Consider the following 41,905-nt stretch of genomic DNA (forward strand, 5'->3'; position numbering starts at 1 on the left):
GAACACCACATCATCCGCATTGAAGTCGCGCGTCGGTTTGAAATCTTTGGTGGTCTGCCACTTCACACCTTTACGCAGGTGGAAGGTGTAGGTTTTACCGTCTTCACTGACATCCCACTTCTCTGCCAGCGCAGCGTGCAGTTCGGTGGTGCCGATAGTGAACTCAACCAGTCGGTTGTAGATCTGACGTGAGCTGGCATCGTAGGTGGTGCCCGAGGTGAACAACTGCGGGTTAAAGCCTTCCGGAGAACCTTCAGAACAGTAAACGAGGGTTTTTGCCTGAACACCGGCGGCGACAGTCATAGCAATCAGGCTCAGACCGACCTTCAGCATCCCGGATTTAGCCAGGGAGTTGATCATGCTTTTGCTCCATTGTGATGTGATGTTGTGTGTATTGCCCGACCTCTGATTTTTTTATGCGGTTCAGGCGTACCACCGAACAGGTGGTTAACGCGCGCTGCGTTTTTTATGTTTTTTCTGACGCAGATTGTGCATTCAGAAAATTCCGTAACTGCGCGTTTATTGACGCATCAATTTGTCAACAGTTGCAAAGAACGTCAATACAACGGTTACTTATTTACACAGAGTGTGAGGAATAGCATGCAACGGTAATAAAAACCGTTTCTGTCTGAAAGCCATACAATGCACAGCGTAGCTGGCCTGAATTCCGTGCATTGTGCTGGATAGCAGCTCTATCGCTAGTGATTCTCACCGCTAAAAAACTTAAAACTTTTACCGGCAAATGTTGAATAACTGAACGATTCACCGTGCGTTATGACGTTCAACCAGCGGAATATGCTGGGAAAGAAGCATAAGAAATCAGCATGTTGCCGCTTTCGGTCATAAGAAGAATGTGTCGCGAATTATGATCGCATCTCTTACAGGGCAAGGCCTGCCAGCGGAAAAGGGGTGATAATAACGGCGGGTAAGCGAAATGCGCCGTGGATGGGGTTTACTGGAACTTTCTGGAAGGCAGCGAGGCGGGCAACAAAACAAAATGTGGTAAGCGGGAGTGGCGTTAAGGATTATCGGTAGAACGTATGGCGTTAAGATCGAGATCTGCTTCGGGAACACGGGCAGATCGGAAAGGCGCTTAAACTATCCATGGACGCTCGGCCGTAAGAAAGTGCCTGTTTAGCGGTCAGATTGAGATCTGCTTCAGGGACACGGGCAGATCGGAAAGTCGCTTAAACCATCCATGGACGCTCGGCCCACGCCATCCCTGGCGTGGGACGCTTTCCTCCTCTGCCCGTGTCCCCTCCGCCTTGAGCTTATGCGCTGCGGTCAGATGCACCTGACTTTGGATCTCCCAGCCGTCTGTAGTGCTTCTGTAAGTACCCGATGCGCCTGCCAGACGTGAAGCGAAGGGAGCATACGCCTGCAGCAAAGCATCGCGGGCCATGGACAAAAACGCCGGGAGCGTTTTTGAACAACGCAACGCGTTGGCCCGGCAACGGGCGCACCTCAGGGATGAGGTGCGTAATCGCCCGCGCAGAGCATGCCAGGGATGGCGTCTTTTGCGTCTTTGCGGAAGGCGTATGCTCCCTGAAGCCTGCTCAGCGGTAAGTCTTTCCCTTTTCTACAGACGAAAAAAAACCTGTCTTTTCAGACAGGTTTTCTTAAATATGGTCGGCGAGAGAGGATTACTCTGCTCTTCGAGCAGCGCCCTGCGGGCCGTTGCTGAAGCAACGTTGTCTCGCTATGCTCGGCTCAAACCTCCTTCGGAGGTCCTCATCCTCATTTTCTACAGACGAAAAAAAACCTGTCTTTTCAGACAGGTTTTCTTAAATATGGTCGGCGAGAGAGGATTCGAACCTCCGACCCACTGGTCCCAAACCAGTTGCGCTACCAAGCTGCGCTACTCGCCGATGGGGGCGCATGTTACTGCTACCCCCGATCAGCGTCAACCGCTTTTTATGCTTTTGCCGTCAATCGCCTGGAAAGCACGCGGTTACCGAAAATCAACCGCCTGCATGTCCCGTTCAGACGACTATTACAGCGCTTTAGCCTGACTTTTAGCCGGTGCCTGACACCAGTTGTTAGCCGGGTTAATGCCGCCATCTGGCGAGGTATAACCCAGACAGCCCAGAATGGTATCGAACAACTCAACGTGACGATGAGTCCGGCCCACACGCTGTTGCGCCTGCAGGCGTTCGAAGTTACTGCGGTTCTGGCTGTCTTCCAGATACTTATCTGACGCCCAGACCATCATCGGTACGCGGAACTGCTCCGGCGGTGCCATCTCACGCGGCGTGCCGTGCAGATGCATATTCTCGCTGATCGACTCACCGTGGTCAGCAGCATAGAAGACAATCGCCTTTTTATCACGCAGCTGATCCAGCACGCTATCCAGCATGCTATCGACATAGAGCACAGAGTTGTCATAAGCGTTAATCAGCTGCGCTTTACTGCAGGTCTCGTCGACGCCCATACACTCCGGCTGATACTTCGCGAAGCTGCGCGGATAACGCTGTGAATAGAGATAGTGCGAACCTTTGGTGTGCAGCACCACCAGATGCTTACCTTTCGGGAAACGATCCAGTGAGGCTTTCATCTCCGGCACCAGCAGCATGTCATCTACCGCTTTGCCCTGATTACGCTTCTCTGAACCAATCTGCTCACGGAAAGCAAAGTTGTTGGCATTGATGTTGTCGTAAAACCAGACTTCGCTCTGCATCGCAAACAGCTCAGAGGTGAAGCCCAGCTCTTTCATCACCGCAAACACATTCTGCTCTTTCAGCGTGCGGCCTGGGTTATCCATGGTGCCGCCTTCGCGCACAAACATGCAGCGCAGCGACAGCTTCGTCGCGGTATCGCAGGACTCGCCGCGGAACGCCACCAGGTTCTTCTCTTTCGACAGCTTAGGCGTTGTGTCGCGCTCATAACCCAGCATTCCCATGTGATCCCAGCGGGTGGTTTCGCCAATCACAAACACCACATAGGTATCGTCCAGGCCGGCAGGCGCAACGTAGGTAAACTTCTTCGCCGGATCCAGCAGCTCCTCGCTATTCAGCGATTCATCCACGCGGGTCCAGGCAAACAGACCGACAGCCGCCAGCCAGTTGGAAGGCAGATACGAGTGAGCGACCACACCGCCGTAGCTCGGCAGATCAATATTAGTGATCTCTTCATTATGCTTCTGCAGCTTGTCGAAATAACGGATCGGCAGCCAGACCAGGGCCACGCAAAGCAGCATAATCACCGTTGGCTTGAGTCGCTGTCCTGGCGTACGCAGTTGCTCGTTCAGCGTCATGCTCAGCCTGTTGCGCCAGATCATCAGCAGCGGCAGCGCGCTGACCAGCACCATCCACAGGATGAAATGGTAGCCAACCACTTCTTTAGAAAGATCGGTATCGGTCGTCATCACCGACGCCACAATGCCGTAGCCAATCACGACGTTAAAAAACGCCATGTAATAGGCGGCGGCAACTGAAATCAGAACAATCATCGTGGCCAGCACGCGATAAAACCACTTTCCGCCCAGCGACAGCAGACGCATCAGGAAGAACGTCAGCAGCACAATGGCCACCACCTCGGTGACAGCAGTGAGCCAGTTCGTTACCGTTGAGTGCCTTAGAAAACCGTCAAAACGACGATAGAAAATCGGTAAGTTCAGTAAGATACCGAGGTAGAGCGCCAGCAGTAGCGATAACTTCTGCTGAGTCAGGGTTTTAATATAATTCATGAAAAAAGGGGTTTCTCCGGTGTGAAGCGCTTGACCAAATCTTTTATGTGACTGCCGAAACGCGGCAGAGTTCGCTGAATAAGCGGACCGGACAAGATGAAGGAAAATTCTGAACGGATTTACTGGCTATAACGCGAGGTGGCTCAGTAAAACATGGCCGCGTTTGATAGACCAGAAAATAATCTTCGTCGACCGGATTAGCACATTTTTTGTACATATCTGAGGGTGGCTATTGGCTGACTGACGCAGAAAACAGCAGGAGAGAGGATGTGATGAATGAAAAATGCGGGCCTGATGGTTCAGGCCCGCAGCACGCTTAGCGAATGATGTTCAGCGTAACGTCGATGTTGTTGCGGGTAGCGTTTGAGTAAGGACAAACGATATGCGCTGCATCAACCAGCTTCTGCGCTTCTGCTTCATCCATCTCTGGCAGATGAATATTCAGGGTCGCTTCGATACCAAAGCCATCAGGAATCGGACCGATACCGACTTCACCTTCAATCCACGCATCTTTTGGCATCGCGATTTTGTCGCGGCCAGCAACAAACTTCATCGCGCCCAGGAAGCAGGCAGAGTAGCCTGCAGCAAACAGCTGCTCAGGGTTAGTCACTTCGCCGCCTGCACCGCCCATCTCTTTTGGCACGCCCAGTTTAACGTCCAGTACACCGTCAGAAGAGGTTGCACGACCATCACGACCACCGGTTGCTTTGGCTTTGGCGCGGTAAACCACTTGTTCTAAAGACATGACATTTCTCCGTTACACTATTTAATCGCCCACTACTTATTTAACCGTAATCAGGCGGTGAGGTTCAACGGATGCAGCGCATCCGTCGGCAATAATTATCGTGATTGATTCAGGTTATCACGTAACCCATCGAGCTGTAATTTCAGCGCCAGCAGAGCGTCATCGTCACAGGCTGTGGCACATTTAACCGCTTCAGGTATGGACTCCGCTTTATGCTGCAGCGTTCGTCCCGCGTCCGTCAGCGTTACCGCCACCTGGCGTTCATCCTGACGGGTACGCTGGCGGTTAATCAGACCTGCGCTTTCCAGCCGCTTCAGCAGTGGCGTTAATGTTGCCGAGTCTAAAAAAAGCTGCTCGCCAATCTCTGACACCGTGACATCATCTTTCTGCCACAACACCAGCATCACCAGATACTGCGGATAGGTAATGTCGAGCTGGCTCAGCAACTGTCGATAGACTTTATTCATCGCCAGATTGGCAGAATAAAGCGCAAAACAGAGTTGCTGATCGACCAACAGTGGCATCGTTTTCACTTTTTTGTCATCTTGATCACAGTTCATGATGATTAATATAGATAGCGCGCTAGATAATTGCAAGCAAACTTTTTTGTCAGGAGAAAAAGCATGCAGGATTCACTGGAAGAACAGGCGCGTCGTTTCGCCACTGAGGCACATGCCGGTGCCGGTCAGCGCCGCAAATATACCGATGAGCCTTACATTGTTCATCCGGCTGCGGTAGTGGAGCTGGTGCGCAGCGTCACTCATGACGATGCCATGTTAGCCGCCGCCTGGCTGCACGATACCGTAGAAGATACCTCTGCCACGCAAGGGGATATCGAAGCCCAGTTTGGTACTCGCGTGGCCAGCCTGGTGGAGATGCTGACCGACAGCACACCCACAGCGGCAAAAAATCGGGCGGCCCGTAAACTGGCGCACTTCCGCCATACGGCCAGCGCCAGTCCTGAGGCGCAGACAATCAAACTGGCTGACATCATCGACAATACCCGCGCGATTGTGCGTTTTGATCCTGACTTTGCGCGGGTCTATCTGGTGGAAAAACAGATACAGATTGGGTTGCTGAAAGAGGGCGATGCGCAGTTATGGCAGCAGGCGTCAACGATCATTGAAAGCGGCCTTGCTCAGCTGCGGGAGCCTCCCTACAACGTGCCAGCGAGCTGGTTTGTGAAGCAGGCCGCTAAATACAGCGAAATGCGCGCATAAAAAAACCCGCCAGCGGCGGGTTCTTCTCGTGATGCCTGATTATTCAAGCAACTGCCGTCCCAGATAGGGATTGGCATGCAATAACTTCATTAATTTCTGCGCCGTCGCGGAAGGACGGGTACGCCGTGCTTCCCAGCTTTTCACGGAAGAGACGCTCACGCCCATCACTTTTGCAAATTCATCAACCTGCATGCCGGTCATTTCACGCAAACGCTGCGGCTCTGGCTGGGCGGGTTGCTGACGCTGAATAAGTAACTCGGCGGCGCGATCATCACGTGTCAAAACAATCTGCTCAAGGCTGCTGAGCAATTCAAACATCGGGTCTTTTAATTCCATAGAGAACTCCTTAAAAACTCACTATGAAGCACGTGAAAGTAGAGAGGTACGAGCCTGAAGTCAGGACTCTGAAACCGGGCCTGTTTCAGGCTGGATCCCGCAAGGGTTTGTTTTTGTTATGAGAAAAACCATTACGGGACACAGCCTGCGGTGCACTGCTTTAATGATGTCAGGTCAATGCAACAAATGCCGGGAGACTAAGTATGGATAGAGACCTGACTATTTGCCGCGCAATTTATAATTATTTTTTTCACTATGGTTTGCCGGAAAAGTTCCAGCACCTCTAACCTGCTGAGGCAGTTGATTTTTGTGCTGGCATAGCGTGCAAAAAAATCAAATGGTGTTTGCGATTTATGTGGATGCCATCAAGCTTTTCTCTGGCATATTCTCATTTCTGTGAAGCACTACACCTCTTCACCTTGTGAGTGCAAAATATACGCCAATGGTTTACTTCCTGAACACTTATATTCACGGTTCTGATTAATTTAAGAATAGTCCTGGTTAGCGCCTGAACCCTGGCGCGCGGCGGCTCACAGTGGAGTGCGGAGAAATCTTTTACTCTTAACGCCCCTGTATCGTCAGATGAATCAACAGTCATCCTAACGAAACGGCTGACGCCTCATAACGGTGCAGCTGGCGGCTGAAAACGAGCCCTTTGCGCGCTAAACGTGCAGCGGTGGAATCACGTGCTGATGACGGGAAAATTCACTCCTGACCTCTTTAAGGAAAAGCGATGCGTGAAACAGATTTTAACGTCGGCTATCCCTCTCATCGCGTGCCGATGATGGGCCGCAATGCCGTCGCAACCTCGCAACCGCTGGCGGCACAGGCGGGTTTACGGATGCTGCAACAGGGCGGGAACGCCGTGGATGCGGCTATCGCCACCGCCATCGCCTTAACCGTGCTGGAGCCGACCGGAAACGGCATCGGCAGTGATGCGTTTGCGATTGTCTGGGACGGCAGCGAGCTGCATGGCTTAAATGCTTCAGGCCGGGCGCCCGCCGCCTGGCGTCCCGACCGCTTTGCCGCGCTGAGCGCGATGCCTGAAACCGGCTGGGAGTCTGTCACTGTGCCGGGCGCCGTCTCGGCGTGGGTGACGCTGGCGCAGCGCTTCGGCACCTTACCGCTGACCACCCTGGCGCAACCGGCAATTGACTATGCGCGCGACGGCTTTCCGGTCTCTCCGCTGATTGGTCAGCTGTGGCAGCGTGGCTATGACAAGCTGCGGGATCAGCCTGGCTTCAGCAGCTGCTTTGCGCCGCAGGGCCGTCCACCGCGTACGGGCGAGCTGTTCCGCAACCCGGCACAGGCCCGCACCCTGCAGGAGATCGCTGAGACTGAAGGTGAAAGTTTTTATCGCGGCGCACTGGCGCAGAAAATGGCGGCCTTCGCCCGCGAACATGGCGCGGCGCTGACGCTGGAGGATTTGAAAAACCATCGTGCTGACTGGGTTACCCTGCTGTCGCATCCGTTTGCCGGCGGATCGGTGCAGGAGCTGCCGCCGAATGGTCAGGGGATCGCGACTTTAATTGCGCTCGGCATTCTGGAAGCGTGGGAGATCAATCGCTATGCACCCGATTCGCCGCAGTGGCTGCATCTTTCTATTGAGGCGATGAAACTGGCGCTGGTTGATCTGGACCGTTATGTCACTGACGAGGATCACCTCGAATTTCCGGCTGAATTACTCCTGAGCAAAGAGTACATCCGCCAGCGGGCAGCATTAATCGACCCTGACAAAGCAGGAGATTTCCGCTTTGGATCACCGCAGCAAAGCGGCACGGTGTATGTCGCGGCAGCGGATGCCAGCGGCATGATGGTCTCTTTCATCCAGTCCAATTACATGGGCTTTGGCTCTGGCGTGGTCGTACCCGATACCGGCATCAGCCTGCAGAACCGTGGCGCAGGCTTTTCACTCGACCCGGAGCATCCCAACGTCGTGGCGGGCGGTAAGCGGCCCTTCCATACCATTATTCCGGCCTTTGCGCTGGATCAGCAGGGCCAGCCGCTGATGGCGTTTGGCGTGATGGGTGGCCCGATGCAGGCGCAGGGACACGTTCAGCTGGCGTTGCGGATTATGCTGCACCGGCAGAATCCGCAGGCCGCGATTGATGCGCCGCGCTGGCGCGTGGTACAGGGACGTGAGGTGGTGTTTGAATCCACTCTCGATCGCAATACCCTGAGCACGCTGCGCCGTATGGGGCACAATGTGGTGCTGGAAGACCCTCTGAGTAACTACAACTTTGGTGGCGCACAGGTAATCGTACGCGATCCGCAGGGCTTCTATATCGCAGCCAGCGAGAGTCGCAAAGATGGTCAGGCGGTAGTGTTTTAAGGCCGCGCCAGCGCGCGTCAGGTCGCTAAGCGTGCCTTTCAGCTGCACGCTTTGCCCGCAATGGCAGGGACCCTGGCCCCTTCTGACGCGCAGACAATCCCGTTCTTTAACCGGCGTTTCAGAAAGCGTCTGTTTCACAGGTGGTTTCACATTGTGCCGTGATGCGGGTTTGTTCTATTCTTTAGGCCATTCTTACCTGGACATCCGACAGTATCACCGACAGGAGTTGAACCCATGGCTTCAGGACTTACACGCCTTATGGCACGCGGCGGCATGATGCTCGCTGGCGCGCTGATTGTGCTGCAACTCACCGCGTGCGGTGATAAAGAAGGCGAGCAGCGCAAAGCATTTATCGATTTCCTCCAGAACACCGTGATGCGCAGCGGCGAGCATCTGCCCAGCCTCAGCGAGAATCAGAAGCAGAGCTTTGGCAACTTCGCCAGCGATTACGCCATCATGTATGGCTTCTCACAGCAGGCGAACAAGGCCGTTGAGCAGGGTATGCGTCCGGTGGTGGATGAGCTTTCGGCCATTCGCGTTCCGCAGGATTATCTGAGCCGTCGTGATTCCCTGCGTCAGGCGAACAGCGCACTGGTGATCGTTACCCAGCAGATTGAAAGCGCAAAAATGCAGGCGGACAGCAGCAAAGCGGCCCTGAAGCAGCCGGATGATTTGAAAAAAGTCTATGACACCGCCTACAACAAAGTGGTGACGGTGCCTGCCAATCAGCTGATTCCGCTGCTGCCAAAACTCCAGGCGCTGAGTCAGGGTGCCGTACAGGCCGGCGATTTCCTGCAAATGCAGGGAAACCGTGTCAGCTTCAATGATGGTGGCGTGCAGTTCCCGACGCAGGATCAGGCTTCACAATATAATGCGCTGATGAGCACGTTATCAGCCAATTCGCAGGCGCTTCCTCAGGCACAGGCTGCCGTCCAGGGTGGTCTGCAGTAAAACCGTTTAACGGGCAGGCGTTATTCGTCTGCCCGGCTCATTCCCCTTTTCATCTCTCTTCCTGTCACCTGGATAATGAAGTGTGATCTGGCGCATTTTCGACCAAAAATAGTTTGTGATCTAAGTCACATTTATATAACAAATACCCTGCCGATAAGTGTGATTCATCTCACAGATAACCTGCCAGCCCGGCCATAATCCAGGCAAAACAAGCCTTGACACCGGTAAAAATGTGATCGAAGTCACGCAAATTACCCCTACCACCACCCTGAATCAGTGACACAGATCACACTTACTCCATGCGCTACGCAGCGTCAAATTCGCGTGATAGAGTCCGCGTGCATACAGTAATACCACCGGCTTCGCGTCGGGGTGGCTAAACAAAAACAAGCGCGCTCTCCTATTGCAGCGCGTCTCAATAAGGGGTGGGTTTATGTCCTCATCAGTGAAGGTCAAAGTACAGAGCTTTGGTCGCTTTCTGAGTAATATGGTGATGCCGAACATCGGGGCGTTTATCGCCTGGGGTATCATCACCGCACTGTTTATTCCAACTGGCTGGATCCCTAACGAAACGCTGGCCAAACTGGTTGGCCCGATGATCACCTACCTGCTGCCTCTGCTGATCGGTTTTACCGGTGGGCGTCTGGTGGGCGGCGATCGCGGTGGCGTGGTTGGCGCGATTACGACCATGGGTGTGATTGTCGGTGCAGATATGCCGATGTTCCTCGGTGCGATGATTGCCGGTCCGCTGGGCGGCTGGGCGATTAAGTCGTTTGACCGAGCGATTGACGGCAAAATCAAAAGCGGCTTCGAGATGCTGGTTAACAACTTCTCGGCCGGTATTATCGGGATGATCCTGGCGCTGCTGGCGTTCCTGGCGATTGGTCCGCTGGTTGAAGGTCTGTCACACATTCTCGCCGCGGGCGTGAATCTGATGGTGCAGAACAACCTGCTGCCACTGACTTCCATCTTCGTGGAACCGGCGAAAATCCTGTTCCTGAACAACGCCATTAACCACGGTATCTTCTCACCGCTGGGCATCCAGCAGGCGAGCGAAGCCGGCAAGTCGATCTTCTTCCTGATCGAAGCCAACCCGGGTCCGGGTATGGGCGTGCTGATGGCCTACATGTTCTTTGGACGCGGCAGTGCTAAACAGTCTGCGGGCGGTGCGGCAATCATCCACTTCCTCGGCGGCATCCATGAGATCTACTTCCCGTATGTGCTGATGGCCCCTCGCCTGCTGCTGGCGGTTATCCTGGGCGGTATGACCGGCGTCTTCACGCTGACCGTGCTGAACGGTGGTCTGGTCTCTCCTGCCTCACCAGGTTCTATCCTGGCCGTGCTGGCAATGACGCCAAAAGGTGCCTACTTCGCCAACATCGCCGCTATCGCTGCAGCCTTCGCCGTCTCCTTCGTGGTTTCCGCTATCCTGCTGAAAACCAGCAAAGTCAAAGAAGATGACGATATTGAAGCCGCGACCCAGCGCATGCATGAGATGAAAGCGCAGTCTAAAGGCCAGAGCACAACAGGCGGCGCCGTCGCCAGCGATGCTATGAGCGTCGAGCTGCATCACGTGCGTAAAATCATCGTGGCCTGTGACGCCGGTATGGGTTCCAGCGCCATGGGTGCAGGCGTGCTGCGCAAGAAAGTGCAGGACGCCGGTCTGAGCAATGTGTCGGTAACCAACACCGCCATCAACGCCCTGCCGGGTGATGTCGATCTGGTGATTACGCATCGTGACCTGACTGAACGCGCGATTCGCCAGGCACCGCATGCCCAGCATATCTCGCTGAATAACTTCCTCGACAGCGCGCTCTACAGCACCCTGACCGAACGTCTGGTGGCGGCGAACCGCAGCGACGTACATCGTGAGACGGTGAACACCGCGCTCTCAGACAGCTACGACGAAGGCAATGCGCACCTGTTTAAACTGGGCGCAGATAATGTCTTCCTCGGTCTGACCGCCAGCAACAAAGAGCAGGCGATTCGCTTTGCCGGCGAACAGCTGGTCAAAGGCGGTTACGTTGAACCTGAATATATTGATGCGATGCTGGCGCGTGAAAAACTGACGCCGACCTACCTCGGTGAGTCGATCGCAGTGCCGCACGGCACGGTTGAAGCGAAAGATCGCGTGCTGAAAACCGGCGTGGTGTTCTGTCAGTATCCGGCAGGCGTTCTGTTCGGCGAAGAGCCGGACGATGTGGCGCGCCTGGTGATTGGTATTGCGGCCCGCAACAACGAGCACATCCAGGTGATCACCAGCCTGACCAACGCGCTGGATGATGACAGCGTGATTGAGAAGCTGGCGAATACCACCAGCGTCCAGGAAGTGCTGGATTTGCTGTCAGGTAAGCCTGTAATCGCGTAATTTATAGCAATTATTTTCCCTGGGGCGGTCATGCCCGTCCCGATTTCCTGGGGCGGGTTTGCCCGCCCCATCGTCATTTGATATGGGTCAAAAATTATGAAAGCGTTACATTTCGGAGCAGGAAACATTGGTCGCGGCTTTATCGGCAAATTACTGGCTGATGCAGGTATCGAACTGGTTTTTGCTGATGTGAATCAGACGGTGCTGGATGCACTGAACGCGCGTCATGAGTATCCCGTTCATGTGGTTGGCGAGCAGGCCAAAGTGGAAACCGTTAAAGGCGTCAGTGCGGTCAACAGCACCAGCGATGAGATCATCACCCTGGTGTCTGAAGTCGATCTGGTCACCACCGCCGTGGGTCCGCAGATTCTGGAGCGTATTGCCGGCAGTGTGGCTAAAGGACTGGCAAAACGCAGCGACAACGGCAACACCCGTCCGTTAAATATCATCGCCTGTGAAAACATGGTGCGCGGCACCAGCCAGCTGAAACAGCACGTGCTGAAGGCACTGCCGGAGCAGTATCACGCCTGGCTGGAGCAGCATGTCGGCTTTGTAGATTCCGCTGTCGATCGCATCGTGCCCCCGTCTGAAGCAGGAAGCACCGATCCGCTGGAAGTGACCGTTGAGACCTTCAGCGAATGGATCGTCGATAAAACTCAGTTTAAAGGCGACCTGCCGACCATTCCGGGCATGGAGCTGACGGATAATCTGATGGCCTTTGTTGAGCGTAAACTCTTTACCCTGAATACCGGTCACGCCATTACCGCCTACCTCGGCCAGCTGGCCGGTCACCAGACCATTCGCGACGCCATCCTCGACGAAAAAGTCCGGGCCGTGGTGAAAGGCGCAATGGAAGAGAGCGGCGCGGTGCTGATCAAGCGTTACGGTTTTGACGCGGAGAAGCATGCGGCTTACATCCGGAAGATTCTGGGTCGTTTTGAAAATCCGTATCTGAAAGATGATGTGGAACGCGTGGGTCGTCAGCCGCTGCGTAAACTCAGCGCGGGCGATCGCCTGATCAAGCCGACGCTGGGCACGCTGGAATATGGTTTGCCGCACGCCAGCCTGGTGCAGGGCATTGCCGCCGCGATGCACTATCGCAGCGATCAGGACCCCCAGGCGCAGGAGCTGGCTACGCTGCTGGCTGAAAAAGGCCCACAGGCGACGCTGGCTGAGATTTCAGGGCTGGATGCCGACAGCGAAGTGGTGGCTTCTGTGGTGAGCGCCTGGCACGCTATGGCATAATGCGCGCGTGTTAGTGATGCAAGCCGGGCGCAGTTCGCCTGCGCCCGACGGCGGTATTGAACCCATGCAGGCAATAATGGAAGAGAAGCAGGCTTTTGAGAACCGGGTGCTTGAGCGCCTGAACGCCGGTCGTTCGGTGAGAAGCTTTCTGATCGCCGCCGTTGAGCTATTGGCTGAAGCCGTCAATCTGCTGGTGCTGCAGGTGTTTCGTAAAGATGACTATGCGGTGAAATATGCGGTAGAGCCGCTGCTGCTGGGCGATGGTCCTCTGGGCGAACTCTCGGTTCGCCTGAAGCTGATTTACGGACTTGGCGTCATCAGTCGCCACGAATATGAAGATGGTGAACTGCTGCTGGCGCTGCGCGAAGAGCTGAATCACGACAGCGGCGATTATCGTTTTACCGACGATGAGATCCTGGGCCCGTTTGGTGAGCTGCACTGTGTGACCGCCTGGCCGCCTGCGCCGGTGTTTCACACCGACGATGCCGAGCTGCGCAGCATGCAGCAGCAGCGCTATCTGCAAATGGTGCGATCCACCATGGTCCTGTCGCTGACCGAGCTGATCGCCCGCATCAGTATGAAGCAGGCGTTTAAAAAGTCCGGTAGCTAATCCTGTCAGGCGTCATCACGACGCCTTTTTCGTCTTAACCTGGCCGGGAATATACGTCAGATTTGGTGTATCCTTGGCCTGTTTTCCTCAACGAGTTGTTGTCATGAAAGAGCAAGAAAAGAACGAAATTAAACTTCTCAGCGATAAGCTGGACGCACTGAACCGCAAAGAGCCGCAGTTACTGGAATCGGGTGATGTCGAGAAACTGGGCGCATTGCTGAAAGAGAAAGAAGCGCTGGTCATTGAGATCGAGCGTCTGCGCGGTCAGCGGGTTGAAAAACTGAGTGCCGAAGCGCAGAAGCTGCAGAAGATGGGCTTCAGCCGCGAAATTACTAAAAAAGAGCAGGCAAATCTGGGTGCGCTGAAGAAAAGCGTGCGCGGCCTGGTGGTGGTGCATCCAATGACCGCGCTGGGACGTGAGATGGGTCTTAAAGCGATGACGGGCTTCGCTAAAACCGCATTCTGACGGGTCGATCAGGCAGCAGCCTGATCGACATCGGCTTTGCGTTCGCCGGCGGCGGCATAAACCTGCTCCGCCAGCGCATCCAGCAGTTCATAACGGCGGCGATACTCTGCCCGCTTCTTACTGGCAATCTCCTCCAGCGTTTTACGCGGCAGGCTCAGCGGCAGCGTAAACATCCCATCCCTGCGCGCTTCACCACTCAGCGACAGCCAGAATTCACTGTAGCTGGCAAAGAACTTATCCCCTTTGCTGTGGCGATAACGCAGGCTGCGGAATACATGGGTCTCATCGCCTACTGCCTGAATACTTTCCACGCCGCACTGCTTCGCCACAATAAATACCGCTTCCATTAACAGGCGTTTCGGGAAGAGACCGTGAGCCGCTTTGGTCGCCTCGCGGATCATCTCATTATTAATATGTTTACGCGGCCCCTGTAATCCGCCAATTAATAAGGTGCGCTGGTTATTGTCGTTGAGAATCGAAAAAGAAAGTGAAGCAATAATTTCGTCGTTATAACGTAATACCAGCGTCACTTCCCCTTCACGATCAAAATAACCGGAACTGCAGGAGAGTAAAAAAGCCTCGCCATTTTTTCCGGTCAGCGCGGCCAGCGGATTTTCTGAAGCGCTCTGCAGCAGCTGACGCAGCACAGGATTGTCGAGATTGTTCATCAGCGTGTAGTGGTCGAGAATCGCCTGCGCACGCGCAGCAATGCTCATGCCCGAACGCAGATAGGGCCGGTGCAGCTTGGCTGGCAGCAATCCCTGGGTGCTCATCAGCAACGGGAGTTGCGGCAGATGCGACAGCGCATCCAGATAATGCAGCGTGGTCAGCGGCGATATTAAGGTTCTTAACACAAATTTCAGACGAAAACGTTTACTGTTCCAGAGTTTATCCGGAATGTATTTGCCACTGATTAACTGGAAAAAAAGTGAAGCAGAGGATTCGGTCGTATTTTCGTGAGTAGTTATAATTGACATAGTCAGCGACACACAGTGAGTTAAGCAGGAATGTCACTGAACATAACATAGTCAATATCAACGAAAAGTTAATGTGGAATAACATTAAAACCGATAATTGACGATTTTCATTTCATTTTGGCAATGCACAAAATAAGGACGAAAAAAACCGGCGAAATAGATTTCACCGGTTTATCTTCATTACGTTTACGTTTGGTTAACTTATTTAGCAGATGCGAAGCGGGCTGCCGCTTCGTCCCAGTTAACCACGTTCCAGAACGCTTTGATGTAGTCAGGGCGCTTGTTCTGATATTTCAGATAGTAAGCGTGTTCCCACACATCCAGGCCGATGATCGGGAAGCCAGAAACGCCGGCAACCGCTTCACCCATCAGTGGGTTGTCCTGGTTTGCGGTTGAAACCACAGCCAGTTTGTCGCCTTTCTTAACCAGCCATGCCCAGCCAGAACCGAAACGGGTGGCGGCAGCTTTCTCAAACTCTTCCTGGAATTTTTCCACGCTACCGAAATCTTTCTCGATAGCCGCTTTCAGGTCGCCCTGCAGCGTGGTGCCGGTTTTCAGGCCTTTCCAGAACAGGCTGTGGTTAGCGTGGCCGCCTGCGTTGTTACGCAGTGGGCCTTTTTTGTCTGCTGGCAGCTGATCCAGTTTGGTGATCAGCTCTTCTACCGGCAGATTAGCAAATTCAGTACCTTCCAGCGCCGCGTTCGCGTTGTTCACGTAGGTCTGGTGGTGTTTGGTGTGATGGATCTCCATCGTCTGCTTGTCGAAATGCGGTTCCAGTGCGTCGTATGCGTAAGGCAGGGATGGCAGTGAATAACTCATGTTCTTCCTCTCCATTTAGTGTGAGCAGCACGACGAATTCGGGACGTGCCGCGTAAGCAGTCGAATCATTATAGTTAAATTCATGTAGCGTAAAAGGGTAATCAATGCCCTATTAACCATAAGGATTTGCGAAACCCGGCAAAAGCAACCCATTGTTTTTTCAGTGTGCTGCTGCTGACTCAGCCTTTTCTGCCTCATCCGACAGCGCGCGCGGCGCGCTTAAGCCAGGGCAGCAGCAAGCACGCTGTCTGCCCGGATGCCGCGTCTGCCCTGCCCTGTGCCTTACTGACCCAGCTCGCGCAGTGAGTTGTCGAGTGCACCAACCAGCCAGTCGATGTCGCTTTCCTGGAAAGCCAATGGCGGACGCAGTTTCAGTACATTCCCATACGGGCCAGCGACAGATGTCAGCACACGATGTTCACGCAGCTTCTCGATCAGGTTCAGCGCCAGGGTTTTATCCGGCGTTTTGCTTTGACGATCGGTGACCAGTTCAAAGCCGATAAACAGCCCGGCACCGCGCACGTCGCCCACGCACTCATAGCGATCCATCAGGGTGCGCAACTCAGCCAGCAGCTTCGCGCCGACCACACGGCTGTGTTCCTGTAATCCCTCTTCAGTGATCACGTTCAGCACCGCCTGCGCCGCCGCCATCGCCACTGGATTGCCACCAAAGGTATTGAAGTAGGGAATTGAGTCGCTGAAGGCGGCCAGTACGTCGCTTTTTGCCAGCAGCCCGGAAACCGGAATGCCATTGCCCATCGGCTTGCCGGTGGTAATCACATCAGGCACCACATCGTGGCGGCCAAAGCCCCAGAACGCATCGCCGGTACGGCCAAAGCCAGGCTGGACTTCATCGGCAATAAAGATACCGCCGTTGGCATGCACCACTTCGACCGCTTTTTTCAGGAAGCCGCGCGGATTGGGCAGAACCCCGTCGGAGGAGAAGATCGAGTCTGCCAGGAAACCGGCAAATTTAATGCCGTTCGCCGCCATATCATCAATCTGCTGCTGAATCTGGTCAGCGAACCAGTCGCCCAGGTCCAGTGCATCCACACGATACGCATCCGGTGGCATCACCAGCCGCGTGGTCGGTGCCAGCGGCTGTCCACTGCCCAGCGCCGGAGAAGCGCCGGAGGTCAGCTCACTGGTGCCGTGATAGGCCTCTTTACTGACGATAATTCCGGTACCGCCGCTGAAAGCGCGCGCCACGCGGATCGCCAGGTCATTGGCTTCCGACCCGGTGCACATGTACATCGCGCGATCGATCGCCGCAGGCGCGGTCGCCAGCAGCGCTTCGCTGTAGTCGAGGATATTTTCATGCAGGTAACGGGTGTGGGTGTTCAGCATTTTCATCTGCTGCGTCACCGCCTCAATCACGGCCGGATGGCAATGGCCGATGCTCGCCACGTTGTTGTAGACGTCGAGATATTTATCGCCCGCCGCGTCCCACAGATATTGCCCTTCACCCCGCACCAGATGAACCGGTTTGCGATAGAACAGGCGATAGGATTCGCCAAGCACTTTGCTGCGTTTATCGGTCAGTTTGCGCGTTTCGCTGTCGAGCGCATCGGCATGTTCGGCGCGGAAACTATTGGTATCCATAATGGTGGAACGCGTGGCCATAATGACTCCCGTGACAAGGATGAAGGAGGAAGAGCTGACCCCTGTATCATGCCTGCCTGAATCTAAAATGCAACCAAATACACAAATACAATAAAATACACATGACGCGGGCCGATCCCCGCGCTAAGCTTGCCTCTGATTCAGACGGCATCTTTCGCGTCAGTGGCGTATCATCCGTGCTCTTCGCGCTTTATAAGGAAACCGCTATGCTGCAGGAAACGCGCCTTCATCGCATCCGTGCCTTACTGACCCGGCTTAATCAGGTCAGTACCGAACGCATCATCAGGGAGCTGGGAGTGTCTCGCGAAACCGCGCGCCGCGATATCATTGAGCTGGAAGCGCAGGGTCTGGCGCGCCGCGTTCACGGTGGCCTGGTAGCGATTGAAACGGCGGCTGAACCGCCGCTGACACAACGCCGCAGCACGCAGACCCGCGAGAAGCGCGCCATCGCCCGCGCCGCTGCACAGTTGCTGCAGCCGGGACAGACGCTGTTTCTGGATGCGGGCAGCACTACTACCCTGCTGGCAGAGGAGCTGCACGCCCTTTCCGGCCTGACGATAGTGACTAATAGCCTGCAGGCCGCGCTGGCGCTGAGCGCCGGAGAAGAAGATCGGCCGCTGAATAACCAGATTATTTTGCTGGGCGGGATGATGTCAGCGGGTGCGCAACAGACGCGCGGCGAAATCACCGTAGGTGAGATCGTCCGCTATCGCGCCGACGTCGCGCTGCTGTCGCCGGTCGGTATTGAGGCGAATCGCGGTGCCAGCAGTTTTCATCCGCACGAAGCGGCCATTGCCAGAGCGATGGTGCAGCAGTCTGCAGCCTGCTATCTGCTGGCCGATCACACCAAACTGGGCGTGGTCAGCCGCACGGTTTACGCGCCGCCGCAGGCGATCACCATGCTGATTACCGACAGCGGCGGCGACAACGGTGCCGCCCTTGAAGCATTGCAGCAGATGCTGCCAGAGGTGATGGTGGTTTAACGCAGCCGCTGAGGATGGCTGTAGACCGTGGCGCGGCCTGGTTTACTGAAGCCGACCAGCGTCAGATTGCAGCGCTCAGCCACCTCAACCGCCAGGCGGGTCGCGGCTGAAACCGCGAACAGGATCTCGACGCCGCACATGGCGGACTTCTGCACCATTTCATAGCTGGCGCGGCTGGAAACCAGCACCGCGCCCGGTCCCCACTCAGCCTGACTGCGATAGCCCAGCAGCTTATCCAGCGCCACATGGCGACCCACATCTTCACAGCCCCCGGCCAGCTGACCGTCGGGCTGGATCCACGCGGCCGCATGGGTGCAGCCGGTTTTCTGTCCGACCGGCTGATAATCTTTCAGCTGGCCCAGCGCCCGATCCAGTTGCTCCAGCGCGAAGGTCTGGGTAAACGGCAGCGGAGAGAGTGGCTTGCCAATCTGATCCAGCTGTTCAACGCCACACACGCCGCAGCCGGTCCGGCCTGCCAGCGCGCGACGCTGCGCTTTCAGCGCCATAAAACGGCGGCTGGAAAGCTCAATCTGAACCTCAATGCCGTCACAGCCCGGCACGATGTCCATGCCGAAAATGTCGCCCGGCGCATCGATAATGCCCTCTGACAGCGAGAAGCCCAGTGCAAACGCCTCCAGATCTTTGGGCGTAGTCATCATCACCACGTGCGAAATGCCGTTATAGACCAGCGCCACCGGTACTTCATCCGCCAGCCAGTCATCCTGCGCATCGGTCAGGTCTTTACGCTGCCACACCTGCGTCCTGCTGACGCCGGCCTGAATTGTTAAATCTTCACCTGAGTCAGGCTGGATAGCTTTCAAAAGAAGTGACCTGTTGTTAATAAATTATGTAATTCAGTGCCCGGATCGGCAGAGCACTGACGCGCTCTGATTCTGCCTTTTAGCCCCATTCAGCGCAAATAAACAGCGGGGCAATTCATGCGGTTTTCTCCCCCAAAAGGCGTAGCCGCGCCTGCTGGCGGACACAATGCGAATAGTTCTCTTTTACGCGTTAACATCAGTAAGCATAAAACAACAGTAATTATCTGTGCCGTCTGAAAATCTGCTTGCAGCACAAATTCACCACCGAGGATTTTTAACAAAATTGAGAAAAAGAATTACTAATGACTAACGTGTTGACCCTGGTCAACTTACAGTCAACCAGGACTGCTATTTTGCAAGGCTTCGCAATGGAGCCAATAAAGAAGAACGATCAAATGCAGATTAACAGACGGAGTTTTTTCAAAATCTGTGCTGGCGGGCTGGCGGGCACCAGCGCGGCATTACTCGGTTTTGCCCCCACCACAGCGTTAGCCAGCGTCAGAGAATTCAAACTCATTCGTGCCAGAGAAACACGCAATAACTGCACCTACTGTTCAGTCGGTTGCGGCATGCTGATCTACAGCCTGGGCGATGGCGCAAAAAATGCCCGTGCCTCGATTTACCATATCGAAGGCGATCCTGACCATCCGGTCAGTCGCGGATCGCTCTGCCCGAAAGGCGCAGGTGTGCTCGACTTTATTCACAGCGAACAGCGCCTGAAATACCCGGAATACCGCGCTCCGGGTTCCGATAAATGGCAGCGCATCAGCTGGGATGAGGCGTTTGACCGCATTGCCCGTCTGATGAAGCAGGATCGCGATGCTCATTTCCAGACCACCAACGCGGCTGGCGTGACGGTGAACCGCTGGCCGACCACGTCGATGCTCTGCTCCTCCGCCGCCAGTAATGAAACCGGTCTGCTCGATCAGAAGTTTGCCCGCGCGCTGGGTATTCTGGCGCTGGAAAACCAGGCGCGCCTGTGTCACGGCCCGACCGTAGCGGCGCTGGCCCCGAGCTTTGGACGCGGTGCGATGACCAACAACTGGAATGACATCAAAAATGCCAACGTGGTGATGATCATGGGCGGCAACCCCGCCGAGGCGCATCCGGTTGGCTTTAAATGGGTGATTGAAGCCAAAACCCATAACAATGCGCAGGTTATCGTGGTCGATCCGCGCTTTAACCGATCTGCAGCGGTCGCCGACTTCTATGCCCCCCTGCGTGCAGGCAGCGACGTGGTGTTCCTGATGGGGGTGATCAACTATCTGCTGCAGCACAATCAGATTCAGCAGGAGTATGTTCGCGCCTTCACCAATGCCGCCCTGATTGTCAGCGAAGGCTTCAGCTTCAGCGACGGTTTGTTCAGCGGCTACGATGCGAAAACCCGTCAGTACGATCGCCAGAGCTGGCACTATGAGCTGGATGAAAACGGCCATGCGCGACGCGATGAGAGCTTCAGCCATCCACGCTGTGTACTGAACCTGCTGAAAACCCACGCCAGCCGTTACACCCCGGAAATGGTGACGCGGATGTGCGGCACTTCGCAGGATGCCTTTATTACGGTGTGCGAGCAGCTCGCCTCTACCTGCGTGCCCAATCGCACCGCAACCATCCTCTATGCGCTGGGCTGGACCCACCACACCAACGGTTCGCAGATTATCCGCACGGCGGCGATGATCCAGCTGCTGCTGGGCAACATCGGTATGCCAGGTGGCGGTATCAATGCGCTGCGCGGTCACTCCAACGTGCAGGGTTACACCGACCTCGGCCTGCTGGCGCAGAGCCTGCCGGGCTATCTGCCGCTGCCGTCCGAGAAGATGACCACGCTGGCGACTTACCTGCAACAGGCCACGCCGGTGGCGGCGCTGCCGGACCAGGTCAACTACTGGCAGAACACCGACAAGTTTTTCGTCAGCCTGATGAAGAGTTTCTACGGTGATAACGCCACGGCGGAGAATCAGTGGGGCTACGACTGGCTGCCAAAGTGGGACAAGGCTTACGACTGCATGGCGCAGGCGGAGATGATGGAGCAGGGCGCGCTCAACGGCTGCCTGATTCAGGGCTTCAACCTGCTGGCCGCCTTCCCGGACAAAAACAAAGCCGTTCGGTCCCTTTCGCGCCTCAAATATATGGTGGTGATCGATCCGCTGCGCACGGAAACCGCCAGCTTCTGGCAGCATCATGACGAATTCAATGACGTCGATCCGTCGACTATCCAGACCGAAGTGTTCCGCCTGCCCTCCTCCTGCTTCGCCGAAGAGTCGGGTTCGGTGGCGAACTCGTCGCGCTGGCTGCAGTGGCACTGGGCAGCCGCCGAGCCACCAGCTGAAGCGCTGCACGACGGTAAAATCCTCGGCAACCTGTTTATGCGCCTGCGCGCGCTCTACCGCCTGGAAGGCGGTGCAGCCCCTGAGCCGCTGATGGCGATGCGCTGGGACTACCACGACCCGTTCAATCCTGAGCCGGAAGAGGTGGCGAAGGAGAACAACGGGCAGGCGCTGGCCGACATTTATGACGCCAGCGGCAAACTGCTGCTGAAAAAAGGTCAGCAGCTCAACGGCTTCTCTGAGCTGCGTAACGATGGCACCACCGCCAGTTCCTGCTGGATCTACAGCGGCAGCTGGACGCCGGAAGGCAACCAGATGGCACGACGCGACAACGCCGATCCGTCGGGACTGGGGGCGGTCTCAGGCTGGGCCTGGGCCTGGCCCGCTAACCGCCGCATTCTTTATAACCGCGCCTCCGCGGATGCACAGGGTAAAGCCTGGGATCCGCAGCGCCGCCTGATTGAGTGGGATGGCACACGCTGGCACGGCATCGACGTACCGGATTACCCGGTGACGCTGTCGCCGCAGAAGCAGGCTGGTCCGTTTATCATGCAGCCCGATGGTCTCGGCCACCTGTTTGCACTCGATAAAATGGCCGACGGCCCGTTCCCGGAGCATTACGAACCGATGGAAAGCCCGCTCGCCGACAACCCCCTGCATCCGCAGCAGCGTCACAGTCCGGTGGTCCGTCTGTTCAGCAGCGACGCCGCGCAGCTGGGTGAGGCCGCCGACTATCCCTGCGTCGCCACCACCTACTCCATCACCGAACTGTTCCGCCACTGGACCAAGCATGCCCTGCTGAATGCAATCGCGCAGCCGGAGCAGTTTGTCGAGCTCGGCACTGAGCTGGCAGAGGAGAAAGGCATACAGGCCGGAGACAGCGTCAAAGTCACGTCACGTCGTGGCTATATCAAAGCCAAAGCGGTGGTCACACGCCGTCTGCAGCGTCTGATGATTGACGGCAGGCCGGTTGATACCGTGGGCATTCCCTGTCACTGGGGCTTTGAAGGCACCACGCGTAAAGGCTTCCTCGCCAATACGCTGACGCCTTCGGTTGGCGACGCCAACTCGCAGACCCCGGAGTACAAGGGATTTTTAGTGAAAGTGGAAAAAGCGTAACGGCAGATGACTATGGCTTATCAATCACAAGATATTATCCGTCGCTCTGCGACCAATGGCTTTACCCCGCCGCCGCAGGCGCGCGATCACCAGCGCGAAGTGGCGAAACTTATCGACGTCACCACCTGTATCGGCTGCAAAGGCTGCCAGGTCGCCTGCTCTGAGTGGAACGACATCCGCGATGAAGTCGGCCACAACATCGGGGTTTATGACAATCCTACCGATCTGACCGCCAAATCCTGGACGGTGATGCGCTTTTCCGAAGTTGAAGAGAACGGCAAGCTGGCCTGGCTGATTCGCAAAGATGGCTGCATGCACTGCGCCGATCCCGGCTGCCTGAAAGCCTGTCCGTCGGCAGGTGCCATCATTCAGTATGCCAACGGCATCGTCGATTTTCAGTCGGAGCAGTGCATCGGCTGCGGCTACTGCATCGCAGGCTGCCCGTTCAACGTGCCACGACTCAATAAAGAGGATAACCGCGCCTACAAATGCACCCTGTGCGTGGATCGCGTCAGCGTCGGCCAGGAACCCGCCTGTGTGAAGACCTGCCCGACCGGTGCCATTCATTTCGGCAGCAAAAGCGACATGCTGACGCTGGCGGAGGAACGGGTGGCGGAGCTGAAGTCACGCGGGTTTGCGCAGGCTGGCCTCTACAACCCGGAAGGCGTGGGCGGCACCCACGTGATGTATGTGCTGCATCATGCGGACAAGCCTCAGCTCTATCACGGCCTGCCTGCGAATCCGGGCATCAGCCCGACCGTGACCTTCTGGAAGGGGATCTGGAAACCGCTGGCAGCGGTCGGTTTTGCCGCCACGTTTGCCGCCTCAATCTTCCACTATGTTGGCGTTGGCCCGAATCGCGTCACTGAAGAGCACGACGACAACGACGATCAGCCTGAGGAGCATCAATAATGAAGAAGCCCGATCATCTGGTGCGCTATCGCGCACCTGAACGCATCAATCACTGGATCGTCGCGATTTGCTTTGTCATGGCCGCGTTAAGCGGATTAGGGTTTTTCTTTCCGTCGTTTAACTGGCTGATGCAGATCTTTGGCACGCCACAACTGGCGCGTATTCTGCATCCTTTTGTTGGCGTAGTGATGTTTGCCGCTTTTATGCTGATGTTTTTACGTTACTGGAAACACAACCTGATTAATCGCGATGACCTTTACTGGGCCAGAAATATTCACCGGATTGCGCTGAACGAAGAGGTTGGTGATACCGGTAAATATAACTTTGGTCAGAAGTGTGTGTTCTGGGCTGCTATCATCAGCTTAGTATTGCTGCTTGCCAGCGGCATTGTGATCTGGCGACCATACTTTGCTGATGTCTTTGCCATTCCGCTGATTCGTCTGGCGCTGGTTGTGCATTCGGTGTCAGCGGTGGCGCTGATCATCGTCATTATGGTGCATATTTATGCTGCATTGTGGGTCAAAGGCACACTGACCGCGATGGTGGAAGGCTGGGTCAGCTCGGAATGGGCCAGACAGCATCATCCTCGCTGGTATCGTGAGCAGCGTAATCCGCCAATAAAACAGGAAAAACGCCCCTGATGAGTATTCGCATAATCCCGCAGGACCAGCTGGAGAAAGGCGAAAAGACAACGGCGGAGATGATTCCGCCGTTACTTTTTCCAAGGCTGAAAAATTTATACAGCCGTCGTGCCGCGCGACTGCGCGACCTGGCGGCGAAAAATCCACTCGGCGACTATCTGCGCTTTGCGGCGGTGATCGCTGAAGCACAGGAGATTGTGCTGTATGACCATCCGCTGCACATCGACCTGCATGCCCGACTGACGCAGAGCGCCAGCGAGGGCAAACCGCCGCTGAACATACACACCCTGCCGCGCGAGGCACACTGGCAACGGCTGCTGCACTCGCTGATTGCCGAGCTGAAGCCGGAGATGAGCGGCCAGGCACTGGCAGTGCTGGAGAATCTGGAGAAGGCATCCGCCACCGAGCTGGAAACCCTGGGCAGCGCGCTGTTTACCGGCGAATATGCCCAAGTCAGCAGCGATAAAGCCCCCTTTATCTGGGCGGCGCTTTCGCTCTACTGGGCGCAGATGGCAGCCCTGATCCCGGGCAAAGCACGCGCGGAGATGGGCGATCAGCGCCAGTTCTGTCCGGTCTGCGCCAGCATGCCGGTCGCCAGCGTGGTGCATATGGGCAGCCATGAAGGCGCGCGCTATCTGCACTGCAATCTGTGCGAAAGTGAATGGCACGTGGTGCGCAGCAAATGTACCCAGTGCGAACAGTCCCGCGATCTGCACTACTGGTCGCTCGACAGCGAGCATGCGGCGGTGAAGGCAGAGAGCTGTGGCGACTGCGGCACCTACCTGAAGATGCTCTATCAGGAGAAAGATCCGGCGATTGAACCGGTGGCTGATGACCTGGCGTCGCTGATACTCGATGCCAGAATGGAGCAGGAAGGCTTCGCGCGCAGCAGTCTCAATCCCTTTATGTTTCCTGGCGAATAGTCACTGAATCCGGAGAACCCGATGAAACTGATTGGCAGCTATACCAGCCCGTTTGTGCGTAAGATTTCGATTATCATGCTGGAAAAAGGCATTACGTTTGAATTCGTTAACGCATCGCCTTACAGCGATGACAGCCACGTGCCGCACTACAATCCGCTGGGCAAAGTCCCGGCGCTGGTCGCTGACGATAAGCAAATCTGGTTCGACTCCAGCATCATCGCCGAATTTCTGGAACTGCGCGGCGCGGAGCCGGCTTTACTCCCTGCCGATCCGCTTGAGTCACTTAACATTCGTCAGCTGGAGAAGCTGGCGGATGGAGTCAGTGATGCCGCGCTGGTGATCGTGCGCGAGCAGATGCGTCCGGGGGATTTGCAGTCGGAAGAGGTGCTGTTGCGTAATCGTGAAAAAATTCAGCGCAGTCTCGATATGCTGGAAGCGAAGGCCGCAGAGGGCAAATGGCTTAACAACGGCCAGCTTAATCTGGCGGATATCGCCACTGGCTGCATGATCGGCTACCTCAATTTCCGCCGCGTGGTACCAAACTGGTGTGTCGAACGTCCGGCATTGGTGAAGCTGGCGGAAACGCTGTTTGAGCGCGAGAGCTTTGCGCGGACGACGCCGCCTGCGGCGTGATGTTGCTGTGACTAGGGCTGATGATTTCATCGGCCTCCTGAGCGCACCGCTCTCTCTGCCGTAGCTCGTGAGCCTGACAATCTGACGCATTCTGAAGTGGCTGACTATCTTTGATAGCGGCCCGATATTTTTCGGGATGTGTGCAGTATACGCAGGATGCGAACCGCATCTTTTTCAGCTATATAGATGATGATGAACGGTAAGCGTGGCACCACCAGTTTAAGCTGTTTTTCTGTTCCGACTTTAGTGCCAGCCCGCGGGTTTTCGCTAAGCAGACTGGCCAACCGGGTAAACTTATCGTCTGTTGCACTGGCTACCAGCAGGCCAGCCTCACGATACAGATAACGAAATATTGTTTCCCTGTCCGCCTGCGCCTGTTTTTCCCATTGAACGGCTGATATCACAATGTTCCCTGCGCGGCCTGCGCTTTCAGCTCTTCCATGCGGGTATTCATTTCATCGTTACTGATGAACTCACTTTCACCGGCATCATAACGACTGAATGCCGCCGCTATCTGCTCTTCCAGCCATGCATCATATTTACTGTCCTGATAGTGCCGCTCTTCAGCAGCCAGCTCTTCCGCTCGCTGACGCATAACCTCAGTCAGCGTCTTCTTCTGGCGCTCGGCTGCCTGCATGGCAAGTCGTTTAACGTCGTCATCAATCCTGAAGTGGATAGTGCTCATAGCCTGATTCTCACGTGGTGTCGCTTGTGGTGTCATCATGCCTGTCATCCCTTTCTCTGTCATCTCCATTTCACTCTTATGCGAGGCCGAAAATCGCCACGCTAATAGAACTTAATAGCCGATTACGGGTGCTGAAGAGGATATTAGGAAGAGGATGCAAACGAAATGCTAAACGGAAAAACAATCTGTTTTTCAGAGACGCCTCGCAATCTATTACTTAGCTTTCAGCGAGTTTACAAAGCGGACGGTGTATATTTGAACAGGAGAAAACAGGACAGGAAGCGCGTAACGAGTGATTATTAGCGCGGGCTGAAGGTGGTGGAACACCAACAGCCCGCTGACCACAACTAACTGGATTGGAGTTAATTATGGCTGGAAAAGATTCTACGTCAGAACCCGCTGCACCCCAAGCACGCAAAAGCATCGTCGGATATCGCCCCAACGGCGGCAGACCGAATCCCTTACCTCAACTCACCATCAAAGGACGATGGCTGGAACAGTGGGGATTTATCAAAGGACAGCCGGTCAGCATCATTGCCGAACAGGGTCAGCTGATTATACGGCTGGCTAATAAAGGGTAAGAGACTGACTTATAATGCAAAATCCCGACAATAAGGTCGGGATTCGTTTAACTTAGATTATTTTTCTTTTCTTCATAATCCTGTAAGTATTTTTCAATAGGATACGCCGTTCCAAATTCATGTATTTCACCTGTATCCTTATCAACCATAAATGGCGAGTTACCGGCGAGTTGAGCAGTAAATTCCCCCGTTTCAAGATATTCTCGAGATTCAAAAACAAAAAACCATCCTTCAGAAAAACGTCCCTGAAGGGTAATAACAACAGGAATATCTGTATTTTTTAGATATTCTGTCGCTTTTTCTATAGCCTCTCCAAAATTGACCATTGATTTGCCCTCAATAATTGGAACTATCTAATGATAGAATTCGATCGCCCCGACTGGCCGCTCTGACGTTTCAGTCAGTTTCGTCTCCGGACAGGTCATTTTCATAATCCTGCCCGCCATGCCATATGCCCAATACTGTGACCGTTTTCTCAGATAGCATGAAGGCGATTATTGTTCGCCTGCGGTAATTTGTGATTCTTAGTCCCGGAAGAAGATCATCACGACAGTTTCCTCTCTGTGGAAACTGCACAGGAGACTCACAATAGTCGATGATGTTTTCTGTAAAATGGAGAGCGGTATAGGGTGTCGCCTCTTGCGCGATATAACGGTAAAGCTCTGCCAGTTATTCCTGTGCTTCCGGCGCGAAGAGCACCCTGTAAACCATCATTCCTCCCCGGTCACCTTCCTGTGTTCTGCTTTAAGCCTGTTTCTGAGGTCGTTAGCGCTCAGGCTTTCTGTTTCACCACGTTGAAGCGCTTCCCGGGCAGGCACTACCTTTTCATGCAGCCATTGCTCCACAGCATGATCCCGTGCCATTAGCGCACGCAGACCTTCACGGATAACTTCGCTTTCCGACGCATATTCGCCGCTGGCAACGCGCGCCTTTACCTGCGCTGCCATTTCATTTGGCAGTGTGATACTCATCTGCTGTGTTGTTCTCATGGGTAACCTCTTTCCTCTGCCTGATAGGATTTAATCATGCTCACCTTTCTGGCAGCTGTCAGTTTCATACCCTGCGGAGTCACTCTCTCAGGAATCGGATATTTACAGATGTCGTTGCGAGTACCCGGTTTTCAACAATGCGCCAGCGCATTTTACCAGCGGTTCAGCCACGGTCATTACCGGACAGGGTAAAAACCATACAGATGAGAGAGGAATTCAGGGATTTTCAGTACAACTTAAACGCAGGCAATCCACTTCATCTGCAGTCGTCAGCCAGAGCTGAGCATTAAGACAGGTGCTTTGAGTAAACACGCTATCGGAGGACCATCCCGGCCTGCAAATCCCATAAAAAAAGGGACGATTGCTCGTCCCTTTTCCGTACTACGCTAAGAGAATTACTGCAGCAGCGAGATATCCGCGACCTGCAGGAACAGCTCACGCAGTTTTGACAGCAGCGTCAGGCGATTGACCCGCACTGCCTGATCGTCGGCGTTCACCATCACTTTGTCGAAGAAGTTGTCTACCGCGGTACGCAGCTGGGCCAGTTCGACCAGCGCATCCTGATAGCGGCCTTCAGCAAAGTAAGGCTGCAGCTTGCTGCTCAGCGCAGTGACAAAGGTCGCCAGCTGGATCTCTTCGTTCTCTTTCAGCAGCGATGCCTGCACGCTTTCATTCAGCGTTTCGGTCGATTTCGCCAGGATGTTAGAGACGCGCTTGTTCGCCGCTGCCAGCGCTGCAGCGGCTTCCAGCGTACGGAAGTGCGACACTGCTTTCATACGTGCATCAAAGTCAGCCGGACGGGTCGGACGACGCGCCAGAACTGCCTGCAGCGTATCGATGCTGTGACCCTCTTCCTGATACCAGGTGCGGAAGCGACCCAGCATAAAGTCGATCACATCATCCACCACGCGGGCGTTGCTCAGCTTGCTGCCATACAGACGCACCGCTTCTTCAGTCAGCGTCTGCAGGTCGAGCGGCAGGTTCTTCTCAACGATGATACGCAGCACGCCCAGTGCCGCACGACGCAGTGCGAACGGATCTTTGTCGCCTTTCGGATGCTGACCAATGCCGAAAATACCGGCCAGCGTATCCATTTTATCGGCAATCGCCAGCGCACAGGCGACCGGGCTGGATGGCAGATCGTCACCGGCAAAGCGCGGCTGATACTGCTCGTTCAGCGCTACTGCTACATCTTCGGCTTCGCCGTCGTGACGCGCGTAGTGCATGCCCATCACGCCCTGGGTGTCGGTGAACTCGAAGACCATGTTGGTCATCAGGTCACACTTCGACAGCAGGCCCGCGCGGGTGGCGTGATTCACATCGGCGCCAATTTCACCAGCAATCCAGCCCGCCAGGGCCTGAATGCGATCGGTTTTATCACGCAGCGTGCCCAGCTCTTTCTGGAACAGGACGGTCTCCAGACGCGGCAGATTATCTTCCAGACGCTTTTTGCGGTCGGTATTAAAGAAGAACTCCGCATCGGCCAGGCGTGGGCGTACCACTTTCTCGTTGCCGGAGATAATCTGGCGCGGATCGCTGGATTCGATGTTGGTGACGAAAATGAAGTTCGGCATCAGGTTGCCGTCATTGTCGTAAACCGGGAAATATTTCTGATCGCCTTTCATGGTGTAGACCAGCGCTTCCGCAGGCACCTTGAGGAATTTCTCTTCAAAGGTCGCGGTCAGGACGACCGGCCACTCCACCAGCGACGTTACTTCTTCCAGCAGGCTGTCGCTGATATCAGCGTTGCCGCCTAAACGGCGTGCGGCGGCTTCCGCATCGGCTTTGATCATCGCTTTGCGGACCTGATAGTCGGCAATGACCTGGCCGCGTTTTTCCAGCACATCAGGATAGTGATCGGCGCTTTCGAGCGTGATTTCGCTTTCACCCATAAAGCGGTGACCACGAATAATCCGGTCTGAGGCGATGCCCAGAATGGTGCCCGGGATCAGCTCATCGCCCAGCAGCATCGTCACGGTGTGAACCGGACGGACGAACTGCACATCGCTGTCGCCCCAGCGCATCAGTTTTGGCACCGGCAGCTTGCTGAGTGCGGTCGCGATCATCGCTGGCAGGAGTGCCTGAGCCGCTTCGCCTTTCACCTGGGCGCGATAAACCAGCCATTCGCCTTTATCGGTGGCGAGGCGTTCCGCCTGATCGACAGTAATGCCGTTACCCCGTGCCCAGCCTTCAGCGGCTTTGGTGGCGTTGCCATCAGCGTCAAATGCCGCAGCGACTGCCGGACCGCGCTTCTCCACTTCCCGATCGGGTTGTGAGGCGCTCAGGTTGGCAACTTTCAGCGCCAGACGACGCGGTGCAGCAAACCAGCTGACCTCGCCGTGGCTCAGGTTGGCAGCATCCAGTTCAGCGGTGACCTGCGCGGCAAAGGCTTCTGCCAGGCTGCGCAGGGCTTTTGGTGGCAGCTCTTCGGTGCCGATCTCCACCAGGAAAGTTTGTTCAGTCATGGCTGCCTCTTACTTTTTGTTATTGCACATCGGGAAGCCCATTGCCTCGCGAGAGGCGTAGTAAGCTTCAGCCACGGCTTTGGTCAGGGTGCGAATGCGCAGAATATAGCGCTGACGCTCTGTTACCGAGATCGCTTTGCGCGCATCCAGCAGGTTAAAGCTGTGCGCCGCTTTCAGAATGCGTTCGTAGGCGGGCAGTGGCAGCGGTTTTTCCAGCGCCAGCAGATGCTGCGCCTCTTTCTCGTACTGCTCAAAGCAGGTAAAGAGGAAGTCGACGTCGGCGTATTCGAAGTTATAGGTGGATTGCTCCACTTCGTTCTGATGGAACACGTCGCCGTAGGTGGTTTTGCCCAGCGGACCGTCGCTCCAGACCAGATCGTAAACGCTGTCGACGCCCTGGATGTACATCGCCAGACGCTCCAGGCCGTAGGTGATCTCACCGGTCACTGGCTTACACTCCAGCCCGCCAACCTGCTGGAAGTAGGTGAACTGCGTCACTTCCATGCCGTTGAGCCACACTTCCCAGCCGAGTCCCCAGGCACCCAGCGTCGGGTTTTCCCAGTTATCTTCCACAAAGCGAATGTCATGCACCGTCGGATCCATACCCAGCTCTTTCAGCGAGCCGAGATAGAGCTCCTGAATGTTGTCCGGTGACGGCTTAATGATCACCTGGAACTGGTAATAGTGCTGCAGACGGTTCGGGTTTTCACCGTAGCGGCCATCGGTAGGACGGCGTGATGGCTGCACGTAAGCGGCGGCGATCGGCTCCGGGCCGAGTGCACGCAGGCAGGTCATCGGGTGTGAAGTGCCAGCGCCCACTTCCATGTCCAGCGGTTGGACAATGGTGCAGCCCTGACGCGCCCAGTAATCCTGCAAGGTCAGGATCAGCCCCTGAAAGGTTTTGGTATCAAACTTTTGCATGTTGAGTGTGCACGCGCTTCGGTTAGATTAAAAAAAGAGGCCGACAGTATACCCTTTGACCGCGCGATGTGCAGCCGTAAATCCCGGACGGTTCCGGCGCGTTTTCACGGTAATTTCGGGGGCCGGCATACAGATGGCTCCGAATCCTGCTGGCAGCAGTTGTTGCTCCGGGCGCATTTGGCTACCCTTTTGCGCACGGACGCTATGCGCAAGAGGACGCCATGCCGCAAAAGATTTACTGGATCGACAATTTACGCGCGGTTGCCTGTCTGATGGTGATCGTGATTCACACCACCACCTGGTATATCACCGGACCAATGGCGGTAACGGGTACCACCTGGGATGTGGCGAATTTGCTGAACTCCGCATCACGCGTCTGTGTTCCGCTGTTCTTTATGATCTCCGGCTATCTGTTCTTCGGCGAACGCAGCGCCCAGCCGCGCCATATGCTACGGCTGGTTCTCTGTCTGCTGTTCTACAGCGCGGTCTCGCTGGCCTACATCACCTGGCTGACGCCCATCAGCGAAGGACGGTCGATCCTGAAGATGCTGCAGAAGCCGGTGTTTTATCACCTCTGGTTCTTCTTTGCGCTGATTGGCATCTATCTGATGTCGCCGCTGATTCAGGTGAAAACCGTCCAGGCGCGCTATGTGGCGCTGCTGGTGCTGGTGCTGGCGGTGCTCGCTAATCCGAATACGGCCAGCCAGTCGCTGGGCCCGTTTCATTTTCTGCCGGTGAATCTCTATGTCAGCGGTGACAGCATTTACTACCTGCTCTATGCACTACTGGGACGGGCGATCGGCACGATGGAGACGACCTGGCGCGGCCTGACGCCGCTGGCGGCCGGGCTGTTTATCGCCTGTGTGATTGGCATTACGTTAGGGACGAAAAAGGCGCTGATCGTCAACGGGGCGTTTAACGATACCTGGTATCTCTACTGCGGACCGCTGGTGTTTATCGCGGCGATTAGCCTGCTCATCGTGTTTAAAAACAGCCTGAATCAGCGCACGCTGCCCGGTTTTACCGTGATTGCACGCTATTCACTGCCGATCTACGGCTTTCACGCGCTGTTCATTCACTATCTGCGCACCCATCACTATGATGATATGTCGCGTCCGTGGCTCGACCTGCCCTGGGTGTTCGGGCTGACGCTGGGCGGCAGTCTGCTGCTGGGGATGGCGCTGAAACGCGTCGATACCCGTCACTTCGTCAGTTGATCGGCTTCGCGCTGGCGGGCGCGTCGTAGCTGACGCGCCGATGAAAACCCCGCCGCCAGCGCCGCTTTTTCGGCTGATTCCCCCTGCTGCTGACGCTGGCGCGCCACGCCAACCCGCAGCTGCTCATGGTATTCCCGCACGCTGATCCCCAGATGCTGACGAAACAGCCTCGCCAGATGGCGACTGCTGACGTGGGTGCGCCCGGCCAGTTCGGTCAGCGTCCAGCCATGTTCAGGATGGGCAATCATCAGATCCTGTGCCCGATGAATGGCCGGATGCATATGATTGCGGTAACGCAGCCAGGGTGAAAGCTGCGGATCGTCCCCGGCGCGGCGGAACCAGACCACCATTTCCCGCGCCACGGCCAGCGCGGTAGGCGTATCGCAGAGCTGATTCACCAGATGCAGCGCCAGGTCGATTCCCGCCGTGATGCCCGCGCTGGTCCAGATATTCTCATACCCGACAAACACCCGATTCTCCTGCACCCGTGCGCGCGGGGCGGCTGCTTTCAGGCGGGCGATCACATCATGATGGGTGGTGCAGGGCACGTCATCCAGCATGCCTGCCTGCGCCGCCAGCAGTGCCCCCGAGCAGACGCAGACCAGCATAAAGGCCTGCGCGCGCAACACGGCGTGCTGGCGCATCAGCCAGTCGCGTGCTTCTGCGGCTTGCTGTGTGGAATAACAGATCTGCGAGTCAAAGACGCCCGGCACCACCAGCAGGCTCCCGGCGGGCAACTGTTCCGGTAAAGGTTCGATGCCGCCAATGGTCATGCCGGTGGAGCAGACGACTTCCGGCTGCGGGCCAATGTAGCGCAGCGTAAAGCGAGCGCCCGCCAGTTTCAGCGTTTCGGCCGGGCCGGTCAGATCCAGCGCCATGACACCGGGCAGAGTTAAAAACCAGACGGTATGCGTCATGCTGGCTCGCTACACCAGATCCCAGCCGCGGGCGCGCCACAACGCAGGCAGCTGCGCCATGTCGTCGAAGCGCGTCACCAGCGGATGATCCAGTTCAGGGTTGTGCGGGTCAGCGCAGTAGTAGTAGACCGGAATGCCGGCGGCGATACCGGCGCGGGCACCCGCTTCGGAGTCATCCACCAGAATGCAGCGCTCAATCGGCACCTGCATCTGTTCCGCCGCGTGATACATCAGCTCCGGATCGGGCTTCCAGTGCAGAATGTCATAGCCGCTATAAAGGTGCTCCTCAAACAGCGGCAGCATGCCGGTTAAGCCCAGCGAGTGCTGCATCTTTTTTACCGTCCCGTTTGAGACCACGCACATCGGCACTTTGATCTGCTCAACCAGCGCTTTTGCGCCTGAGATCGGCTGCAGTTGCTGATCGAACAGTCGCGCGACTTCCGCGCGATAGGCGGTTTCCACCTCTTCCATCGGCAGCGTCACCTGATGTGCATCGCCCACGTCACGAATGATGTCGTAGAGTTTGACGCCCTTATACTTTTCAAACATCTGCTGCAGCGACAGCGCCAGACCATAACGGGCAAAGGTGTTGACGTAGGCCTGGGTGCAGAGCAACTCACTGTCCACCAGCGTGCCATCGCAATCAAAAAAGACGCATTCAACTGACATCAGACTCTATCCTTCGATTCAGGGGGGAGCTCCACACTCTACCGCACTCAGCGCAGATTGCGAGACTGGCAATCGGTTGCGAAAAATCATTGTATTGCCCCGGTAAAATCGCCAGGATACGCGCCGATGATTTTTTCTTCTGGATGGATGGCATGAGCAAGCAAGGCGTTTTGCAGCGCATCTTCAGGCTGCAGGAACATGGCACTACGGTGCGTACCGAAGTGATCGCGGGTATCACCACCTTTCTGACGATGGTCTATATCGTCTTCGTCAACCCGCAGATCCTCGGCGTCGCCGGCATGGATACCCAGGCGGTGTTTGTGACCACCTGTCTGATTGCCGCCTTCGGCAGCATTCTGATGGGGCTGTTTGCCAATCTGCCGGTGGCGCTGGCCCCCGCAATGGGCCTGAACGCCTTCTTCGCCTTTGTGGTGGTCGGGGCGATGGGTTATTCGTGGCAGGTCGGTATGGGCGCGATCTTCTGGGGCGCGGTCGGCCTGCTAATCCTGACGCTGCTGCGGGTTCGCTACTGGATGATTGCCAATATCCCGCTGAGCCTGCGCGTTGGCATTACCGCCGGTATCGGCCTGTTTATCGCCATGATGGGGCTGAAGAACGCCGGTATTATCGTGCCGAATCCCGATACCCTGGTGGCGGTGGGCAACCTGACCTCGCACAGCGTGCTGCTGGGTGCGCTGGGCTTCTTTATTATTGCCATTCTGGCATCACGTAATATCCATGCGGCGGTACTGATCTCAATGGTGATCACCACCGGTATTGGCTGGATGCTGGGCGACGTGAAGTTTGTTGGTCTGTTTTCAGCGCCGCCGTCGATTACGTCGGTGGTGGGTCAGGTTGATATCAAAGGCGCGTTTAACATTGGCATGGCGGGCGTCATCTTCTCCTTTATGCTGGTCAATCTGTTCGACTCATCCGGCACGCTGATCGGCGTCACCGACAAAGCGGGACTGACCGATGAAACCGGCACCTTCCCGCGGATGCAGCAGGCGCTCTATGTCGACAGCATCAGTTCGGTGAGTGGCGCGCTGGCAGGCACCTCATCGGTGACCGCCTATATCGAGAGCACTTCGGGCGTGGCGATTGGTGGCCGTACCGGCCTGATGGCTGTGGTGACCGGCCTGCTGTTCCTGCTGGTGACCTTCCTGTCACCGCTGGCCGCGATGGTGCCCTCCTACGCTGCCGCGGGCGCACTGATTTACGTGGGCGTATTGATGACGGCCAGCCTGTCGCGCGTGCGCTGGGACGATCTGACCGAAGCGGTTCCGGCGTTTGTGACCGCCGCCATGATGCCCTTCAGCTTCTCCATCACCGAAGGGATTGCGCTGGGGTTCATTGCTTACTGTGTCATGAAGCTGGGCACCGGCCGCTGGCGTGAGATCAGCCCCTGCGTGGTGATTGTTGCGCTACTGTTTGTGCTGAAGATTGTCTTTATCGACGCGCACTAAGCGCAGTCAGAGCCGCAACCCACCGGTTGCGGCTGTTTACATTTCAGGATGCAGATTGCGCTCGCTGGGCAGACTGGTCAGCCGCAGGGCATGAGGCCCGATGTTGGGCTTACCCATCTCAATTTCACGTAATGCACGCCATTCAAAGTCGTTATCCATCTCCCACAGGTACAGCCGCTGCGTCGCAGACGACAGCGCACACGACCAGACCAGCATGGGTTCCGCATCACACACCACCTGAATGTCGGGATAGAGTGACGATCGCAGCCGACCGGCACCCGGCAACAGCCGCAGCGAATCCAGTCCCCGATCGCCTTCTCCCGTCAGCTTGAGAATGCTCTGGCGTAACGTCCAGATCTGCGTCACCGCTTCCATGGCATCCTGCTGGGCATTAATCCAGGCGATTTCGCCCGACGTTAATCCCTGAATCAGCTGCGCCTGCGTCTGACGGCTCCGCGCATGCACAATCTCCATATCCAGACCGGCACGTCCACCCTCTTCAGCCAGCAGTACACCCACCGTATTGCCCGCATAGGCAATGCTGAAATCGGGCAGATCGCTGTCAGCAAACACGGGACGTCCGTTGCTCTGGATAATCAGGCGTGGCAGCTCTTGAATGCCATAAACGCGCAGCATTAGCTGTGCCAGCAGGGTTCGCGCGGCAAGGAAACGTCCACGGCGTTTGTCAGCAAACTGCTGTGCCGTGTCGGTAATCGCCTGGGGAATGCACATCTCTTTAGCCGGGAAGCCGGGATCGCCCGTCCAGCGTACAAAATGACCAGCCATCTGTCGCTCCGTGAAAATGGTCAGATAATCATCAGAAACATTGTAGGAATTTTCCTACCTTATTGCACTCAGCAACAGCACAGATTGGGTTAAATTCAGAATAGGATGATCAGGCAGCGCAGGCTGGCGGGAATGGATCAGAGTTACGCGCCGCGAACCGAATCGCGACGCGGGCCGCATCAGGCGAAGCGGCTTGCCTGCTCAAAGCTCAGGCGCGGCAGGCGCGGATGCAGTTTTGATGCCTCACCGTAACCGAGGTTAATCAGCAGGTTAACCTGATACTGGCCGTCGGGGAAAAAAGCGTCATTGACTTTGGCCGGATCGAAACCGGACATCGGACCGGCATCCAGACCCAGCGAACGGGCTGCCAGGATGAGGTAACCCGCCTGCAGGCTGCTGTTACGGAAAGCGGTCTCTTTCGCCGCTTCCGGGCTGCCGGTAAACCAGCTGCGCGCATCCGCATGCGGGAACAGCGCTGGCAGCTGCTCATAGAACTCACGGTCCCAGGCCACGATCACCGTAACCGGCGCGCTCATGGTTTTGTCCAGATTGCCGGACGAGAGGGCCGGTTTCAGCTTCTCTTTGCCTTCCGCTGAGGTGACGAAAACAAAACGTGCAGGCGAGCAGTTCGCCGAGGTCGGCCCCAGCGCCGTTAAGGTATAGAGCTGTTCCAGCAGGGCGTTATCGACCGGCTTGTCCTGCCAGTAACTGTGGGTGCGGGCGTCATTAAACAGCGTATCCAGTGCGGCAGTGTCGAGCGGTGTACTCATGCAACTCTCCTTTTTCAGGCAAAAATTTCGCCTGACGGTGTTCACGTAGTGGGTTTGCGTCCGGCCCGACACGGCGGGATGAGGCGGGGTTCACTCACCGCGATCATAGCCGCACGTCAGATCGGCGCGTCTACCGTTATACGACAACGCGGTGCCGCCGCAAAATAACATATCAGCAAGAATCAACGCAGAGGCGGGAATAACACGGGAGGCAGTGAGACAGGAAATCAGGCCTGACAGCGCGATGCCGCCAGGCCCGGAAAGCTATTTGCCGATACAGAAGCTGGAGAAGATACGGCCCAGCAGATCGTCAGAGGTGAATTCACCGGTGATCTCGCTTAAGGCCTGCTGAGCAACACGCAGCTCCTCCGCCAGTAACTCACCGGCCCGGGCACCGAGCAGCTGCGCTTTCCCCTGCTGTAAGTGTGTGGCCGCCAGCTCCAGCGCCTGCAGATGGCGACGACGCGCCAGGAAGCCACCTTCCATGTTGCCCGCGAAGCCCATGCTCTGCTTCAGGTGATCCCGCAGCGCATCGACGCCCTCGCTGGTGCGTGCCGACAGGCGAATCAGTGAGTGACCGTTTACTTCTGTCAGGCCCAGCGCTTCCCCGGTGACATCCGCCTTATTGCGTACCACGGTAATTGGCAGTTCCGGCGGCAGACGGGAGACAAAATCGGGCCAGATAGCCGCCGCTTCGGTGGCATCGGTGGTGGTGCCATCTACCATAAACAGCACGCGGTCAGCCTGTTCAATCTCCTGCCAGGCGCGCTCAATCCCGATGCGTTCGACTTCGTCGCTGGCCTCACGCAGACCGGCGGTGTCGATAATATGCAGCGGCATGCCATCTATATGAATATGCTCACGCAGTACGTCACGGGTGGTGCCCGCAATGTCCGTAACGATAGCGGCATCACGGCCTGCCAGCGCATTTAGCAGGCTCGATTTGCCCGCATTAGGCCGGCCCGCAATTACCACCTTCATTCCTTCACGCAGCAGGCTGCCCTGACGCGCTTCGGCACGGACCGCATCCAGATCACCGATCACCGTATTCAGCTGCGCTTCGATTCGGCCATCAGAGAGGAAATCGATCTCTTCATCCGGGAAGTCGATAGCCGCTTCGACATAGATGCGCAGGTGAGTGAGTGTTTCTACAAGATGATTGACCCGGGTGGAGAACGCGCCCTGCAGCGAGTTCACGGCCGAACGCGCCGCCTGCTCAGAGCTGGCATCAATCAGGTCGGCAATCGCTTCGGCCTGCGCCAGATCGAGCTTGTCGTTCAGAAACGCACGCTCAGAGAACTCTCCCGGCTGAGCGATACGCACGCCCGGCAACGCCACGATGCGCTTCAGCAGCAAATCGAGAATTACCGGGCCGCCGTGGCCCTGCAGCTCCAGCACATCTTCGCCGGTAAAGGAATTTGGGCCAGGAAACCACAGCGCAATGCCCTGATCCAGCACGCTGCCGTCGCTGTCAGTGAACGGCAGGTAATCGGCGTATCGTGGCTTAGGCAGTTTACCCAGCAGCTGGCGGGCGACCTCTGCCGCCTGGGCACCAGAGACGCGCAGAATGCCGACGCCGCCGCGTCCGGGCGGTGTTGCCTGCGCAACAATGGTATCGCTGTGGCTCATAAAATTTCTCTCGTTACAAAAAACACAGGCGGTCGCTTTGACCGCCTGAGAATAGACTATTTTAGAGCGGGATGGCTCCCGCGCTGGATCGCTTACGCTTTCTTCTTGTCGCGGCTATGCAGACCACGTTTTTCCAGGCCGCGATAAATCAGCTGCTGCTGGAGAATGGTGACCAGGTTGCTGACGATGTAGTACAGCACCAGACCTGACGGGAACCACAGGAAGAACACGGTGAAGATCACCGGCATGTAAGTCATGATCTTCTGCTGCATCGGATCGGTCACGGTGGTCGGTGACATCTTCTGAATGAAGAACATGGTGATGCCCATCAGAATCGGCAGGATGTAGTACGGGTCCTGCGCTGACAGGTCATGGATCCACAGAATGAATGGCGCATGACGCAGTTCAACCGAGCCTGACAGCATATAGTAGAGCGCCAGGAAGATTGGCATCTGAATCACCAGCGGCAGACAGCCACCCAGCGGATTCACTTTCTCTGCTTTATACAGCGCCATCATTTCCTGGCTCTGCTTCTGCTTGTCATCACCCAGACGCTCACGCATCGCCTGAATCTTCGGCTGCAGCATGCGCATCTTAGCCATCGAGGTGTACTGCGCTTTGGTCAGCGGGTACATGATGCCGCGCACGATGAAGGTGATCACGATAATGGAGAAGCCCCAGTTACCGATGAAGCTGTGGATAAATTTCAGCAGCTTAAACAGCGGCTGAGAGATAAACCACAACCAGCCGTAATCCACGGTCAGATCAAGGTGCGGCGCAATCGCGGCCATCTTGTCCTGAATTTCCGGGCCGACCCACAGCGTTGCACCCAGATTCTGCTGAGCGCCCGCGGCGATGGTGACCGGTGCAGATTTATAGCCAATCGCTGCCACGCCGTTACCCAGGTTGCTGGTGTAAAGGGTGTTGGTGCCTTCAGTACGCGGAACCCATGCAGTCGCAAAGTACTGCTGCAGCATCGCCACCCAGCCATTGCTGGTGGTTGCGTTCAGGTTCTCGTTGTCCGCGATGGTGTCGAATTTATACTTCTCATATTTCGACTCGCTGGTGGAGTAGGCCGCGCCACGGAAGGTGTGCAGAGCAAAGTTGTTGCTGCCGGTATCACGATGCTTAGGCAGATCAATCGTCTGCTTCAGCTGGCCAAACAGTGACACTTCCAGCGGCTGCTGAGTGGTGTTGTTGACATGATAATCGACATTAACGGCATATTCGCCACGCTTGAAGATGAAGGTTTTGGTGTAAACCACGCCATTTTCAGCGGTATAGGTCATCGGCACACGCAGTTCGGACTGGCCATCAGCCATCTCGAAGTGATCCTGCGCAGTGGTGAACAGCGGACGCGCGCCGTTGTTCGGGTTATCCGGGCCATTACGACCGGTTAAACCACTCTGAGCCTGATAAAGGAACGCTGGCGTTGTTTCAAGCAGCTGGAACGGCTGGTCTGAACCCAGTTTGTCCGGGAAAGTCAGCAGCTGTGCCTGTTCAACATCACCGCCGCGGGTGTTGATATTCAATGACAGGACATCAGTCTTAACGGTGATCGTCTGGCCCTGACCGCTGGCCGGTACACCCTGACTGGCGGTATCACCCGCTACGCTGTTGGTGCCCTGTGTGGTCTGCGTCTGCTGTGGCTGCGGAGCGTGGTCCGTCTGCCAGGCTTGCCAGATCATAAAGGTCACGAACAGAAAAGCGATGAGAAAGAGATTGCGTTGCGAATCCATCGTTAATGTTCTCTGGTATCAAAGGTTTTTGGCGGCACAGGATCGTCACCACCCGGGTTCAAAGGGTGGCATTTTAATACGCGTTTTAATGTCAACCAACTGCCTTTTATCAGGCCGAACCTGCGTAACGCCTCAATTCCGTAATGAGAGCAGGTCGGGTGAAACCGACAGTGTGGTCCCAGTAATGGACTGATACCGCGTTGATAGACGCGTATCAGGACGATCAGGAGCCGCGCGCCAGGCGACAGTGACGACGCCATAATTTCTCCAACGCTTCCGCCAGCATACGGTTATCCAGATCGGCAACCCCCTTCTTCGCGACCACCACAAAGTCCATCGACGGCAGTTCATGTTGACGCAGACGAAAGCTTTCGCGGGTCAATCGCTTGATCCGGTTGCGTTCATGAGCGCGTTTCACATGTTTTTTAGCGACGGTGAGACCGATGCGGGGATGCCCCAGCGCGTTAAGGCGGCCGAGAATAGTAATTTGCGGCGTGCCAGCCCGTTGTGGCTGCTGGAAGACGAAAGTGAAATGAGTGGGAGTTAACAAACGTAACTCCCTGGGAAATGCGAGCTTACCCATCAGGGCTTGCTTTATTACTTAGAAACGGTCAGACGAGAACGGCCTTTAGCACGACGACGTGCCAGAACCTGACGACCATTTTTTGTTGCCATACGAGCACGGAAACCGTGTGAACGGTTGCGCTTCAGTACGGACGGTTGAAAAGTGCGTTTCATGGCGGTTTCTACCTAAACTTGAAAATTTTCACTGGATGACGCGTTTCGGGCCAGTAAATCGACCTACGCCTCAATGTGTCTTTAATAAAGAGGCGGGATTGTAATAATTGTACAGTCCCGAGTCAATTTACTTCGCGTGTTGTCGTGCCTGAAAACCCGCATACAGCCCGCTGAGACCCGACGTTGCGCCTTACAGCATAATGTCGGGTGAAGGATTATACGGGCTCCGTTCCAAAGCGCAAGGATCGTACGGGATCTTATTGCGATCGGCTTGCCGGATCCTGGGGATAAAATGAGATGTCGCCCGAAAATTTAGCGCATTGCGCCAGATCCCTGCTGGTTTTTCCCGCAACTGGCGTAAACTTCTTTGCGCGTCTCAGGCCTGTGGATAAAAAGGATCAAAACTGTGTAGAAAGGGAAGATCTCTGTCTCGCTTTGCGCTATGATCCGCCCTTCCGCTGACGATCCTCCGGTGATTGCAGGACGGGAAACCGCTGATAGCGGTCGCAGGCGCTTTCTTAGCGTCTGTGTCAAAAATGAACGTTTCTTAGAGTAACGCCTACTATTCTTTTCGAATTTGTACGAGTGGAGTCCGCC

General features: G+C 55.9%; 41 protein-coding genes, 1 tRNA gene and 1 other RNA gene (1 of these 43 only partly in view). 16 read left to right on the forward strand and 27 right to left on the reverse strand.

Annotated features, from left to right (window positions below):
- From dppA to EGO56_RS18715, 6 genes are all read right to left on the reverse strand, one after another.
- On the reverse strand, positions 1-360 hold the beginning of the coding sequence (gene dppA / locus EGO56_RS18685; protein WP_013359637.1) for a dipeptide ABC transporter periplasmic-binding protein DppA. The gene continues 1,251 nt to the left of window position 1, outside the view; the window shows 360 of its 1,611 coding nt (coding positions 1-360); it begins with the start codon at positions 358-360; the stop codon falls past the left edge of the window.
- A gap of 1,266 nt (positions 361-1,626) precedes the next feature.
- A non-coding RNA gene (locus EGO56_RS18695) (RtT sRNA) lies at positions 1,627-1,756 on the reverse strand.
- A gap of 35 nt (positions 1,757-1,791) precedes the next feature.
- Positions 1,792-1,868: transfer RNA gene (locus EGO56_RS18700), tRNA-Pro, on the reverse strand.
- Positions 1,869-1,993: 125 nt separating this feature from the next.
- Entirely contained in the window at positions 1,994-3,685 is a 1,692-nt protein-coding gene (gene eptB, locus EGO56_RS18705) for a kdo(2)-lipid A phosphoethanolamine 7''-transferase (protein ID WP_135910487.1), read from the reverse strand.
- 316 nt (positions 3,686-4,001) lie between these two features.
- A complete protein-coding gene (locus EGO56_RS18710; RefSeq protein WP_013359635.1) occupies positions 4,002-4,430 on the reverse strand; it encodes an organic hydroperoxide resistance protein in 429 nt (142 codons plus the stop codon).
- Positions 4,431-4,525: 95 nt separating this feature from the next.
- Positions 4,526-4,990 carry a MarR family winged helix-turn-helix transcriptional regulator gene (locus tag EGO56_RS18715; RefSeq protein WP_135910488.1) on the reverse strand — a complete coding sequence of 155 codons (465 nt, stop codon included), beginning with the start codon at positions 4,988-4,990 and terminating at the stop codon, positions 4,526-4,528.
- A gap of 63 nt (positions 4,991-5,053) precedes the next feature.
- Between EGO56_RS18715 and EGO56_RS18720 the strand changes: the two genes are divergently transcribed.
- Positions 5,054-5,650, forward strand: a complete 597-nt coding sequence (locus tag EGO56_RS18720) for an HD domain-containing protein (protein ID WP_135910489.1) — start codon at positions 5,054-5,056, stop codon at positions 5,648-5,650.
- A 39-nt stretch (positions 5,651-5,689) separates the two neighbouring features.
- Here the strand turns inward: EGO56_RS18720 and EGO56_RS18725 are convergent, their stop codons facing one another.
- The gene (locus EGO56_RS18725) at positions 5,690-5,986 is read right to left on the reverse strand and encodes an HTH-type transcriptional regulator (protein ID WP_010257438.1); all 297 of its coding nucleotides are present in this window, start codon (positions 5,984-5,986) and stop codon (positions 5,690-5,692) included.
- Positions 5,987-6,719: 733 nt separating this feature from the next.
- Between EGO56_RS18725 and EGO56_RS18730 the strand changes: the two genes are divergently transcribed.
- The 6 genes from EGO56_RS18730 (at position 6,720) to EGO56_RS18755 (ending at position 13,958) form a co-directional block, all read left to right on the forward strand.
- Positions 6,720-8,318: a gamma-glutamyltransferase family protein gene (locus tag EGO56_RS18730; RefSeq protein WP_135910490.1), complete on the forward strand. Its 1,599-nt coding sequence runs from the start codon at positions 6,720-6,722 to the stop codon at positions 8,316-8,318.
- A gap of 234 nt (positions 8,319-8,552) precedes the next feature.
- On the forward strand, positions 8,553-9,269 hold the full coding sequence (locus tag EGO56_RS18735; RefSeq protein ID WP_135910491.1) for a DUF3053 domain-containing protein: 717 nt from the start codon (positions 8,553-8,555) through the stop codon (positions 9,267-9,269).
- A gap of 433 nt (positions 9,270-9,702) precedes the next feature.
- On the forward strand, positions 9,703-11,637 hold the full coding sequence (locus EGO56_RS18740) for a PTS mannitol transporter subunit IICBA (protein WP_033784392.1): 1,935 nt from the start codon (positions 9,703-9,705) through the stop codon (positions 11,635-11,637).
- 96 nt (positions 11,638-11,733) lie between these two features.
- Positions 11,734-12,882, forward strand: a complete 1,149-nt coding sequence (gene mtlD, locus EGO56_RS18745; RefSeq protein ID WP_033734705.1) for a mannitol-1-phosphate 5-dehydrogenase — start codon at positions 11,734-11,736, stop codon at positions 12,880-12,882.
- Positions 12,883-12,898: 16 nt separating this feature from the next.
- On the forward strand, positions 12,899-13,492 hold the full coding sequence (mtlR, locus tag EGO56_RS18750) for a mannitol operon repressor MtlR (protein WP_013359627.1): 594 nt from the start codon (positions 12,899-12,901) through the stop codon (positions 13,490-13,492).
- Between the two features lie 103 nt (positions 13,493-13,595).
- On the forward strand, positions 13,596-13,958 hold the full coding sequence (locus EGO56_RS18755) for a YibL family ribosome-associated protein (RefSeq protein WP_013359626.1): 363 nt from the start codon (positions 13,596-13,598) through the stop codon (positions 13,956-13,958).
- Between the two features lie 8 nt (positions 13,959-13,966).
- On the opposite strand, the gene EGO56_RS18760 is transcribed toward EGO56_RS18755, so the two are convergent.
- The 3 genes from EGO56_RS18760 to EGO56_RS18770 form a co-directional block, all read right to left on the reverse strand.
- On the reverse strand, positions 13,967-14,935 hold the full coding sequence (locus tag EGO56_RS18760; RefSeq protein ID WP_135910492.1) for a VirK/YbjX family protein: 969 nt from the start codon (positions 14,933-14,935) through the stop codon (positions 13,967-13,969).
- Between the two features lie 201 nt (positions 14,936-15,136).
- Positions 15,137-15,754, reverse strand: a complete 618-nt coding sequence (gene sodA, locus EGO56_RS18765; RefSeq protein WP_135910493.1) for a superoxide dismutase [Mn] — start codon at positions 15,752-15,754, stop codon at positions 15,137-15,139.
- A gap of 282 nt (positions 15,755-16,036) precedes the next feature.
- Entirely contained in the window at positions 16,037-17,377 is a 1,341-nt protein-coding gene (locus EGO56_RS18770; protein ID WP_135910494.1) for an aspartate aminotransferase family protein, read from the reverse strand.
- Between the two features lie 206 nt (positions 17,378-17,583).
- Here EGO56_RS18770 and EGO56_RS18775 point away from each other — a divergent pair, with 206 nt between their 5' ends.
- Positions 17,584-18,360, forward strand: a complete 777-nt coding sequence (locus EGO56_RS18775) for a DeoR/GlpR family DNA-binding transcription regulator (RefSeq protein WP_135910495.1) — start codon at positions 17,584-17,586, stop codon at positions 18,358-18,360.
- On the opposite strand, the gene fdhD is transcribed toward EGO56_RS18775, so the two are convergent.
- Positions 18,357-19,142, reverse strand: coding sequence for a formate dehydrogenase accessory sulfurtransferase FdhD (fdhD, locus tag EGO56_RS18780; RefSeq protein WP_419964603.1), 786 nt, complete (start codon positions 19,140-19,142; stop codon positions 18,357-18,359). The two genes, EGO56_RS18775 and fdhD, sit on opposite strands and share 4 nt — an antisense overlap.
- 434 nt (positions 19,143-19,576) lie before the next feature.
- Here fdhD and fdnG point away from each other — a divergent pair, with 434 nt between their 5' ends.
- From fdnG to EGO56_RS18805, 5 genes are read left to right on the forward strand one after another with little or no spacing between them, the layout of a single operon-like run.
- Positions 19,577-22,627, forward strand: a complete 3,051-nt coding sequence (fdnG, locus tag EGO56_RS18785; protein WP_135910496.1) for a formate dehydrogenase-N subunit alpha — start codon at positions 19,577-19,579, stop codon at positions 22,625-22,627.
- Between the two features lie 12 nt (positions 22,628-22,639).
- Positions 22,640-23,539: a formate dehydrogenase subunit beta gene (fdxH, locus tag EGO56_RS18790; RefSeq protein ID WP_135910497.1), complete on the forward strand. Its 900-nt coding sequence runs from the start codon at positions 22,640-22,642 to the stop codon at positions 23,537-23,539.
- Positions 23,539-24,180, forward strand: coding sequence for a formate dehydrogenase cytochrome b556 subunit (gene fdoI, locus EGO56_RS18795; RefSeq protein ID WP_135910498.1), 642 nt, complete (start codon positions 23,539-23,541; stop codon positions 24,178-24,180). Before fdxH ends, fdoI begins: the two co-directional genes overlap by 1 nt.
- On the forward strand, positions 24,180-25,103 hold the full coding sequence (fdhE, locus tag EGO56_RS18800) for a formate dehydrogenase accessory protein FdhE (protein ID WP_135910499.1): 924 nt from the start codon (positions 24,180-24,182) through the stop codon (positions 25,101-25,103). Before fdoI ends, fdhE begins: the two co-directional genes overlap by 1 nt.
- 21 nt (positions 25,104-25,124) lie before the next feature.
- Complete coding sequence (locus EGO56_RS18805) at positions 25,125-25,736, forward strand: glutathione S-transferase (protein ID WP_013359615.1); 612 nt, start codon at positions 25,125-25,127, stop codon at positions 25,734-25,736.
- A gap of 104 nt (positions 25,737-25,840) precedes the next feature.
- Here EGO56_RS18805 and EGO56_RS18810 read toward each other — a convergent pair whose 3' ends face one another.
- Complete coding sequence (locus tag EGO56_RS18810; protein WP_135910500.1) at positions 25,841-26,140, reverse strand: type II toxin-antitoxin system RelE/ParE family toxin; 300 nt, start codon at positions 26,138-26,140, stop codon at positions 25,841-25,843.
- Positions 26,137-26,421 (reverse strand): damage-inducible protein J, encoded by a 285-nt coding sequence (locus tag EGO56_RS18815; RefSeq protein WP_135910609.1) that lies wholly within the window; start codon positions 26,419-26,421, stop codon positions 26,137-26,139. The genes EGO56_RS18810 and EGO56_RS18815 overlap by 4 nt, the downstream gene beginning before the upstream one ends.
- Before the next feature lie 368 nt (positions 26,422-26,789).
- Between EGO56_RS18815 and EGO56_RS18820 the strand changes: the two genes are divergently transcribed.
- A complete protein-coding gene (locus tag EGO56_RS18820; protein WP_135910501.1) occupies positions 26,790-27,002 on the forward strand; it encodes a SymE family type I addiction module toxin in 213 nt (70 codons plus the stop codon).
- A gap of 47 nt (positions 27,003-27,049) precedes the next feature.
- Here the strand turns inward: EGO56_RS18820 and EGO56_RS18825 are convergent, their stop codons facing one another.
- From EGO56_RS18825 to glyQ, 5 genes are all read right to left on the reverse strand, one after another.
- A complete protein-coding gene (locus tag EGO56_RS18825; RefSeq protein WP_135910502.1) occupies positions 27,050-27,328 on the reverse strand; it encodes a YrhB domain-containing protein in 279 nt (92 codons plus the stop codon).
- Positions 27,329-27,398: 70 nt separating this feature from the next.
- Positions 27,399-27,671: a type II toxin-antitoxin system RelE/ParE family toxin gene (locus EGO56_RS18830; RefSeq protein ID WP_238349028.1), complete on the reverse strand. Its 273-nt coding sequence runs from the start codon at positions 27,669-27,671 to the stop codon at positions 27,399-27,401.
- Positions 27,672-27,712: 41 nt separating this feature from the next.
- Positions 27,713-27,991, reverse strand: coding sequence for a type II toxin-antitoxin system ParD family antitoxin (locus EGO56_RS18835; protein WP_135910503.1), 279 nt, complete (start codon positions 27,989-27,991; stop codon positions 27,713-27,715).
- Positions 27,992-28,386: 395 nt separating this feature from the next.
- On the reverse strand, positions 28,387-30,456 hold the full coding sequence (glyS, locus tag EGO56_RS18840; protein ID WP_135910504.1) for a glycine--tRNA ligase subunit beta: 2,070 nt from the start codon (positions 30,454-30,456) through the stop codon (positions 28,387-28,389).
- Positions 30,457-30,465: 9 nt separating this feature from the next.
- Complete coding sequence (gene glyQ / locus EGO56_RS18845; protein ID WP_003849680.1) at positions 30,466-31,377, reverse strand: glycine--tRNA ligase subunit alpha; 912 nt, start codon at positions 31,375-31,377, stop codon at positions 30,466-30,468.
- Positions 31,378-31,598: 221 nt separating this feature from the next.
- Between glyQ and EGO56_RS18850 the strand changes: the two genes are divergently transcribed.
- Positions 31,599-32,594, forward strand: coding sequence for an acyltransferase (locus EGO56_RS18850; protein ID WP_135910505.1), 996 nt, complete (start codon positions 31,599-31,601; stop codon positions 32,592-32,594).
- On the opposite strand, the gene EGO56_RS18855 is transcribed toward EGO56_RS18850, so the two are convergent.
- Both EGO56_RS18855 and yieH read right to left on the reverse strand, forming a co-directional pair.
- Complete coding sequence (locus tag EGO56_RS18855) at positions 32,579-33,511, reverse strand: GlxA family transcriptional regulator (RefSeq protein ID WP_135910506.1); 933 nt, start codon at positions 33,509-33,511, stop codon at positions 32,579-32,581. The two genes, EGO56_RS18850 and EGO56_RS18855, sit on opposite strands and share 16 nt — an antisense overlap.
- 9 nt (positions 33,512-33,520) lie before the next feature.
- Complete coding sequence (gene yieH, locus EGO56_RS18860) at positions 33,521-34,180, reverse strand: 6-phosphogluconate phosphatase (RefSeq protein ID WP_033734671.1); 660 nt, start codon at positions 34,178-34,180, stop codon at positions 33,521-33,523.
- 152 nt (positions 34,181-34,332) lie between these two features.
- On the opposite strand from yieH, the gene EGO56_RS18865 reads away from it, so the two are divergent.
- A complete protein-coding gene (locus EGO56_RS18865; RefSeq protein WP_033734757.1) occupies positions 34,333-35,646 on the forward strand; it encodes an NCS2 family permease in 1,314 nt (437 codons plus the stop codon).
- Positions 35,647-35,682: 36 nt separating this feature from the next.
- Here EGO56_RS18865 and EGO56_RS18870 read toward each other — a convergent pair whose 3' ends face one another.
- The 7 genes from EGO56_RS18870 to rpmH form a co-directional block, all read right to left on the reverse strand.
- A complete protein-coding gene (locus EGO56_RS18870) occupies positions 35,683-36,432 on the reverse strand; it encodes a 4'-phosphopantetheinyl transferase family protein (protein WP_013359609.1) in 750 nt (249 codons plus the stop codon).
- Between the two features lie 179 nt (positions 36,433-36,611).
- The gene (locus tag EGO56_RS18875; RefSeq protein WP_033734668.1) at positions 36,612-37,202 is read right to left on the reverse strand and encodes a malonic semialdehyde reductase; all 591 of its coding nucleotides are present in this window, start codon (positions 37,200-37,202) and stop codon (positions 36,612-36,614) included.
- A 264-nt stretch (positions 37,203-37,466) separates the two neighbouring features.
- Positions 37,467-38,831 (reverse strand): tRNA uridine-5-carboxymethylaminomethyl(34) synthesis GTPase MnmE, encoded by a 1,365-nt coding sequence (gene mnmE / locus EGO56_RS18880; protein WP_135910507.1) that lies wholly within the window; start codon positions 38,829-38,831, stop codon positions 37,467-37,469.
- Positions 38,832-38,923: 92 nt separating this feature from the next.
- Complete coding sequence (yidC, locus tag EGO56_RS18885; protein ID WP_013359606.1) at positions 38,924-40,570, reverse strand: membrane protein insertase YidC; 1,647 nt, start codon at positions 40,568-40,570, stop codon at positions 38,924-38,926.
- A gap of 2 nt (positions 40,571-40,572) precedes the next feature.
- Positions 40,573-40,830 carry a membrane protein insertion efficiency factor YidD gene (gene yidD / locus EGO56_RS18890; protein ID WP_008926397.1) on the reverse strand — a complete coding sequence of 86 codons (258 nt, stop codon included), beginning with the start codon at positions 40,828-40,830 and terminating at the stop codon, positions 40,573-40,575.
- Complete coding sequence (gene rnpA / locus EGO56_RS18895) at positions 40,794-41,153, reverse strand: ribonuclease P protein component (protein WP_008926396.1); 360 nt, start codon at positions 41,151-41,153, stop codon at positions 40,794-40,796. Before rnpA ends, yidD begins: the two co-directional genes overlap by 37 nt.
- A 14-nt stretch (positions 41,154-41,167) precedes the next feature.
- Positions 41,168-41,308, reverse strand: a complete 141-nt coding sequence (gene rpmH / locus EGO56_RS18900) for a 50S ribosomal protein L34 (protein WP_003849659.1) — start codon at positions 41,306-41,308, stop codon at positions 41,168-41,170.
- Between the last annotated feature and the right edge of the window lie 597 nt (positions 41,309-41,905).

Source organism: Pantoea vagans, from assembly GCF_004792415.1.
GTDB classification, from domain to species: Bacteria; Pseudomonadota; Gammaproteobacteria; order Enterobacterales; family Enterobacteriaceae; genus Pantoea; species Pantoea vagans.

Excerpts from the sequence above, each read along its gene's own strand:
- eptB (WP_135910487.1), bottom strand. The coding sequence starts at position 3,685 with ATGAATTATATTAAAACCCTGACTCAGCAGAAGTTATCGCTACTGCTG.
- EGO56_RS18710 (WP_013359635.1), bottom strand. The coding sequence starts at position 4,430 with ATGTCTTTAGAACAAGTGGTTTACCGCGCCAAAGCCAAAGCAACCGGT.
- EGO56_RS18715 (WP_135910488.1), bottom strand. The coding sequence starts at position 4,990 with ATGAACTGTGATCAAGATGACAAAAAAGTGAAAACGATGCCACTGTTG.
- EGO56_RS18720 (WP_135910489.1), top strand. The coding sequence starts at position 5,054 with ATGCAGGATTCACTGGAAGAACAGGCGCGTCGTTTCGCCACTGAGGCA.
- EGO56_RS18725 (WP_010257438.1), bottom strand. The coding sequence starts at position 5,986 with ATGGAATTAAAAGACCCGATGTTTGAATTGCTCAGCAGCCTTGAGCAG.
- EGO56_RS18730 (WP_135910490.1), top strand. The coding sequence starts at position 6,720 with ATGCGTGAAACAGATTTTAACGTCGGCTATCCCTCTCATCGCGTGCCG.
- EGO56_RS18735 (WP_135910491.1), top strand. The coding sequence starts at position 8,553 with ATGGCTTCAGGACTTACACGCCTTATGGCACGCGGCGGCATGATGCTC.
- EGO56_RS18740 (WP_033784392.1), top strand. The coding sequence starts at position 9,703 with ATGTCCTCATCAGTGAAGGTCAAAGTACAGAGCTTTGGTCGCTTTCTG.
- mtlD (WP_033734705.1), top strand. The coding sequence starts at position 11,734 with ATGAAAGCGTTACATTTCGGAGCAGGAAACATTGGTCGCGGCTTTATC.
- mtlR (WP_013359627.1), top strand. The coding sequence starts at position 12,899 with ATGCAAGCCGGGCGCAGTTCGCCTGCGCCCGACGGCGGTATTGAACCC.
- EGO56_RS18755 (WP_013359626.1), top strand. The coding sequence starts at position 13,596 with ATGAAAGAGCAAGAAAAGAACGAAATTAAACTTCTCAGCGATAAGCTG.
- EGO56_RS18760 (WP_135910492.1), bottom strand. The coding sequence starts at position 14,935 with ATGTCAATTATAACTACTCACGAAAATACGACCGAATCCTCTGCTTCA.
- sodA (WP_135910493.1), bottom strand. The coding sequence starts at position 15,754 with ATGAGTTATTCACTGCCATCCCTGCCTTACGCATACGACGCACTGGAA.
- EGO56_RS18770 (WP_135910494.1), bottom strand. The coding sequence starts at position 17,377 with ATGGCCACGCGTTCCACCATTATGGATACCAATAGTTTCCGCGCCGAA.
- EGO56_RS18775 (WP_135910495.1), top strand. The coding sequence starts at position 17,584 with ATGCTGCAGGAAACGCGCCTTCATCGCATCCGTGCCTTACTGACCCGG.
- fdnG (WP_135910496.1), top strand. The coding sequence starts at position 19,577 with ATGCAGATTAACAGACGGAGTTTTTTCAAAATCTGTGCTGGCGGGCTG.
- fdxH (WP_135910497.1), top strand. The coding sequence starts at position 22,640 with ATGGCTTATCAATCACAAGATATTATCCGTCGCTCTGCGACCAATGGC.
- fdoI (WP_135910498.1), top strand. The coding sequence starts at position 23,539 with ATGAAGAAGCCCGATCATCTGGTGCGCTATCGCGCACCTGAACGCATC.
- fdhE (WP_135910499.1), top strand. The coding sequence starts at position 24,180 with ATGAGTATTCGCATAATCCCGCAGGACCAGCTGGAGAAAGGCGAAAAG.
- EGO56_RS18805 (WP_013359615.1), top strand. The coding sequence starts at position 25,125 with ATGAAACTGATTGGCAGCTATACCAGCCCGTTTGTGCGTAAGATTTCG.
- EGO56_RS18815 (WP_135910609.1), bottom strand. The coding sequence starts at position 26,421 with ATGAGCACTATCCACTTCAGGATTGATGACGACGTTAAACGACTTGCC.
- EGO56_RS18820 (WP_135910501.1), top strand. The coding sequence starts at position 26,790 with ATGGCTGGAAAAGATTCTACGTCAGAACCCGCTGCACCCCAAGCACGC.
- EGO56_RS18825 (WP_135910502.1), bottom strand. The coding sequence starts at position 27,328 with ATGGTCAATTTTGGAGAGGCTATAGAAAAAGCGACAGAATATCTAAAA.
- EGO56_RS18835 (WP_135910503.1), bottom strand. The coding sequence starts at position 27,991 with ATGAGAACAACACAGCAGATGAGTATCACACTGCCAAATGAAATGGCA.
- glyS (WP_135910504.1), bottom strand. The coding sequence starts at position 30,456 with ATGACTGAACAAACTTTCCTGGTGGAGATCGGCACCGAAGAGCTGCCA.
- glyQ (WP_003849680.1), bottom strand. The coding sequence starts at position 31,377 with ATGCAAAAGTTTGATACCAAAACCTTTCAGGGGCTGATCCTGACCTTG.
- EGO56_RS18850 (WP_135910505.1), top strand. The coding sequence starts at position 31,599 with ATGCCGCAAAAGATTTACTGGATCGACAATTTACGCGCGGTTGCCTGT.
- EGO56_RS18855 (WP_135910506.1), bottom strand. The coding sequence starts at position 33,511 with ATGACGCATACCGTCTGGTTTTTAACTCTGCCCGGTGTCATGGCGCTG.
- yieH (WP_033734671.1), bottom strand. The coding sequence starts at position 34,180 with ATGTCAGTTGAATGCGTCTTTTTTGATTGCGATGGCACGCTGGTGGAC.
- EGO56_RS18865 (WP_033734757.1), top strand. The coding sequence starts at position 34,333 with ATGAGCAAGCAAGGCGTTTTGCAGCGCATCTTCAGGCTGCAGGAACAT.
- EGO56_RS18870 (WP_013359609.1), bottom strand. The coding sequence starts at position 36,432 with ATGGCTGGTCATTTTGTACGCTGGACGGGCGATCCCGGCTTCCCGGCT.
- EGO56_RS18875 (WP_033734668.1), bottom strand. The coding sequence starts at position 37,202 with ATGAGTACACCGCTCGACACTGCCGCACTGGATACGCTGTTTAATGAC.
- mnmE (WP_135910507.1), bottom strand. The coding sequence starts at position 38,831 with ATGAGCCACAGCGATACCATTGTTGCGCAGGCAACACCGCCCGGACGC.
- yidC (WP_013359606.1), bottom strand. The coding sequence starts at position 40,570 with ATGGATTCGCAACGCAATCTCTTTCTCATCGCTTTTCTGTTCGTGACC.
- yidD (WP_008926397.1), bottom strand. The coding sequence starts at position 40,830 with ATGGCGTCGTCACTGTCGCCTGGCGCGCGGCTCCTGATCGTCCTGATA.
- rnpA (WP_008926396.1), bottom strand. The coding sequence starts at position 41,153 with ATGGGTAAGCTCGCATTTCCCAGGGAGTTACGTTTGTTAACTCCCACT.
- rpmH (WP_003849659.1), bottom strand. The coding sequence starts at position 41,308 with ATGAAACGCACTTTTCAACCGTCCGTACTGAAGCGCAACCGTTCACAC.